The sequence below is a fragment of the Actinophytocola sp. genome (assembly GCF_036002505.1).
Lineage (GTDB): Bacteria > Actinomycetota > Actinomycetes > Mycobacteriales > Pseudonocardiaceae > DASYTH01.
Genome location: NZ_DASYTH010000049.1, coordinates 1 through 56163, shown reverse-complemented (window position 1 = coordinate 56163; position 56163 = coordinate 1). Strand labels below are relative to the sequence as shown.

Annotated in this window: 48 protein-coding genes; 27 read left to right on the top strand and 21 right to left on the bottom strand. The window is 69.7% G+C overall.

What is annotated here, in order from left to right:
• From VGR06_RS03555 to VGR06_RS03545, 3 genes are all read right to left on the bottom strand, one after another.
• A partial coding sequence (locus VGR06_RS03555; protein WP_327557477.1) for a hypothetical protein occupies positions 1-244 on the bottom strand: 244 nt, incomplete at its 3' end.
• 108 nt (positions 245-352) lie between these two features.
• A complete protein-coding gene (locus tag VGR06_RS03550) occupies positions 353-1924 on the bottom strand; it encodes an aldehyde dehydrogenase family protein (RefSeq protein WP_327557476.1) in 1572 nt (523 codons plus the stop codon).
• A gap of 90 nt (positions 1925-2014) precedes the next feature.
• Entirely contained in the window at positions 2015-2419 is a 405-nt protein-coding gene (locus VGR06_RS03545; RefSeq protein ID WP_327557475.1) for a DUF3040 domain-containing protein, read from the bottom strand.
• A gap of 317 nt (positions 2420-2736) precedes the next feature.
• Here VGR06_RS03545 and VGR06_RS03540 point away from each other — a divergent pair, with 317 nt between their 5' ends.
• Positions 2737-3750: a PHP domain-containing protein gene (locus VGR06_RS03540; protein WP_327557474.1), complete on the top strand. Its 1014-nt coding sequence runs from the start codon at positions 2737-2739 to the stop codon at positions 3748-3750.
• On the opposite strand, the gene VGR06_RS03535 is transcribed toward VGR06_RS03540, so the two are convergent.
• From VGR06_RS03535 to VGR06_RS03520, 4 genes are all read right to left on the bottom strand, one after another.
• Positions 3747-4745 carry a neutral zinc metallopeptidase gene (locus VGR06_RS03535; protein ID WP_327557473.1) on the bottom strand — a complete coding sequence of 333 codons (999 nt, stop codon included), beginning with the start codon at positions 4743-4745 and terminating at the stop codon, positions 3747-3749. The genes VGR06_RS03540 and VGR06_RS03535 overlap by 4 nt on opposite strands.
• A 242-nt stretch (positions 4746-4987) precedes the next feature.
• Positions 4988-8989, bottom strand: coding sequence for a vitamin B12-dependent ribonucleotide reductase (locus tag VGR06_RS03530; protein ID WP_327557472.1), 4002 nt, complete (start codon positions 8987-8989; stop codon positions 4988-4990).
• Positions 8990-9075: 86 nt separating this feature from the next.
• Entirely contained in the window at positions 9076-9552 is a 477-nt protein-coding gene (gene nrdR / locus VGR06_RS03525; RefSeq protein WP_327557471.1) for a transcriptional regulator NrdR, read from the bottom strand.
• A gap of 443 nt (positions 9553-9995) precedes the next feature.
• Entirely contained in the window at positions 9996-10460 is a 465-nt protein-coding gene (locus tag VGR06_RS03520) for a LysM peptidoglycan-binding domain-containing protein (RefSeq protein ID WP_327557470.1), read from the bottom strand.
• A gap of 258 nt (positions 10461-10718) precedes the next feature.
• Between VGR06_RS03520 and lexA the strand changes: the two genes are divergently transcribed.
• The gene (lexA, locus tag VGR06_RS03515) at positions 10719-11411 is read left to right on the top strand and encodes a transcriptional repressor LexA (RefSeq protein ID WP_327557480.1); all 693 of its coding nucleotides are present in this window, start codon (positions 10719-10721) and stop codon (positions 11409-11411) included.
• Positions 11412-11517: 106 nt separating this feature from the next.
• On the opposite strand, the gene VGR06_RS03510 is transcribed toward lexA, so the two are convergent.
• On the bottom strand, positions 11518-12540 hold the full coding sequence (locus VGR06_RS03510) for a hypothetical protein (protein WP_414637142.1): 1023 nt from the start codon (positions 12538-12540) through the stop codon (positions 11518-11520).
• 37 nt (positions 12541-12577) lie between these two features.
• Positions 12578-14011, bottom strand: a complete 1434-nt coding sequence (hflX, locus tag VGR06_RS03505) for a GTPase HflX (RefSeq protein ID WP_327557468.1) — start codon at positions 14009-14011, stop codon at positions 12578-12580.
• Positions 14012-14157: 146 nt separating this feature from the next.
• Between hflX and VGR06_RS03500 the strand changes: the two genes are divergently transcribed.
• The 14 genes from VGR06_RS03500 to VGR06_RS03435 all read left to right on the top strand — a co-directional run bounded on the left by VGR06_RS03500 (position 14158) and on the right by VGR06_RS03435 (position 33042).
• Positions 14158-17043: a DEAD/DEAH box helicase gene (locus tag VGR06_RS03500; protein WP_327557467.1), complete on the top strand. Its 2886-nt coding sequence runs from the start codon at positions 14158-14160 to the stop codon at positions 17041-17043.
• A gap of 2 nt (positions 17044-17045) precedes the next feature.
• Complete coding sequence (locus tag VGR06_RS03495; RefSeq protein WP_327557466.1) at positions 17046-17900, top strand: SWIM zinc finger family protein; 855 nt, start codon at positions 17046-17048, stop codon at positions 17898-17900.
• Positions 17901-18029: 129 nt separating this feature from the next.
• Positions 18030-18431 (top strand): PE domain-containing protein, encoded by a 402-nt coding sequence (locus tag VGR06_RS03490; RefSeq protein ID WP_327557465.1) that lies wholly within the window; start codon positions 18030-18032, stop codon positions 18429-18431.
• 40 nt (positions 18432-18471) lie between these two features.
• On the top strand, positions 18472-19071 hold the full coding sequence (locus VGR06_RS03485) for a DUF3558 domain-containing protein (protein WP_327557464.1): 600 nt from the start codon (positions 18472-18474) through the stop codon (positions 19069-19071).
• 1084 nt (positions 19072-20155) lie between these two features.
• On the top strand, positions 20156-20302 hold the full coding sequence (locus tag VGR06_RS03480) for a hypothetical protein (protein ID WP_327557463.1): 147 nt from the start codon (positions 20156-20158) through the stop codon (positions 20300-20302).
• A gap of 2 nt (positions 20303-20304) precedes the next feature.
• Positions 20305-21072 (top strand): ESX secretion-associated protein EspG, encoded by a 768-nt coding sequence (locus VGR06_RS03475; RefSeq protein ID WP_327557462.1) that lies wholly within the window; start codon positions 20305-20307, stop codon positions 21070-21072.
• A 133-nt stretch (positions 21073-21205) separates the two neighbouring features.
• Positions 21206-21532 (top strand): type VII secretion target, encoded by a 327-nt coding sequence (locus VGR06_RS03470; RefSeq protein WP_327557461.1) that lies wholly within the window; start codon positions 21206-21208, stop codon positions 21530-21532.
• The gene (locus tag VGR06_RS03465) at positions 21532-25992 is read left to right on the top strand and encodes a putative adhesin (RefSeq protein WP_327557460.1); all 4461 of its coding nucleotides are present in this window, start codon (positions 21532-21534) and stop codon (positions 25990-25992) included. Before VGR06_RS03470 ends, VGR06_RS03465 begins: the two co-directional genes overlap by 1 nt.
• Positions 25989-26393, top strand: a complete 405-nt coding sequence (locus tag VGR06_RS03460; RefSeq protein WP_327557459.1) for a hypothetical protein — start codon at positions 25989-25991, stop codon at positions 26391-26393. The genes VGR06_RS03465 and VGR06_RS03460 overlap by 4 nt, the downstream gene beginning before the upstream one ends.
• Positions 26390-26851: a hypothetical protein gene (locus VGR06_RS03455; protein WP_327557458.1), complete on the top strand. Its 462-nt coding sequence runs from the start codon at positions 26390-26392 to the stop codon at positions 26849-26851. Before VGR06_RS03460 ends, VGR06_RS03455 begins: the two co-directional genes overlap by 4 nt.
• 24 nt (positions 26852-26875) lie before the next feature.
• Entirely contained in the window at positions 26876-27199 is a 324-nt protein-coding gene (locus tag VGR06_RS03450) for a type VII secretion target (RefSeq protein WP_327557457.1), read from the top strand.
• Positions 27199-31668, top strand: a complete 4470-nt coding sequence (locus VGR06_RS03445; protein WP_327557456.1) for a DUF6531 domain-containing protein — start codon at positions 27199-27201, stop codon at positions 31666-31668. Before VGR06_RS03450 ends, VGR06_RS03445 begins: the two co-directional genes overlap by 1 nt.
• Positions 31665-31919 carry a hypothetical protein gene (locus VGR06_RS03440; RefSeq protein ID WP_327557455.1) on the top strand — a complete coding sequence of 85 codons (255 nt, stop codon included), beginning with the start codon at positions 31665-31667 and terminating at the stop codon, positions 31917-31919. The genes VGR06_RS03445 and VGR06_RS03440 overlap by 4 nt, the downstream gene beginning before the upstream one ends.
• A gap of 31 nt (positions 31920-31950) precedes the next feature.
• On the top strand, positions 31951-33042 hold the full coding sequence (locus tag VGR06_RS03435; RefSeq protein WP_327557454.1) for a DNA glycosylase AlkZ-like family protein: 1092 nt from the start codon (positions 31951-31953) through the stop codon (positions 33040-33042).
• On the opposite strand, the gene dapF is transcribed toward VGR06_RS03435, so the two are convergent.
• From dapF to VGR06_RS03420, 3 genes are all read right to left on the bottom strand, one after another.
• Positions 33039-33827 carry a diaminopimelate epimerase gene (gene dapF / locus VGR06_RS03430; RefSeq protein ID WP_327557453.1) on the bottom strand — a complete coding sequence of 263 codons (789 nt, stop codon included), beginning with the start codon at positions 33825-33827 and terminating at the stop codon, positions 33039-33041. The two genes, VGR06_RS03435 and dapF, sit on opposite strands and share 4 nt — an antisense overlap.
• Before the next feature lie 76 nt (positions 33828-33903).
• Positions 33904-34809 (bottom strand): tRNA (adenosine(37)-N6)-dimethylallyltransferase MiaA, encoded by a 906-nt coding sequence (miaA, locus tag VGR06_RS03425; RefSeq protein ID WP_327557452.1) that lies wholly within the window; start codon positions 34807-34809, stop codon positions 33904-33906.
• Between the two features lie 89 nt (positions 34810-34898).
• Positions 34899-35621, bottom strand: a complete 723-nt coding sequence (locus VGR06_RS03420; protein WP_327557451.1) for a hypothetical protein — start codon at positions 35619-35621, stop codon at positions 34899-34901.
• Positions 35622-35877: 256 nt separating this feature from the next.
• Between VGR06_RS03420 and VGR06_RS03415 the strand changes: the two genes are divergently transcribed.
• On the top strand, positions 35878-37374 hold the full coding sequence (locus VGR06_RS03415; RefSeq protein WP_327557450.1) for a DUF349 domain-containing protein: 1497 nt from the start codon (positions 35878-35880) through the stop codon (positions 37372-37374).
• A gap of 66 nt (positions 37375-37440) precedes the next feature.
• Here the strand turns inward: VGR06_RS03415 and VGR06_RS03410 are convergent, their stop codons facing one another.
• Both VGR06_RS03410 and miaB read right to left on the bottom strand, forming a co-directional pair.
• Positions 37441-37920 carry a hypothetical protein gene (locus VGR06_RS03410; RefSeq protein ID WP_327557449.1) on the bottom strand — a complete coding sequence of 160 codons (480 nt, stop codon included), beginning with the start codon at positions 37918-37920 and terminating at the stop codon, positions 37441-37443.
• Entirely contained in the window at positions 37917-39356 is a 1440-nt protein-coding gene (miaB, locus tag VGR06_RS03405) for a tRNA (N6-isopentenyl adenosine(37)-C2)-methylthiotransferase MiaB (RefSeq protein WP_327557448.1), read from the bottom strand. Before miaB ends, VGR06_RS03410 begins: the two co-directional genes overlap by 4 nt.
• Before the next feature lie 205 nt (positions 39357-39561).
• Between miaB and VGR06_RS03400 the strand changes: the two genes are divergently transcribed.
• The 8 genes from VGR06_RS03400 (at position 39562) to VGR06_RS03365 (ending at position 45859) form a co-directional block, all read left to right on the top strand.
• Complete coding sequence (locus tag VGR06_RS03400) at positions 39562-40290, top strand: amino acid ABC transporter ATP-binding protein (RefSeq protein ID WP_327557479.1); 729 nt, start codon at positions 39562-39564, stop codon at positions 40288-40290.
• A 68-nt stretch (positions 40291-40358) separates the two neighbouring features.
• Positions 40359-41249 (top strand): glutamate ABC transporter substrate-binding protein, encoded by an 891-nt coding sequence (locus VGR06_RS03395; protein WP_327557447.1) that lies wholly within the window; start codon positions 40359-40361, stop codon positions 41247-41249.
• Between the two features lie 316 nt (positions 41250-41565).
• Positions 41566-42213 (top strand): amino acid ABC transporter permease, encoded by a 648-nt coding sequence (locus tag VGR06_RS03390; protein ID WP_327557446.1) that lies wholly within the window; start codon positions 41566-41568, stop codon positions 42211-42213.
• Positions 42214-42337: 124 nt separating this feature from the next.
• Positions 42338-43231 carry an amino acid ABC transporter permease gene (locus VGR06_RS03385; protein WP_327557445.1) on the top strand — a complete coding sequence of 298 codons (894 nt, stop codon included), beginning with the start codon at positions 42338-42340 and terminating at the stop codon, positions 43229-43231.
• Positions 43232-43421: 190 nt separating this feature from the next.
• A complete protein-coding gene (locus VGR06_RS03380; protein WP_327557444.1) occupies positions 43422-43808 on the top strand; it encodes a hypothetical protein in 387 nt (128 codons plus the stop codon).
• 63 nt (positions 43809-43871) lie between these two features.
• Positions 43872-44939 (top strand): winged helix DNA-binding domain-containing protein, encoded by a 1068-nt coding sequence (locus tag VGR06_RS03375; protein ID WP_327557478.1) that lies wholly within the window; start codon positions 43872-43874, stop codon positions 44937-44939.
• A 33-nt stretch (positions 44940-44972) separates the two neighbouring features.
• Entirely contained in the window at positions 44973-45446 is a 474-nt protein-coding gene (locus tag VGR06_RS03370; protein ID WP_327557443.1) for a hypothetical protein, read from the top strand.
• A gap of 14 nt (positions 45447-45460) precedes the next feature.
• The gene (locus VGR06_RS03365; RefSeq protein WP_327557442.1) at positions 45461-45859 is read left to right on the top strand and encodes a hypothetical protein; all 399 of its coding nucleotides are present in this window, start codon (positions 45461-45463) and stop codon (positions 45857-45859) included.
• Between the two features lie 3 nt (positions 45860-45862).
• Here VGR06_RS03365 and VGR06_RS03360 read toward each other — a convergent pair whose 3' ends face one another.
• The 3 genes from VGR06_RS03360 to VGR06_RS03350 are packed head-to-tail and all read right to left on the bottom strand — an operon-like array spanning position 45863 to position 49342.
• Positions 45863-46612: a succinate dehydrogenase/fumarate reductase iron-sulfur subunit gene (locus VGR06_RS03360; protein ID WP_327557441.1), complete on the bottom strand. Its 750-nt coding sequence runs from the start codon at positions 46610-46612 to the stop codon at positions 45863-45865.
• A gap of 1 nt (position 46613) precedes the next feature.
• On the bottom strand, positions 46614-48533 hold the full coding sequence (locus VGR06_RS03355; RefSeq protein ID WP_327557440.1) for a fumarate reductase/succinate dehydrogenase flavoprotein subunit: 1920 nt from the start codon (positions 48531-48533) through the stop codon (positions 46614-46616).
• An 11-nt stretch (positions 48534-48544) separates the two neighbouring features.
• Entirely contained in the window at positions 48545-49342 is a 798-nt protein-coding gene (locus tag VGR06_RS03350) for a hypothetical protein (RefSeq protein ID WP_327557439.1), read from the bottom strand.
• A gap of 206 nt (positions 49343-49548) precedes the next feature.
• Between VGR06_RS03350 and ggh the strand changes: the two genes are divergently transcribed.
• A complete protein-coding gene (ggh, locus tag VGR06_RS03345) occupies positions 49549-50931 on the top strand; it encodes a glucosylglycerate hydrolase (protein WP_327557438.1) in 1383 nt (460 codons plus the stop codon).
• Positions 50932-50934: 3 nt separating this feature from the next.
• On the opposite strand, the gene VGR06_RS03340 is transcribed toward ggh, so the two are convergent.
• The 3 genes from VGR06_RS03340 to recA form a co-directional block, all read right to left on the bottom strand.
• On the bottom strand, positions 50935-51720 hold the full coding sequence (locus tag VGR06_RS03340; RefSeq protein ID WP_327557437.1) for a polysaccharide deacetylase family protein: 786 nt from the start codon (positions 51718-51720) through the stop codon (positions 50935-50937).
• Positions 51721-51817: 97 nt separating this feature from the next.
• Positions 51818-52345 (bottom strand): regulatory protein RecX, encoded by a 528-nt coding sequence (locus tag VGR06_RS03335; protein ID WP_414637141.1) that lies wholly within the window; start codon positions 52343-52345, stop codon positions 51818-51820.
• Positions 52346-52580: 235 nt separating this feature from the next.
• Positions 52581-53621, bottom strand: a complete 1041-nt coding sequence (recA, locus tag VGR06_RS03330; RefSeq protein WP_327557435.1) for a recombinase RecA — start codon at positions 53619-53621, stop codon at positions 52581-52583.
• Between the two features lie 315 nt (positions 53622-53936).
• Here recA and VGR06_RS03325 point away from each other — a divergent pair, with 315 nt between their 5' ends.
• A complete protein-coding gene (locus VGR06_RS03325; RefSeq protein ID WP_327557434.1) occupies positions 53937-54131 on the top strand; it encodes a DUF3046 domain-containing protein in 195 nt (64 codons plus the stop codon).
• A gap of 1 nt (position 54132) precedes the next feature.
• Here VGR06_RS03325 and VGR06_RS03320 read toward each other — a convergent pair whose 3' ends face one another.
• Entirely contained in the window at positions 54133-56058 is a 1926-nt protein-coding gene (locus VGR06_RS03320) for an Hsp70 family protein (protein WP_327557433.1), read from the bottom strand.
• Positions 56059-56163 lie beyond the last annotated feature (105 nt).

The window sequence follows — 56163 nt, the reverse complement described above, 5'->3', positions numbered from 1 at the left end:
AGAGCTGCCGAAGCTGCCATTCCGCCTCGTTGAGGAAGGAGCTGGTCGCCCAGTGCACCTCGTTGTTTCCCGCTCCCCCGAACCATCCAGGAGTCTCGCTGTCGCGCGCGGTGGACACCTCGGCATGTGCTTGGGTGTAGCCAGCACTGATCGTTTTAATGTTATCGACGACCGGCGTGAGCCACCACTTAATCCCCTGTTCCATGGCGTCCGGACTAATGGCGTAGACCCTTGGCTGGTCCATGTCTGATTCCACCCCAAAGCCCCCTCGTTCGAGCGCGTCACCGTACGCGCACAGACCGCAATCTTGGCAGATGATACGAGAGGCTCGGGGTGGAATCAGCCAAACGGCCTAGACGTTGGGGTAGCGGCTGTAGTTGGGGAAGTTGCCGTAGAGGAGCTCGTCTTCGGGGCCCTGGGTGACGGCGTGGACGAGGTGGATGCCGCCGACGAACGCGCCTTTCCAGGAGCCGCCGCGGCCGCCGAAGGGTTCTTCGCGGTCGCCGCGGGAACGGGGTTTGTTGACGCCCACCTTGAAGGCCTGGACGTGCTCGGCGAGGCGGGCGGCCAGGTCGACGTCGTCGCAGGCGATGCTGGCGACGAGGGCGCCGTTGGAGGCGTTGAGCTGGGCGAGGAGCTCGGCCTGGGTGTCCACCACGACGATGGTGTCGACCGGGCCGAACGGCTCCTCGTGCATGAGCCGGCTGGCGCCGGGCGGGGCGAGCAGGGTGGTGGGGGCGACGTAGGCCGAGGTGTCCTGGCCGGGGAGGAACCGGCCCTGGTCAAGGGAGCCACGGTAGAGCGGGATGGCGCCGTGGTGCAGCGCCTCGTCGATCTTCGCGCGCAGCTCGGCCGCCTTGGCGGCTGAGATCAGCGGGCCGAAGTCGAGCTGGGGCAGGTCATCGGAGCCGGCGTCGGCGGCCAGCGGGTGACCGAACCTGATCGACCGGAGCACCGGGAAGTAGGTGGCCAGGAACGTGTCGACCAGCTCGCGCTGGACGACGAACCGCGGATAGGCGGTGCAGCGCTGCTTGGCGTACTCGTAGCCCTTCTTCAGGTGCGCGGCGAGGCCCTCCCAGTCGGAGAACTCCCATATGCCCCAACAGTTCAGGCCCTCCTGCTCGAGCATGTGCCGCTTGCCGGTGTCGACCAGCTGGGCGGCCACCTTGCCACCGTTGTCCCGGCCGCCGACGAACGCCAGCGCGCCGATCTCGGCGGAGCGGACCAGGGCCGAGGACAGCGTGGAGCCGTCCCCGGAGAGCAGCGTCACCGGCAGGCCCGCGTCGTGCATGAGCGCGTGCGCCACGGTCAGGCAGACCGCGCCGCCCTGGGTCGGGGTCTTGGCGACGACCGCGTTCCCGGCGAGCAGCTGCACCAGCTCGGCGTGCACCAGCACGCTCATCGGGTAGTTCCAGCTCGCGATGTTGCTGACCGGGCCGGGCAGCGGGCGGCGCTCGAACGGGCGCCCCTCCGCGTCGGTGGCCAGCATCTCGTCGACGTGCTCCAGGTACCAGCGCACCCCGTCGAGCGCCCGGTCCACGTCCGCGCAGGCGAGCTTCCATGGCTTGCCGATCTCCCAGGCGAGCACCAGCGCCAGGTCGTCGCGGGCCGCGGTCATCGCCTCCACCGCGGCCAGCACCCGCGCCTTCCGGTCGGCCAGCGACACGCCGGCCCACTCCCGGTGCTGCTCATGGGCATACGCCACGGCGGCGAGCGCGGTCGCCTCGTCCACCTTGGACAGCTGGCCGAGCGTGGTCTGGTCGACCGGAGTGATCAGCGGAGCCGGGGTGCCGCTGTCCTGCCAGCTTCCGCCGTACAGATTGCGTAGCCGGTCATCGGCGAACCCGGCGGAGGCCACCTTCGAAACCCGCTCGAGCAGTTGGGGCCACTGGGCGTTCTGAGGTACGTGCAAGGGGTTCGTCACGGCTGCCGCCTTCCGCTGCGGACGGTGAACAGTCGCGACCGACGCTACAGCGGCCTAATCCATTACTGGTCGAGCTGTGACCTACTCGACCTACTGGTCGTCGTCGAGGCGCTTGCGGAAGCGCTCCTCCATGCGCTGCGAGAAGGAGCTGCGGCGGATCTTGGTCACGCTGCCGGGACCAGCCGACTCGTCGGCCCCCTCGTCCCCCTGGTCGCCGTGGCGGATGGCGGTCAGCGTGAGCAGTGCACCGAAGAACATGACGAGGAAGCCGAGCAGGCTCACCACCGGGATACCACCCGGCTTGAGCGGGAGCACCACACCGAGCACCAGGAGCGCAACGCCGAGCACGAACAGGGCGATGCCCTGCAGGCGGCGACGGCGGGACGGTCGCCGTAGCCGGGCGCCACGGACCGTCGAGGCGAACTTGGGGTCCTCGGCATAGAGCGCGCGCTCGATCTGATCGAGCAAACGCTGCTCGTGCTCGGAGAGTGGCATCGTTCCTCCTCCGGCACATACGGTCGCGGGCGCCGGGCGATCACGGTTGCCGCCGGACCCGGCGGGCACCCCCGGGTGCGAGGGGATGTCATCACCAGAATACGAGCCCGGGGACCTCGCGACTACCCGATCCTGCAGGACGGTCGTAAGCAACAGCAAAACCGACGGGACTGAGGGCCGGCTGGACCGGTGATTGAGCACGCAAAACGGGCATCGGTCACGGACAGTCACCGGTAGGGGCGCCCGATCGGCACAATCCACCGGATGGCCCAACCCCGGGTACCAGGACGCGCCGCCCGGTGCGGTAGGCAGTGCACGTGGACCCGGTGCACGCACTCAAGCAGATCGCCCTGTACCTCGAGCGGGCCGGCGAGCCCACGCACAAGGTGCAGGCGTTCCGGCGGGCCGCGGCCGTGGTGTCCGGCCTGCCGCCCGGCGAGCTGGAGCAGCGGCTGCGGGTCGGCACGCTGACCGCGCTCCCCGGGATCGGCAAGACCACCGGCAACGTGATCATCGAGGCCGCCGGGGGGGCGGAACCCGGCTACCTCACCGAGTTGCGCGGCCGGGCCGCGAAGCCGCTCGCCGACGCGCGGGGCGGGGAGGCCCTGCTGGCGGCGCTGCGCGGCGACTGCCACACGCACTCCGACTGGTCGGACGGCGGCAGCCCGATCGACGAGATGGCCGAGGCGGCGGTCGTGCTCGGGCACGAGTGGATGGTGCTCACCGACCACTCGCCGCGGCTGACCGTGGCCAACGGGCTGTCCGCGGAGCGGCTGCGGCGCCAGATCGAGGTGGTCGCCGAGCTGAACGTGGAGCTCGCGCCGTTCCGCATCCTCACCGGCATCGAGGTGGACATCCTCTCCGACGGCGCACTGGACCAGGAGCCCGAGCTGCTGTCCGCGCTGGACGTCGTGGTGGCCAGCGTGCACTCCGAGCTGCGCATGCCGGGACCGGAGATGACCGAGCGCATGCTCACCGCGATCCGCAACCCGCACACCGACGTGCTCGGCCACTGCACCGGCCGCAAGGTCGCCGGGCGCCCCCGGCCGGAGTCCGCCTTCGACGCCGAGGCGGTGTTCACCGCCTGCCGGGACAACGGCGTGGCCGTGGAGATCAACTCCCGGCCGGACCGGCTCGACCCGCCCCGGCCGCTGCTCCGGATGGCCGTCGAGCTCGGCTGCATCTTCGCCATCGACAGCGACGCGCACGCCCCCGGCCAGCTCTACTGGCAGGCCTACGGCTGCGCCCGCGCCGAGGAGTGCGGGGTGACCGCCGGCCGGGTGATCAACACCGGGTCGCTGGACGACATCCTGGCCTGGGTGCGTGCCTAGCTGACCTCGGTCGCCGGCACCCGCCAGGTGTTGCAGGCGGCGGTCTGGTTCTTGTCGAAGCCGGCCCTGCCCCAGGTGACCTGGTGTTTGACCGTGCCGTGCGTGTTGTCGGCGACGGTGTCCCGGAAGCTGTCCGCCGCGGCCCGGGCCAGCTTCGTGGTGACCGAGCCGTGGCCGGCGACGCTGGCGATGAACATGCCGGAGAAGCAGTTCGCCTGCAGCTCCGCGCGCCGGGTCAGCTCAAGTTTCTCCGGGGAGTCCTTGCCGAACTTCTCGCCCTTGTCGTAGGCGGCGTTCAGAATGCCGCTGAGCGCCTGCACATGGTGCCCGTACTCGTGGGCCAGCACGGCCAGGTGCGCCGCTTGGCTGAGCCCGGCCTGATCGAGCAGCCGGTCGGTCGGCATGAAGATCACCTTGCCGCCGCTGCAGTAGTAAGCGGTGGCCTCGTCGGCCGACGGCGCCTCGCCGCACAGGCTCTTACCGGCCTTGATCTCCAGCCGGGGCGAGCTGAACGGTTCGTTCACCCGCTCCAGCACGGGCTGCCACGCCTGGTCGAGGCAGCCGATCGCGGCCTGGTAATACGCCCGCAACTTCTCCGGGTCCCGCGAGATCGCCGGCAGCTGGCAGGTGACCGGCGCCAGCCCGATCCCGTCCGCCAGCAACGGGTTGGTCTCCAGTTCAGCCACCGACTTCGGCTTGGGCGCACCGTTCGACGTCGGATCGGCCCCCTGCGGCGCCCCCGGCTGCGGCACCCCGGTCGCCGCCACCGGATATCCGTCGATCGCCCTCAGCCCGTCGAACAGGTTGTCCCGCCCCAGCAGCGCGAGCACCAACACCAGCCCAAGCACCAACGCGAGCACACCGGCAATGGTCAGCGGCGAGTTCCCGTCATGCGGATCGCCCGTGATGATGGTCCGCGGCTGCGGATAGACGCGAGTGGGCTGCGGCGGCGCCCAACCAGGCGGCCCGGGTACGCCGCCCCCCTCGTCATCCATCGCTCACCTCTGGCTCCCGACCCCGCACCCACCCGCCGCCAGCATACGGCCCGTAGCGGGTGGATCAGGAGCCGACAGGGATCACCAAGCGTGCCAGACCGCCGCATGCCGGTGCCGGCTCGGAGTGATATCAACCTCGTCAAAAGCGTCGAGTCATGGAGGGTAACGGTCGCGCCTTCGCGCCGCACCGCAGTTGCGAACGGGCTGTCGCATTGGATGCGACAGCCCGTTCGCGCGCTTCTCTAGCTGCAGCCGGAGGTGGAGCCGCAGCCTTCGCAGACGTAGCAGGAGCCGGCGGGGCGCATTTTGGTGCCGCAGGTCATGCAGAGGGGGGCGTCGGCGGCTTTTCCTAGGTGGAGTTCGAGGAGTTCGGTGGAGCTGTGGGCCTCCGGTTTGGGTTGGGGGGACGCGTCGATGGTGGCGGGTTTGGGGGTGGCTTCGACGGAGGTGCGGAGGCCTTCGATGTCCACGTCGGATGGTCCGGTGTAGTCGCCGTTGACTTGGGCGGTGCGTTCTTCGGCGGTGAAGATGCCGAGTTGGGCACGTTTGTCGTAGGAGAGGTAGTCGAGGGCGAGGCGGCGGAACAGGTAGTCGAGGACGCTGGTGGCGATGCGGACGTCGGAGTCGTCGGTCATGCCGGCGGGCTCGAATCGGAGGTTCTGGAACTTGGAGACGTAGAACTCGAGCGGGATTCCGTACTGGAGGCCGACGGAGATGGACATGGAGAACGCGTCCATGACGCCGGCCAGGGTGGAGCCCTGCTTGCCGAGCTTGACGAAGATCTCGCCGAGGCCGTCGTCCGGGTAGGAGCCGGCGGTGAGGTAGCCTTCGGCGCCGCCGACGGTGAAGGAAACCGTTTGGCTGGGGCGCTTCTTGGGGAGGCGCTTGCGGACCGGGCGGTATTCGACGACTTTCTCGGGCTCGACGGACTTCTTGGCGCCCTTGCCGGCGGAGAGTGGCTGGCCGACCTTGCAGTTGTCGCGGTAGATGGCGAGCGCCTTGAGACCGAGCTTCCAGCCTTCGAAGTAGATCTGCTCGATGTCCTCGATGGTGGCGGACTCGGGCATGTTCACCGTTTTGCTGATCGCGCCGGAGATGAAGGGCTGGACGGCGGCCATCATGCGGACGTGGCCCATGGGGGCGATCGAGCGGACGCCCATGGCGCAGTCGAACACCTCGTAGTGCTCGCGGCGCAGGCCGGGCGCGTCCACGACGTGACCGTGCTCGGCCACGTACTCGACGATGGCTTCGACCTGCTCGTCCTGGTAGCCCAGGGACTTCAGGGCGCGGGGCACGGTCTGGTTGACGATCTGCATGGAGCCGCCGCCGACCAGCTTCTTGAACTTGACCAGCGCCAGGTCCGGCTCGACACCGGTGGTGTCGCAGTCCATCATCAGGCCGATGGTGCCGGTCGGTGCGAGCACGCTGGCCTGGGCGTTGCGCCAGCCGTTGCGCGCACCGATCTCCAGGCCGCGCTGCCATTCCCGGGTGGCGAGGCGGTGCACCGCGGCGTCGTCGGCGGCGTAGGTGCGGATCAGGTCGTTGGCCGCGGCGTGCTTGCGCATCACCCGCTGGTGCGCCTCGGCGTTGCGGGCGTAGCCGTGGTACGGCCCGACCACGCCGGCAAGCTCGGCCGAGCGGCGGTAGGCAGTGCCGGTCATCAGCGAGGTGACCGACGCGGCGAGCGCCCGGCCGCCCTCGGAGTCGTAGGCGTGTCCGGTGGCCATCAGCAGCGCGCCGAGGTTGGCGTAGCCGATGCCGAGCTGGCGGAACTTCCTCGTGGTGTCGGCGATCGGCTCGGTCGGGAAGTCCGCGAAGCAGATCGATATGTCCATGGCGGTGATCACCAGCTCGACCGCCTTGACGAACCGTTCGGACTCGAACGTCCCATCCGGACGGACGAACTTCATCAAGTTCAGCGACGCCAGGTTGCAGCTCGAGTTGTCCAGATGGAGGTACTCGCTGCAGTTCGCCACGACGACCCCGGAAACCACGTACGAGTGGTTGCGCGGCTCAGTCAGGTTGAACGTCGTCTCGAAACCGCGAGACACCCGCGAGACCAGCCGGACGGTCTCGTCTACCTGGTAGTGGCCATGCTCCGCGATCACCGCGTCGAGTTTCGCCGACTTCTCGGCGTGATCGAAACCGATCAGCTCAGCAAAACGCCTCAGGTGGCGTCCGGTGACGCGCAGGTCGAAGCTCGGCCCGTCGCTCCCGTACTGCCGGGACTCGCCGCTCTTGGTGGTGTAGCTGAACGAGGCCTCCTTGGTGCCCGTCTGGTAGATCCGGGCCCGAATACCGAGGCTCGACAGCAGTTCCTGGACACCGATGACCAGTTCTTCGGACCGGCTACCCAGGCCGACGTAGTGGGTGCCGTTCTGGGCCTGGCTCACCACGCAACCGTCCGCGTCGTACAAACCCCTCAGAAACGCCGTGAGGGCGTCCTCCGGCGCCTGGAACATGGACTCGGGTACGACCTTGTCCTTGGCGCGCCCTGCCGAAACCCCGAGGCCGGCCATCATCATCCCGAACCTGCGTCGCAGCGCCCGCAACTGAACGGTGCCATTCGCCTGGAGGCTCGGCTTGTTCTCGAAGCCGATGATTCGGGACAGCAGGCGGCTGTGTCGGGGCAGGATCACCGAACGCTCCCACTCGGTGCCATAGATCGTGACCGCACCCTGGTCGGTCAGGCAACCGTCGCCCACGAGCCAGCCGAGGTAGTGGGCCAGCTCGACATCCCACTTCTCAGGGATCTCCCGCAGTGCACGACCGGGCGCCCTTCGCGCCGCCTGAACGGCCAGCGCTGGTAGCGCGGCGGAGGCATGCGGACGGGGGGCGTACTCGGTCGACCGAACCACCCGATCCTCTTCGGACAGTTGATCCGCGTGAACCCATCCGCGATTCGCCGTCCAGACCCGGTGGTTCGGGGTGCACCGCAACCGGGAACCATCGCTGAAGCGCAGCTCGACGATCTCGTTCGTACCGGTGATCATGTACCGGGTGGGGCTGGTGGCCAGGACCCTCTGCCGAGGGTCGTCGGCATTGGTCACATCATTCGTGTAAACGGCGAACGACTCGCCCACCGACACCCGCCGAACCAGATCACCGATGCGCACGAGTCCGCTGTCGGTCACCACGCGCTGGTCGCCGGGGAAACATGGGTTGGACGCGGTGATTCGGCCGGACTCCGGGCAGGTGTGCCAGTCGTTGATCGTGTCGTCGTATTGGATGCCGGGATCGGCGCACCCCCATGCCGCCCGCGCCATCTCGGCGAACAGGTCCTTGGCGTTGATGGATTCCAGCACTTCGCCGGTGGTGCGGGCACGCAATCCGAACTCACTGTTCGCCTCGACGGCGTGCATGAACTCGTCGGACACCCGCACCGAGTTGTTGGCGTTCTGGTACTGCACCGAGGTGATGTCGTGCCCGCCGAGGTCCATGTCGAAGCCGGCGTCCCGCAGCGCGCGGATCTTGTCCTCCTCACGCGCCTTGGTCTCGATGAACTCCCGGATGTCCGGGTGGTCCACGTCCAGCACGACCATCTTGGCCGCGCGCCGGGTGGCGCCGCCGGACTTGATCGTCCCGGCGCTCGCGTCGGCGCCGCGCATGAACGACACCGGCCCGGACGCCGTGCCACCCGAGGACAGCAGCTCCTTCGACGAGCGGATCCGGGACAGGTTGAGGCCCGCGCCGGAGCCACCCTTGAAGATCAGGCCCTCTTCCCGGTACCAGTTCAGGATCGAGTCCATGGTGTCGTCCACGGCCAGGATGAAACACGCCGAGACTTGCTGGGGGGAGCTGGTGCCGACGTTGAACCAGACCGGTGAGTTGAAGCTGAACACCTGGTGCAGCAGCATCCAGGTGAGCTCGTGCTCGAAGATCTCGGCGTCCTGCGGCGTGGCGAAGTAGTCGTGCTCGACGCCGGCGCGGACGTAGGTGCTGACCACGCGGTCGATCAGCCGGCGCAGCGAGTGCTCGCGCACCGGCGTGCCGACCGCGCCGCGGAAGTACTTGCTGGTGACGATGTTCGTGGCGTTGACCGACCAGAAGTCCGGGAACTCGACGCCCCGCTGCTCGAAGTTCACCGTGCCGTCACGCCAGTTGGTCATCACCACGTCGCGGTGCTCCCAGGCGACCTCGTCGTACGGGTGCACCCCCTCGGTGGTGTACACGCGCCGCACGGTCAACCCCGCCGCGCGCGTGCCGTTCTCCCCGGCGCGGTGACCCGCCGCCGTCTCCGTCATGAGTCGTCCCTCTCCCTCGTTGCCTTCTCCCCGAACGGTTACGTCTGCTGGCGCAACGCCGCGCCGCCTCGCCGGCCGCCTCGTGCTCACCCCGCACCGGCCTCTCCGGCCTCCCTGGCCGCCATGTCCCGCAGGTCCGAGATCTCCTTCTCGAAGTCCTCAATGGACGAGAAGGAGCGATAGACGCTGGCGAACCTGAGGTAGGCGACCTCGTCAAGGTCACGCAGCGGCCCGAGAATCGCCAACCCGACCTCATGGCTGGGCACCTCGGCGGACCCGGTCGAGCGGATCGACTCCTCGACCCGCTGAGCCAGCTGCTGCAGTGCGTCCTCGTCCACCGGCCGGCCCTGGCACGCCCGGCGCACCCCGGTGACCACCTTCTCCCGGCTGAACGGCTCGGTCACCCCGGAACGCTTGACGACCGCCAGCACCGCCTCCTCGACCGTGGTGAAGCGCCGGCTGCACTTCGAACACGACCGCCTCCGGCGGATAACCTGCCCCTCGTCAACCTCCCGCGAGTCGACCACCCGCGAGTCCGGATGGCGGCAGAACGGACACCTCATCCGTCTCCCCCTCTGGTGATCATCATGTGGATGAGCGGTGGATGGAGCGTGGATAACCATCCACAACCTGTGGACTAACTACAGCGGTGTAACTACTACATCTAGGGGTTCACGCTATGCCGAGACGCGAGATGATGCAAGCCGACACGGCGCTCGTCACCCGGTTCGGTGGGTAGGATGCGGCTTGGCAGGGACTGCGACGCCAGGCTCTCCTGCCACTCAAGTGGCGTTGGCGAGCGCCGGCCCTGGGGTGGCCGGAGCTCAGCAAGGCTGGGAGGCGGCGGGGAGCCCGGGTTGATCTTCCATGAGGGAAGCAACGTCACGTTCATGCCCTAGAAGGCAAGCAGCGTCACGTTCACTCCCTCCAAGGAACCGGGCCGCTCTCCCCCGCCCGAAGGTGCCGTCGCACCCAGGTCAGTGCGACGACACCGTCGGTCGCCCGGTTACCCCTCAGACGGCACAGTGAGGGGCTGGCCGGGGCGCAGGGAGGAATTCGGCAGGGTGTTGAGCTCGCGGATGCGGTCGACGACGGCGGACGGGTCGCTGTGGGGGGCGACGCGGCGGGCTAAGTCCAGGAGGGACTCGCCGGGTTCGACGCGGACGACGGCGGTGCGGTGCGGGACGGTGGGGGCGCCGGAGACGGAGTTGGAGAGGATGGCCAGGCCGACCACGGCCAGGCAGACCGCGATGCCGAAGGCGACGACCAGGGAGAGCGGGACCGGGGCGCGGCGGTGGCCGCAGGCGACCGGGGCAAGGACGCGGGGGGCGGTGACCGCCGCGCGGCGGCCGCGGGGGCGTTCGGTGTCCTGGGCCGTGCGCCGCGACGGGGACGCGACCGAACGGTTCGTGGGGGCCTCCAGAACAGCCACGACATCCTCCTCGACCTGCTCCGCCTTGCCGTCGAACACCTGCCCGAGCGTCGAACAGGGGTTCGATCGAACCTTCGTGCGAATGTGTACCACGCCCCACCGACAAAATCGAGACTCGCCCGGCGTGTCGTCGAACAGGTGTTTGATCTAGTGCGCGGCGCGGGCTAGCGTCCAAAACAGCAGACCAGCACCGGGACGTGCGCCCACGTTCCCGGCCGTACGGGAGGAACCGCAGTGCCACGCAAACCAGGTGGAGTACCGAAGGGCATACCCAAGCGGAAGCCGTTGCGCGGCAACCTGCGGAGCTTCCCGGACATCGACAACGCCGCAGAGGGCGGAGACCTTCCCGAGCGTCAGCGTGAGGTCCTCGAGGTGATCCGCACCTGGGTCGAGCGGTTCGGTTACCCGCCGAGCGTCCGGGAGATCGGTGAGGCGGTCGGGCTGACCTCCACCTCGTCGGTGTCCTACCAACTGCGGGCGCTGGAGCAGAAGGGCTACCTGCGGCGAGACCCGAACCGGCCGCGGGCCATCGGGGTGCTGCCGCCCGACGCCGACCCGGCCACGCTGGCCGCGCCGCCGCCCCTCACCGAGGAGCCCGACCCGGCCCAGGCGCCGCGACCCACCTACGTTCCGGTGCTCGGCCGGATCGCGGCCGGTGGCCCGATCCTCGCCGAGGAGGCCATCGAGGACGTCTTCCCGCTGCCCCGGGAGATCGTCGGCGACGGCGCGCTGTTCCTGTTGCGCGTCACCGGCGAGTCGATGATCAACGCGGCGATCACCGACGGCGACTGGGTGGTGGTGCGCCAGCAGCCCACCGCCGACAACGGCGACATCGTGGCCGCCATGATCGAGGGCGAGGCCACGGTCAAGACGTTCAAACGCAAGGACGGCCACGTCTGGCTGCTGCCGCACAACGACGCGTTCGAACCCATTCCCGGCGACGAGGCCACGATCCTCGGCAAAGTGGTCGCGGTCCTGCGCCGTCTTTGAACCGGCGCCGGGCGGGCGCCTCGCTGCGTTCTCCCTCGCTCGCGTACACAAAGACGTACGCCACGCTCGGTGCGGCCTTGCGATGCATCCCGCCCGATCACCGGTTCTAGGTCCGCTTGCGGCGGCGGGCGAAGAGCAGGAAGACAAGGAGGATGGCGACGGTGAGGCCGATCGCCGGCAGGGTCGGCAGCCCGGCCTTCCGAGCCGGCGCCTCGGCCGGGGCGCCGTCAGTCTCGCCCTTGCCGGCGGCGGGCGCCGGCTTGGGCGCGACCAGATCCGCGGCACCGGCGAGAACCCGGATCGGCTGGCCCACCCCTTCGGACGCCGACAGCAGCGCGCCGTTCGGCTCGAACGCGACCGCCTCGCCCTGCTTCTCGTTCGGCAGCCCCACCCGCAGCGGCTGCTTTCCCAGCGCGGCAAGCAGATCGCCGTCCGGCACCGGGTAGAGGTAGGCGTCGGTGTAGGTACGCACGGCCACCACCGAACCGTCCGCGGTGGACGCCGCGCCGGTCACCGTCACGGAGCCGACCAGCGGAGGAATGGGTCCGCCCGGGGTCTGCGTGCTGGTCAGGTGGATCGCGCCGACGTGCTCCAGTGCGGTCGGGCCGGGGCTCGCCAGCGCGCCGGCCGGGCGGTAGATGTCGGCCACCCCGAGCGGGTTCTTCGCGATCAGGTACGGCACGTTGTTCTTGTCGAGCAGCAGCGCCTCGGTGTCGTGCGGGCCGTCCGGGTAGGTCAGCCGGTACAGCGTGGTCTTCCCGGCCGGCGTCAACGCGATCAGCGCGACCGTGGTGCGCTTCTTGTCGTTGTCGCCGGTGTCGGAGAGCCAGAACGTGCCGTCCGCGGACCGGGCCAGGTCCTCCACGTCGTACGGGTCGGTCGGGCCGCTGATCACCTTCTCGACCGTGCACTCCTTGGACAGCACGTAGACCGTCGACTTCGTGCCGCCGTCATTGATCGCGTACCAGTGGTCGGCGTCGGCGACCAGCCCGGACAGCTCGTTCAGCCGCTTGTCGTTCATCACGCACGCGTCGACCGGCAGGTTCGGGTCGGCCGATGCCGAAGGTGTCGCCGAAGCCGGCACCCAGCCGGCGCCGGCGAGCAGCCCCACAAATAGGAGCACCAGCACGCGCACCCCGCCACGGTATCCCGGGCGACGCGGTGACCTAGGCAGGCGTGCCGTTGACGGAGAACTCGGACAGCACGCCGGCGAGGTCGGGCTTGACCCGAGCGCGCAGCGCCGTGCCCTCCTCGGTGTGCCGCTCGGTGAGCACCTCGCCCTCCCGGTGCACCCGGGCGACCAGCTCGCCGCGGGTGTACGGGACCAGCACCTCGACCTCGCGGTCCGGCCGCGGCAGCAGCTCGGCGATCCGCTCGCGCAGCGTCTCGATGCCAGCGCCGGTCTGGGCGGAGACGAACACCGCGCCCGGCAGCAGGTGGCGCATCCGGGCGAGCGACACCTGGTTGGCCGCGTCCACCTTGTTGACCACCACCAGCTCCGGCGGCAGCCGCACGTCGCGGCGGTCCTCGATCTCGCCGAGCACCTCGCGCACGGCGGACACCTGCCACTCCGGGTTCGCGTCGGCGCCGTCCACCACGTGCACGATCAGGTCGGCGTCGGCCACCTCGTCCAGCGTGGACCGGAACGCCTCGACGATCTGGTGCGGCAGGTGCCGGACGAACCCGACCGTGTCGGTGAGCGTGTACGTGCGGCCGTCCGCGGTGGTGGACCGCCGGGTGGTGGCGTCGAGGGTGGCGAACAGCGCGTCCTCCACCAGCACGCCGGCCCCGGTCAACGCGTTGAGCAGGCTGGACTTTCCGGCGTTGGTGTAGCCGGCGAGCGCCACGCTGGGTACCTCGTTGGCCGTGCGGCGGCCGCGCTTGGTCTCCCGGACCACCTCCATCGCGGTGATCTCCCGGCGGAGCTTGGAGATCCGCGCGCGGATCCGGCGCCGGTCGGTCTCCAGCTTGGTCTCACCGGGACCACGCAGACCCACGCCGCCGCTCGCGCCCCCGGCCCGGCCGCCGGCCTGCCGGGACAGCGCCTCGCCCCAGCCCCGCAGCCGGGGCAGGAAGTACTGCAGCTGAGCCAGCTCGACCTGCGCCTTGCCCTCCCGGGACCGGGCGTGCTGGGCGAAGATGTCCAGGATCAGCGCGGTCCGATCGATCACCTTGACCTTGAGCCGCGACTCGAGCTGGCGGAGCTGGCTCGGCGACAGCTCACCGTCACAGATCACGGTGTCGGCGCCGGTCGCGGCCACCACGCCGGCCAGCTCCTCGACCTTGCCGCTGCCGATGTAAGTGGCCGGGTCCGGCCGGGGACGCCGCTGGATCAGGCCCTCAAGCACCTCGGAGCCGGCGGTCTCGGCGAGCCGGGCCAGCTCCGCGAGGGACGCCTCGGAGCGCTGCGCGCTGCCCTCGGTCCAGACCCCGACCAGCACGACCTGTTCCAGGCGCAGCTGGCGGTACTCGACCTCGGTGATGTCGGCGAGCTCGGTGGACAGCCCGGCCACCCGGCGCAACGCCGCCCGGTCGGAGAGCTCGAGTTCGCCGAGGGAGAGGTCGGGGGCGTCGTCAGGCTTGACACTGCCGGCCCGCATGTCGAAATCCTCTGTCACCTGGTGAACCCGTTCCTCTCTCGTGGGGTGTGCCTATTCCATGGTCGCATGAATTCAGCGAGCACATCGACTTAGTTATTCCGCGTGCCGGCCGTGGGCGTGTCGGTGCGGCGGGTTACCGTTGCCGCGTGTTCGTCGTGCACGCGGTCTGGTCGGCCGGCAATCGGCTGGCGCTGTGGGGTGAGGACCGCCCGCCCGCGTCGGCAATCGTGGACCTGCTGGCCAACTCCGCGGTGAACGGGCTGGCGCACAAGGCGACCACCGGCGAGCTCACCCTGCTGCTGCCGGGCCGGACACGGTTGGCGCGGAAAGTGGTGCCGGCGGTGCTGTTCGACATCGACACGGCGCTCGGGGTGCTGGATCTGTTGCGGGGCAAGCTGTTCCTGGAGTACGACGAGGGCGGTTCGGTCGGGTGCGCGCCGCTGGGCGACTCGGTGCGGTTCCTCGCCGAACTGGCCGCGACCGCGCGGGATTTCGTGGCGCGGCGGCGGGTGGCGCCGACGCTCACCGGGGATGGGTCGGCCCGGTGGGTACCGGTCCCGGCAGTGCCCGATCGCGAGCGGCTACGTGCGTTGGCGGCGGCCGTTCCCCCGGTGCTGCGGGCGGAGGGGGACCGGCCGGAGGCGTTGTGGGACGCGTTGTTCGCGCTGACCGACGGCGTGGTGCGTCAGGTCTTGGAGCCCTGGTTGTCGGGGCGGCCTGCCACGGTGACCGAGGCCTGGCTGGCTGCGCTCACCGGCCCGGATGCCCTTGTCTCCGCGCCGGCCGCCGAGTTGGCCTCGCTGCGCGAGACGCTCGCGGGCTGGGAGCATTCGGCCGCTGAGGCGTCGGAGGAGGTGCGGGTCTGCTTCCGGCTGGTGCCGCCGGAGGACGACGAGGACGAGTGGCCGCTGGAGTTCCTCATGCAGGACGTGGCGGAGCCGAGCCTGGTCGTCGGCGCCGCGGAGGTCTGGCGGTCGGAGACGTCGGTGTTCGGCCGGCACGTCGAGCGCCCCCAGGAGGCGCTGCTGACCGAGCTGGGGCGGGCGAGCCGGCTCTGGCCCGAGCTTGACGAAGCGTTGCGCTCGGCCGCGCCCACGGGTCTGGTCATGGACACCACGGGTGCGTACCTGTTTCTGCGGGGTGCGGCGCCGGTGCTGGCGCAGGCCGGGTTCGGGGTGCTGCTGCCGGCGACGTGGCAGGCGGGTGGGGTCGGGCTGAAGCTGACCGGTTCCAGCCCCGGCACGCCGGGCGTGGTGGCGGGTGGGAGCCGGGTCAACATGGCTTCGCTGGTGGATTACCGGTGGCAGGTGGCCCTCGGGGACCAGGTGCTGACCCGCGAGGAGCTGGCGGAGTTGGCTCGGGCGAAGGCGCCGCTGGTGCGGATGCGTGGTCAGTGGGTGGAGGTGGACCACATCCGGCTGCGCAAGGCGCTGGCGTTCGTGGACCGGCAGGATGGTGGCCAGATGTCGGTGGCCGACCTGCTGCGCACGGGTTCCGGGTTGGCGCCGGCCGATGCCGATCTTCCGGTGGTGGGCGTCGAGGCGACGGGCTGGGTCGGTGACCTGCTGTCCGGGCAGCTTGACAGGAGACTCGAGCCGGTCCCGGCGCCGGCGGGGCTGGCCGCGACGTTGCGGCCGTATCAGCAGCGGGGTGTGTCGTGGCTGGCGTTCCTGGACGACCTGAGGCTCGGCGCGGTGCTCGCCGACGACATGGGGCTCGGGAAGACCCTGCAGACGCTGACGTTGGTGCTGCGCGACCCGGGCGGGCCGACGCTGCTGATCTGCCCGATGTCGGTGGTCGGGAACTGGCAGCGGGAGGCCGCACGCTTCACCCCGGACCTGACCGTGCACGTGCATCATGGCTCGGATCGGTTGCGGGACAAGGACATCATGGCGGCGGCCGACCTGGTGATCACCACGTATGCCGTGGCCACACGGGATGCGGAGTTGCTCAGTCAGGTCTCCTGGCGCCGGGTGGTGCTCGACGAGGCGCAGAACATCAAGAACAGCGCCACGAAGCAGAGCGCGGCCGTGCGCGCGCTGCCCGCCGAGCAGCGGATCGCGCTGACCGGAACGCCGGTGGAGAACCGGCTCGCCGAGCTGTGGTCCATCGTGGACTTCGTGAACCCCGGGCTGCTCGGCACGCTGTCCGCGTTCCGGGAGAAGTTCGCGGTGCCGATCGAGCGGCACCAGGACGAGGACGCGGCCGCCCGGCTGAAGAAGATCACCGGGCCGCTGCTGCTGCGCCGGGTGAAGACCGACCCCACGATCATCGGCGACCTGCCCGAGAAGATCGAGATGAACGTACTGTGCAACCTGACCGCGGAGCAGGCCTCGCTGTACCAGGCCGTGGTGGACGACATGCTCGTCAAGATCGAGAACAGTGAGGGCATCGAGCGCCGCGGCCTGGTGCTGGCCACGATGACGAAGCTCAAGCAGGTCTGCAACCATCCGGCGCACCTGCTCAAGGACGGCACCCGGCTGGCCGGACGGTCCGGGAAGCTGGCCCGGCTGGAGGAGATCCTCGAGGAGGTCCTCGCCTCCGGTGAGAAGGCGTTGTGCTTCACGCAGTTCACCGAGTTCGGTTCCCTGTTGTCCGGGCATCTGGCGAACCGGTTCGGCCAGGAGGTCCTGTACCTGCACGGTGGAACGGCCAAGCGGAAGCGTGACGCGATGGTCTCCGCGTTCCAGTCGGACGATGGTCCGCCGATCTTCTTGTTGTCGTTGAAGGCCGGCGGTACGGGTCTCAATTTGACGGCGGCCAACCATGTGATTCACGTTGACCGGTGGTGGAACCCGGCGGTCGAGGATCAGGCCACTGACCGTGCGTTCCGCATCGGGCAGCGGAGGAACGTGCAGGTGCGCAAGTTCGTCTGCGTGGGAACGCTGGAGGAGCGGATCGACGAGCTGATCGAGCAGAAGAAGTCGCTGTCCCGCATGACGATCGGCACCGGGGAGAACTGGCTCACCGAGCTGTCCACCGCGGACCTCCGCGAGGTGTTCGCCTTGTCCGCCGACGCGGTCTCGGAGTAGCCATGCCATTCTGGGACGAACCCGACTTTGTGAAGTCCGGCCCGATCCGGGTGGACAACGGCATCCGTGCGCGCAGCCGGCGCGGCGCGATCGGCAGCAGTTGGTGGTCGCGGCGGTTCATCGAGGTGCTGGAATCGCTCGAGCTGGGCGGCCGGCTGGCTCGCGGCCGCTCCTACGCCCGGGCCGGTCAGGTGTTGAACCTGGAGGTCACGGCCGGTTCCGTGGTTTCCTCCGTGCAGGGCTCGCGGCCGAAGCCGTACCAGGTGCGCATTGACATTCGGCAGATCTGGGCGACCCACTGGGAACGCGTCGAAAACGCCATTGCCGAGGCCGCGATCTTCAGCGCCAAGCTCCTGGCCGGTGAGATGCCCGAGGACCTCGAGGACGTGTTCGACGATCTGGGCCTGTCATTGTTCCCGCGCGATGCCGGCGAGCTGACCATGGAGTGCAGCTGCCCCGACTGGTCGGTCCCCTGCAAGCATGTCGCCGCCACCCTCTACCTGCTCGCCGAGGCGTTTGACGGCGACCCCTTCCTGGTCCTCACCTGGCGCGGCCGCGACAAGGCGACTCTGCTCGCCAATCTGCGCACCCTGCGTGGTTCCTCGGAATCGACGGCGGAAGCGCCGCGCCGGTCGATCTGGGATGAACTGCGGTCCCTCCCCCAAGATGACCTTGCCGACCGTGTTGACGGGTACTTCTCGTGCCGATCACGGCTCACGCCGGTCGACGCTGGCCAGCAGGACATCGTCATTCCCGACGCCGTTCTTCGCGAGCGGGACCCGCTGCTTCTCGAAGCGCACGGCAAAGCGGTCACCGACCTGCTCCGGCCCGCCTACCTCGCCATGGGCGATAGCTGAGTCCTCCGGTCGGGTGGAACCTCGTCACGAAGCGGAGCGTCTTCTGTATCGTCAGTGACGGCAAATTGCCACCTGCGACCGGCAGGCCGCGGATGGTCGCCCTCATGCGGTTGACGAGGAGGGATGAGGGTGGACGAGAACGAGGCTCTCGGCCGCGTCGGCAGTGTCTTCGGCGACCTGCTCGGCCAGGACCCCTTTGGCGGCGGAGGCGCGGGCACCTACGTCTTCGCCGACCTCGCCGAGCTGGATCTTGTGGCCTCCCAGTGGCGAGCAGAGCGCGAGAAGATCCAAAAACGCGACGAGAAGATCGTCCGGGCTATCGAGCTTATCGCGCCGCCAGCCGAGGACCTGATGAGCGAAGGGCAGGCTGGGGCGTTCAGGACGTCACTAGAGAAGCTCAAGGAGCACAACCAGGCTCTGCTCGACTACGCCGACGATTACCTCGCCAAGCTGAGTGCCGCACGAGCCAGCTATGCCGCCGTCGAGGATACGAACACGGCCCGCATGAAGACCCAGGGCTCGGGAGTCTGAGTAAATGCGCCGACGGACAACACTGGTTGCTGGCGGGGTCGTGATCGCGCTGATCATCGGCGGGTGCTCGACCACTGCGAACGGTGTCGCAATTCCAGCTACGACCACGCCGACGGCGGAACGCTCGTCGGATCCGTCGAACACAAATACCCCGACTAAACATGGCGCGCCGAAGGTGACCGTGCCGCTAGACGTGTCGACATTCCTGGCTCAACCGTGCGCAACGCTCAGCCCGACGCAGCTACGGGAGCTGAACTTGCCAGCACAGGGAGAACCGGACACGGACAGCGCCATAGCCAAGAACGTCGGGCCAGGCTGTATGTGGACTAACAGCGTCGCGGGCAACACGGTTGGCGTCAGCTTCATTTCCGGGAATCCACACGGTCTCGACGATTTGTACCGGGGACACGAGCAAGGCCAGTTTGACGGCTATTGGATCGAAACAACGGTAGAAGGCTACCCCGCCGTCTTTCATGACGCGACAGATGGCAGGCGATCAGGACAGTGCAATATCGCCATAGGTGCCTCCGATACACTAGCATTCAGAATCGGCGAGCATGGCGAGTTGAAAGAAAAATCCTGTGATCGGGCGAAGCTGATTGCTTCGGCGGTGGTGCAGACCTTGAAGGGGGGACGTTGAGATGTCTTCAGGGATGTTTGGGATGTCGGCGGAGGAGATTTACGAGAACTTCCGGAGTGCGCCGGGTGGGGAGAGGTTGGCTGGGGCGGCGGATGCTGTGCGGGAGTTGGTTGATGATTTTGATGATAGTGCGGCGTCGATCAAGCGGTTGATGGGGACGATGGAGTCGGTGTGGCGGGGTGCGGCGGCGGGGGCGGCGCGGCGAGGGGCGGGGCCGATGGTGGTGGCGCATTCTGCGGCGGTGCCGGAGGTGAGCGTGGCGCAGGATTTGTCGCATCGGCAGGTGGGGTCGTTTGATGTGGCGAAGAATTCGGTGGTGCCGGTGCCGCCGATGCCGGAGAGGCTGAATCCGTGGCCGATGTTGTCGCCTGGCGAGATGGTGAGTTATGGGCGGCAGAAGGCTCTGCATGACGAGGCGAGTCAGCGCAATGTGGATGCGATGGTCGCCTATGAGGATGCGAGTGCGTACAACACGGATGGGATGCCGGGGGCGTACGGGTCGATTGAGGTGGACGATGCGGGGATCTCGGTGGCGGAGTGGGGTGGGGTGCCGGGACCGGGGCCGGTAGGGCGGCCGCCGGTTGGGCCGCCGCCGCGGCGCGGGGTTGACGATCCGGGGCCGGTTGAGCATGGCGGGGCCGGGCCGATTGGGACGGCGGGTCCGCCGCAGTCGACGGCGCCGGAGGGTTTCATGCCGCCGGCGGGCGGTCCGGTGCAGGCGGGGCCGGACGCGGGTGGACCGGCGGGTGGGCCTCGGCCGGGTACGGGTGGATTTGCCGGTGTGACGCCGGTGCCGCCGGGCAGCTGGCGGCCGGGTGCCGGGTTCGGCGGGGGCGGGTCTAGCGGCGGAGGACGGGCGCCAGCCGAGGAGGGGCGCTTGCCTGGTCGTGGGCGGGAGCCGGGGGCCGATGGGCGTGGGCGCGGTGCTGGGCGAGAACCGGAAGCCGGTGGGCGTGGGGCCGGTGGGCATGAGCCTGACAGTGGGCGTGGCTCGGGGCCTCGGGATGCGGGGCGGATGGCGTCAGGTGAGCGAACCGGCGGGCGGGGTGGTGTGGGTGGCGCCGCCGGGGCGGGTGGTGTGCCGGTGGGGCCGACGGGGAGCCCGGCGGACGGTGAGGACTACGAGCATGTGCGGCCGGAGTGGTTGTTGGGTGGGGATCCGGACGAGTTGTTCGGGCCGGACGAGTTGACGCCGCCGGCGGTCATCGGGGCCGAGGAAATCGTGGAGTAGCGGTGGTGCTGGCTCATCCGGTGACGGTTACGGGCGATCTGCTGGCGTGGCTGGTGCGGGCCGAGGGGTTGGGCGAGTTGCATCCGGTGCTGAGGCCGGCTGTGCGGTGGGTGCCGCGGGCTGGGCACGAGGAGGTGGAGGGGCGGTACCTGGAGGAGTTGGGGCGGTTCGGGGCGGTGGACCGCCGGGGGCGGCTGGATGTGGAGGTGCTGGCGTCGTTGGCGGTGTTGTGCCGGGCGGCGACGGAGTTCTGGGCGTTCATCGAGGTGGGCGGCGCGGTCAGGGGGGTGCTGGTGGCGGCTGTCGGGGCGGAGCGGGTGCTGGCTATTCGGGATGCGAACTCGGTGTGGTTGAGCCAGGTTCGGCAGCGGAAGTTGGTCGAGGCGCTGGTTGCGCAGGCCCCGGAGGTGGCGGCGGGGCGGTGCCGGGTGGTGACGGTGCGGCGGAGCGATCTGCTCACGACGAGAGCGGGGCGGCAGCGGACGGCCACCGGGGTGATCCTGCGGCCGGCGGATGCGGCGGTGTTGGAGGTGCAGCGGGTGGCGGCGTTGCGGCACACCGGCGGTGGGGAGATGTTCATGGGGGTGCGGGATGGGGCTGGCGGGTACCGGATGGTGGATCAGCCGCTGCGGTACGTGGACACGAAGAACGGGCGGTTTCTCAACCGAGTCATGACGGAGGCGGGCGAGGCTCGGGTCCGGGTCGGGCCGGGTGGGCGGGCGGATCTGGTCCGGCAGCTGATGGAGATGCACCGGTCACTCGTGCGCTGACCAACCTGGCCCACGTCGGCGGGTTGGCCGATCTGATTTGCGATAGCCCATGATTTGACCCGATCGGGAACGGTGTGGTCGGGCCTCTGCTCTGAGGCTCCGGAGAGAACTCCCGAGCCTGGAGGGCGGGTCGATGGCGGGTCAGTTCCATGTCGAGCCACAGGAGTTACGCGGCTACAGCGGGATGCTCGAGCGGGCCGCCGGCCACTTCCACAGCATCGAGCAGCATGCGCGGGACAAGGGCGGCGACACCAGCGGGTTCACCGGGTTGCTCGCTCTACTCGTACCGATCGTGCACGGCGTGGTCGGGTTGTATGCCGAGACCCTGCAGTTCGCCAACCGGAAGATGACCGAGGTCAAGGACGGCCTGGACAAGACCGCCGCCAGCTACGAGCAGCAGGATCAGGCCGGCGCCACGCAGATCTCCGCCGCCGGTGCCGGGCTCGGGGGTGGCGAGTAATGCCGTACTCGGACGTCGTTGACCCGGTGGCGATGCTCAACCGGGCTCCGGAAGGGCACACCGGGCCGCAGGTGGCCGATGCGATCGCCAACGCCGGCTTCGAAGTACAAGCCGTCAACTGGGTCTGGCAGAAGATCGTCGGCGAAAGCCTGGTCGACTCGATCATCAAGCCGATCACCGGCGACTTCGACAAGATCGCCGAACAGGCCGGCCAGTGGAAGAACGTCTCCGCGGCGCTGCAGGCGGTGCGCAACAATTTGAACGCCGGCCTCGGCGAGCTGCAAGGCGGGTGGACCGGCGACGCCGCGGACCGCTTCCGGAATCTGATCGGGCAGACTTGGACGTTGGGCATCGAGGCTGATGCGCAGGCGGCCAACCTGATCGGGTTCGCACTGAACAAGGTCGCGCAGGGGTCCCGCCGCGCGTGCGACCAGATCCTGCACCTGATCAAGATGCTGGTGGACAAGCTCATCGAGGCCGCCGCCATGCTGCCGATTCCGGTGGTGGGATGGGGCCGCGCGGTCAAGCTCGTCTACGACGGCATCCAGATCTACAACGCGATCATGCAACTGATCGAAGGCATCCGGGCGATCATCCAGGGTGCTCAGCAGGTCATCGACGGCATCCAGCAAGTCGGCACCGCCCTGTCCAAGATCAAAGACATTCACAACCTCAACGACGCGCTCAACGTCGCCAACGAAGCCGGACAGGGCATCGTGACGACCGCCCAAGGCGCGCGCCAAGTCCAGTACGGTGCAACCCAAGCCGCCGGTGCGGCAGGTGACCTCGCCCACTCCGCCGCCAGCGCCCACGACAACGCCACCGGCCTGCGCGACGAACGCACCGCCGCAGCGCAAACCACCACTCCGAGCAGCACAACGGCCGGACCCGGCTCCGGCACCACAACCCGTGGTGCACCAAGCGAACCCGGCACGAACCGGCCGGCTGACCCCAATGCCACGCGCACACCGGAGGGCGCCCGCACCACCTCCGGCGATCCGGTCGACGTCACCACCGGTGAGGTCATCCTCGGTCAGACCGATGTGGACCTTCCCGGTGTGCTGCCGCTCGTGCTGCGCCGCACGCACATCTCGTCCTACCGCGCGGGGCGTGGCTTCGGGCGGTCCTGGGCGTCCACAGTGGACCAAAGGCTGGAGCTCGACGCGGACGGCGTCGTGTTCGTCACGGACGACGGGATGCTGCTGGTCTACCCCGATCCGGGCAGCGGCGAGGTGCTGCCTCAGGTCGGGCCGCGCTGGCCGTTGCGCCGCACGGAGAACGGCTACACCATCGGCAAACCGGAGTCTCGCCAGGAGCTGCACTTCGCGGGTGCGCCGGGTGCGGTGAGTCCACTGGTTTCGATCTCGGACCAGAACGCCAACCTGATCAGCTTCCTGCGGGACACGTCCGGGGTGATCACCGAGGTCGTGCACTCCGGCGGCTACCACCTCGACGTGGCCACCGACGGCGGTCGCGTCACGGAGTTGCGGCTGCGCACCGCGGACGGCCCGGCCGTCCCGCTCGTCCGGTACGCCTACACCGCGGCCGGCGACCTGGCCGAGGTGATCAACTCGTCGAACCTGCCGCTGCGGTTCGGGTACGACGGCGACGGCCGGCTCACCCAGTGGACGGACCGGAATGGGCGCTGGTACCGGTACTTCTACGACGAGCGCGGCCGCTGCATCGCCAACCAGGGCGCCGACGGGCTGCTCAACGGCACCTTCAGCTACGACGACGACCGCACCACCCGGTACACCGACGCGCTCGGCCACACCACGGCCTACCGCTACGACGAGCGCGGCAACGTCGTCGCCGAGACCGATCCGCTCGGCCACACCACGACCTCCGAGTACGACGCCCGGGACCGGCTGACCGCGCGCACCGACCCGCTCGGCCGGACCGCCCGGTTCGAATACGACGACGCCGGCCGGCTTATCGCGCTCACCCGGGCCGACGGCGCGCGGACCGCGCTCGAGTACGGCGACGCCGGCCTGGTCACGTCGGTGGTCGAGCCCGGTGACCTGCGCTCGGAACGGGAGTACGACGAGCGCGGCAACGTCGTCACGGTGACCGACGCGGCCGGTGCGGTCACGCGCTTCGGCTACGACGACCGCGGCGCCCTCGCCGAGGTGGTCGACGCGGCGGGCGGGGTACGCCGCGTCGAGACGGACGCCGCCGGGCTCGTCGTGTCCACCACCGACGGGCTCGGCGCCACAACCCGGTACCAGCGCGACGTGTTCGGCCGGATCAGCGCGGTCATCGATCCGGTCGGCGGGGTCACCCGTTACGGCTGGAGCATCGAGGGCAAGCTGCTGTCCCGGACCTTGCCGGACGGCGCCACCGAGCGGTGGACCTACGACGGCGAGGGCAACCTGATCGAGTACCGGGACGCGCTGGGCCGGACGTCCCGGACCGAGTTCGGCGGGCTCGACCTGGCGACGGCCCGCACCGGCCCGGACGGCACCCGGCTGGAGTTCGGCTACGACGCCAACCTCCGGCTCACCTCGGTGACCAACCCGCAGGGCCTGACCTGGCGGTACACCTACGACGCCGCCGGGAACCTGGTGTCGGAGACCGACTTCAACGGCCGCACCCTGTCCTACCAGCACGACGCCGCCGGCCAGTTGGTGGCGCGGACCAACGGGGCCGGCGAGACCACCTCCTTCGTCCGGGACGCGCTGGGCAACGTGGTGGAGAAGCGGTCCGGCGACACGGTCACCACGACGTTCGGCTTCGACGCGACGGGCCGTCTCATCCGCGCGGCGACGCCCGAGGTCGCGGTCGAGTACGAGCGGGATCCGGTGGGCCGGGTGCTCGCCGAGACGGTGAACGGTCGCACCCTAAGGTCCGCGTTCGACGCGCTCGGCCGGCGCACGCACCGGCGCACCCCCAGCGGTGCGGAGTCGACGTGGGCGTTTGACGTCAACAGCAACCCGACCCGGCTGACCACGGCCGGGCACACCGTCCACTTTGGATACGACACGGCCGGCCGGGAGGTGCGGCGGCAGCTCGACGCGGGTGCGGTGCTGGCCCAGGCCTGGGACGTCAACCACCGGCTGGTGGGCCAGCAGGTGACCGGCCGGGACGCGCGGCTGGTGCAGGCACGGCGGTACCACTACCGGCCGGACGGCCAGATGGCCGGCGTCGACGACCGGTTGGCCGGGTCGCGCCGGTTCGACCTGGACGTGGCCGGCCGGGTGACCGCGGTGCACGGGCAGGGCTGGACCGAGCGGTACGCCTACGACGCCGCCGGGAACATCACCCAGGCCGGCTGGCCGGCGGCGCCGGAGGACGCGGAGTCGGCCGAGGCGCAGGGGCCGCGGGAGTACGCCGGCACGCTGATCCGCCGGGCCGGCCGGACCCGGTACGAGCACGACCGGCAGGGCCGGCTGGTGCTGCGGCGCCACCACACGCTGTCCGGGCAGCAGCGGACCTGGGCCTACCGCTGGGACACCGAGGACCGGCTGGTCGGCGTCGCCACGCCGGACGGTGCCGAATGGCGGTACGTCTACGACGCGTTCGGCCGGCGGGTCGCCAAGCAGCGGCTGGGCGGCGACGGGCAGGTGGCCGAGGAGACGATCTTCACCTGGGACGGCCTCGCTCTGGCCGAGCAGACCACCGGCGGGGCCACGACGACCTGGGAGGTGGCGCCCGGTTCGATCCGCCCGGTCGCCCAGATCGAGCGGACGGCCCCGCAGGAGGTGGTGGACCAGCGGTTCTACGCCATCGTCACCGACCTCGTCGGGACCCCGGTGGAGATGCTGGACCCGGGTGGCGACGTCGCCTGGCGGCTGCAGACCACGCTGTGGGGCCGGGCATACTCGCGTGGCGGCGCAGGCCCGGAGTGCCCGCTGCGCTTCCCCGGCCAGTACCACGACGCGGAGACCGGCGACGCCTACAACTACCAGCGCTATTACGACCCGTCGGCGGGCCGGTACGAGTCCAATGATCCGCTCGGCCTGATCGGCAGCGCGAACCCGCACACCTATGTGCCCAACCCGAACACCTGGGCCGACCCGCTCGGCCTCACGCCGTGCACCCCGAACCCGACCCGCAGCGGCGCGTCGAGCTTCGCCGTGGACCCGAACGGCAACGTCACGGACCTCCGGCCCGGGCACCGGCCCGACCACGAGCTGGTGTTCAGCGGCCACGGCACGATCCCGACCGGCGACACGTCGACGGTGACGGTGCCGCCGGGAACCCACCTCAACTTCTACAGCCCGCACGGCACGACGATCAGCGACTCGCTGGGCAACCGGATCGAGCGCCATGGCACCGCCACGCCGCACGAGACGTTCGGGCCGGGGGCCCAGGTGCCGAACTACGTCCTGAGCCCGCCGACCGGCCTGAATATCATGGGCACGCCGGTGACGGTGACGCAGCCGACCCGGCTGTCGGAGCTGTTGCGGCCGAACCAGGGCAACGTGCACTGGGCCGCGTGTCGTGAGGTCTATCCATGACGTATTTCGAGGACGGCACCCCGTACCGATACCTGGCGGAGTTCGAGGATGGGTCGGTCAACGTCGGCTGGCTGGACGCGGCGCATCCGTATGCCACCGGCGAGGTCCCGGCCGCGTTCGCCGAGCGGTTGGTTGAACTGGCCCGGGACCCGGTGAACCGGACGCGGGGCTGGCACTACTGCAACCTGTGCCCGCGGCCGGCCGAGCCGATGCCGCCGCCGATCACGGTCAAGTCGGACGCCGGGGAGTTTCCGGTGGGGTTCGCGGAGATCCGGGTCGAGGGCAAGAATGGCGCGCGGTACGCGGCGCCGGACATGATCGCGCACTACGTCCTCGAGCACCGGTACCGCCCGCCCGAGGAGTTCATCGAAGCCGTTGTGCAGCAGGGAGAATCGTCATGACCGGGGCCGAGGCCTGGCAGACTCCGCAGATCACCGAGGCGCTGGCCCGGCTGGAGGAGGCCGAGGTGGCGCTCGACCAGGCCATCGTCGAGGCGAAGCAGGTGGAACGGGAGACGCCGAAGACCCAACTGTCCGAAGAGGACATCCGGCTGATCGAGGAGCACGCCCGGAGCGGGGACGCGCCGCGGGAGCTGCGCGAGCTGCAGGAGCGGATCGATGCCGGCGAGCTGTCCTGGCAGGACATCGCCGCCGGCCGGCACCTCGACGACCCGGAGATCCAGGCCGCGCTCACGCCGGGCGTGGAGGGCATGCAGCAGGCGTACACGATGATCCAGGAGGGCCAGGACCTCGACGACATCATCGAGATGGGCGGACCGCCGGCACCCCCGCAGGACACGGACGAACCCGACGAGGGCAGGGGTTACCAGTTCCAGCGGTCCGAGGACGACGAGGAATAGCGCGCTATCTGAGGGGTGGGTTCGATGGCGGGTCAGTTCCATGTTGAGCCGCAGGAGTTGCGGGGCTACAGCGGGATGCTGGAGCGGGCCGCCGGCCACTTCCAAAGCATCGAGCAGCATGCGCGGGACAAGGGTGGGGATACCAGTGGGTTCACCGGGTTGCTGGCTCTGTTGGTGCCGATCGTGCACGGCGTCGTGGGGTTGTATGCGGAGACCCTGCAGTTCGCCAATCGGAAGATGACCGAGGTCAAGGACGGGCTGGACAAGACCGCCGCCGGCTACGAGCAGCAGGATCAGGCCGGGGCTACCCAGATCTCCGCGGCCGGTGCCGGGTTGGGTGGCGAGTGATGGCCTACTCCGACGTCGTCGACCCCGTGGCGATGCTCAACCGGGCGCCGGAAGGGCACACCGGGCCGCAGGTGGCCGACGCGATCGCCAACGCCGGCTTCGAAGTGCAGGCAGTGAACTGGGTGTGGCAGAAGATCGTCGGCGAAAGCCTGGTCGACTCCATCATCAAACCGATCACCGGCGACTTCGACAAGATCGCCGAACAAGCCGGACAGTGGAAAAACGTCTCCGCCGCCCTGCAAGCCGTCCGCAACAATGTGAACGCCGGACTCGGCGAACTCCAGGGAGCCTGGACCGGCGACGCCGCCGACAAGTTCCGCAATCTCATCGGCCAGACCTGGACGCTGGGCATCGAGGCTGATGCACAGGCAGCGAACCTGATCGGGTTCGCGTTGAACAAGGTTGCCCAGGGATCCCGCCGGGCCTGCGATCAGATTCTGCATCTGATCAAGATGTTGGTGGACAAGCTCATCGAAGCCGCCGCCATGCTCCCCATCCCCGTCGTCGGATGGGGCCGCGCGGTCAAGCTGGTCTACGACGGCATCCAGATCTACAACGCGATCATGCAGTTGATCGAGGGCATCCGGGCCATCATCTCCGGTGCCCAACAGGTCATCGACGGCATCCAGCAGGTCGGCACCGCCCTATCCAAGATCAAAGACATCCACAACCTCAACGACGCATTGAACGTCGCCAACGAAGCCGGCCAAGGCATCGTCACCACCGCCCAAGGCGCCCGGCAAGTCCAGTACGGCGCAACCCAAGCCGCCAGCGCCGCTGGCGACCTCGCCCACTCCGCCGCCAGCGCCCACGACAACGCCACCGGGCTGCGCGACGAACGCGCCGCCGCGGCGCAGACCACGACTCCGAGCGGCACTACCACCGGACCCGGCTCCGGCACCACAACCCGCGGCACACCAACCGAAACCGGCACCACCACGAACCGGCCCGACAATCCCCGGGACACCGCGTCCCCGGTGAACGGGCGGCGGTGCCAGAACGACCCGATCGACGTGGCGTCCGGCGAGATGGTGCTGCACCAGGTCGACGTGGAGTTGGACGGCGTGCTGCCGCTCGTGCTGACCCGAACCCACATCTCGTCCTATCGCTCGGGCCGCGCGTTCGGGCGGTCCTGGGCGTCCACAGTGGACCAGCGGCTCGAGATCGACGCGGACGGCGTCGTGTTCGTCGCCGAGGACGGCATGATCCTGGTCTACCCGAGGCCCGATGGGGCGGCACCGGTGCTGCCACAGGAGGGTCCCCGGTGGCCGCTGCGCCGCACGGAAAGCGGCTACGCGATCACGCGGTCGGAATCCAGGCAGACCCTGCATTTCGCTTCGACGCCGGGTGCTGTGAGTCGACTGGCATCGATGACCGACCACAACGGCAACCGCATCGACGTGCTCCGCGACCAGGACGGTCAGCCGACCGAGGTGCGGCATTCCGGCGGCTACCGGATCGGTGTGCACACCGAGGCCGGCCAGATCACGACGCTGCGTCTGCTCGGCCAGGACGGCACCGGTGACGTGGTCCTCGTGCGGTACCGCTACGACGAGGCCGGCCGGCTCACCGAGGTCGTCAACTCCTCCGGGCTGCCGCTGCGGTTCGGCTACGACAGCGCCGGCCGGATCGTTCGCTGGGAGGACCGCAACGGCCAGTGGTACTCCTACGCCTACGACGACGATGGCCGCTGCGTGCGCAACGCGGGCTCGGGTGGTTTCCTGGCCGGCGGCTTCGACTACCAGGACCGCCTCACGATCTTCACCGACTCACTGGGGCACGAGACCCGCTTCCACCTCAACGACGCCGGTCAGGTGACCCGCGAGATCGACCCGCTCGGCAACACCACCGTCTTCGAGTGGGACCGGTACGACCGGCCGCTGTCCCGCACCGACCCGCTGGGTCGCACCACCCGCTACACCTACGACGAAGACGGCAACGTCGTCACCCTGGTCCGCCCCGACGGCCGAGCGGTGACGGCGACGTACAACGCGCTCGGATTGCCGGTCACGGTCACCGACCCGGACGGCACGGTGTGGCGGCGGGAGTACGACGAGCGCGGCAACCTGGTCGCGATCACCGATCCGGCCGGTGCGACCACCCGCTGCGTCTACACTGCGTCGGGTCATCTCGCGGCGGTCACCGATCCGGTCGGCGGCACCCGGCGGTTCGACACCGACCCGGCCGGCCTGCCGGTGGCCGTCACCGACCCGCTCGGCGCGACCACCCGGTACGTCCGCGACGTGTTCGGCCGGATCGCGCACATCGTGGACCCGGTCGGCGGCGCGGACCGGCTGACCTGGACGGTGGAGGGAAAGCTCCTGTCCCGGACCCGGCCGGACGGGGCCACCGAGCGCTGGCGCTATGACGGTGAAGGCAACCAGCTCGAGCACGTCGACGCGGTGGGTCGGGTCAACCGCACCGAGTACACCGGGTTCGACCTGCCGGCCGCGCGGACCGATCCCGGCGGCGCCCGGTACGAGTTCGGCTACGACAGCCAGCTGCGCCTGGTCTCCGTCACCAACCCGCAGCGCAAGGTGTGGCGCTACACGTATGACCCCGCCGGCCGGCTGGTCTCGGAGACCGACTTCAACGACCGCACCCTTCGCTACGTCCACGACGCCGCCGGGCAGCTGACCGAGCGCACCAACGGCGCCGGCGAGACCGTCCGCTATGCGTACGACGCGTTGGGCGGGGTCACCGAGAAGACCGCGGCGGACGGGGTGACCCGGTTCGGCTACGACGCGGCCGGCCACCTGATCCAGGCCAGCGGTCCGGACGCGGAGGTGAGCATCCGGCGTGACCCCCTCGGCCGGATCCTCGCCGAGTCGGTCAACGGGCGCGTGGTGTCGTCGGTGTACGACCCGGCCGGGCGGCGGATCCGCCGCACCACCCCGTCGGGTGCGGAGTCGGTGTGGGATTACGACGCGAACAGCCAGCCGACCGCACTGCACACCGCCGGCCACACGCTGCGGTTCGCCTACGATCCGGCCCGCCGGGAGATCCGGCGCGAGCTGGGTGCGGGCGCGGTGCTGACCCAGGCGTGGGACGCGAGCCACCGGCTGACCTCCCAGACGGTCACCGGACCCGATCCGTACGCACCGCCCGACGCCCGGCAGATGCGGCTGGTGCAGCAGCGCGCCTACCAGTACCGGCCGGACGGCCACCTGATCGGCGTCACCGATCAGCTCAGCGGGTCGCGCCGGTTCGAACTGGACCCGGCCGGACGGGTCACGGCCGTGCACGGGGCGGGCTGGACCGAGCGGTACGCCTACGACCAGGCCGGCAACATCACCGCCGCGGCGTGGCCGATTCCCGCCGGCGTGCCCGATCTGGAGGCCCAGGGTGAGCGGGAACACACCGGCACCGTGATCCGCCGCGCCGGCAACGTGCACTACCGGCACGACCCGCAGGGCCGGGTGGTGTCCCGGCAGCACCGGACGCTGTCCGGCAAGACCCTGATCTGGCGGTACACCTGGGATTCCGAGGACCGGCTGACCGGCGTCGTCACACCGGACGGCGCCCGGTGGCGGTACCGCTACGACCCGCTCGGCCGCCGGGTCGCGAAGCTTCGCCTCACCGACGACGGAAGCGGCGTGGCCGAACAGGTCGACTTCACCTGGGACAAACTCGTGCTCGCCGAGCAGACCCGTTCCGGCGGGCCGACGACCACCTGGAACTGGGATACCGACACGTTTCGGCCGGTCACCCAAACGGAGCGCGCACCGCTCCGTGACGCACCGCAGGAATGGGTTGACCAGCAGTTCTACGCCCTGGTCACGGACCTCGTCGGGACACCGACGGAAATGGTCGACCCCGACGGCGACATCGCCTGGCACTCGCGGACCACGCTGTGGGGTGCCGCGGTCGCCGGATTGGGCGACGGTCCGCAGTGCCCGCTTCGGTTCCCCGGCCAGTACTACGACGCCGAAACCGGGCTGCATTACAACTACCACCGGTACTACGAACCGCTGAGTGGGCGCTTCGCGAACAATGACCCACTCGGCCTGAGCCCCGCGCCCAATCCTCAGGCCTACGTGTCCAATCCGACCGGCGAAACCGATCCGCTGGGCCTGACCCCGTGCGTTCCGCTCTACCGCGGCATGAAGAACGACGGCGGGGTGCCCGAGATCGGTCCGTCCGCCCGAACCTTAGGCGCACGGCCGGGCACGGACATTCCGGTCGACTCCAATGGAATGGTCCATCCGGGATCCGGTGGGGTCTCGGTGAGTCCGCACTCGCCGACCAACCTGCCACAGCACCGCCGCCCGCCGGAGTTCGGTGGCACCGGACGGGATCCGGTCTGGCGGATCGGCAGCGCCAACCTCCCGGAGGGACTGACCTACCGGCCGGACCCGCACAACCCTGGCGGTCACGGTTTCATCGAACCGAGCCGCCCCATGTCCATATCGGAATACCAGAACCTGCTTGCCTCTTCTCAAGGAACGTGGAGCCTGGTGACACCATGACCGAGAATCAGGCCGATCCCGACTGGCTCGGTGCGTTCGAGCGGGGTCTGCGGGCACCCGAGCCCCTACGAGGGTTGCGCGACGTCGTGGCCGAACTGCTCGCCGCGGGAGCCGACCGCACGCGGGTACAGGAACAGCTCGAGGCATTCCGGTTGCGGCTACAGGAACAGAACCGCGAGAACGACGAGGACACGGTCCTCGACGTACTGGATTTCGTCACGGGCTGGTGCAGCCCGGACCAGAAGCTGTGACACCCGGAAGGCCCACCTGTTGACTGTCCACATGCTTTCGCGCATCGACGCGCGCCGCATCGCCGTCCGGGCGCAGCTCCTGGACGCCTCGCGGCCGGCTGAGCTACTGGACGTGGTGCGCCAGCTGAGTTTGCTGCAGATCGATCCGACCGCCGCGGTCGCGCCGAACGCGGACCTGGTGGCGTGGAGCCGGCTCGGGTCGTCGTACAAACCGGCCCAGCTGGACGCCGCGCTGGCGGACGGGACGCTGCTGGAGCTGCGGGCGATGATCCGGCCCAGCGAGGATCTCGCGCTGTACCGGGCGGAGATGGCCGAGTGGCCCGGGCGCGGGGAGCTGTCCCCCTGGCGGGAGCACCGCCGCGACTGGGTGCGCGCCAACGACGCGTGCCGGCTGGACATCCTCGAGCGGCTTGAGTCGTCGGGGCCGCTGCCGTCGCGCGATCTTCCCGACACGTGCTGGGTGCCGTGGAAGTCGAGCGGGTGGACAAACAACCGCAACGTCACGCAGTTGCTGGAGCTCATGGTGCAGCGTGGCGAGGTCGCCGTGGCCGGACGCCGGGGCGCCGAGCGGCTGTGGGACCTGGCGACGCGGGTCTACCCCGATGACCCGGTGGTCCCGGCCGAGGAGGCGTTGCGCGTCCGCAACGAGAAGCGGCTGCGCTCGCTGGGTATCGCCCGCGCCCAGGGGCCGGAATGCCCGGTCGAACCTGAGGATGTGGGCGAGGTCAGCGAGCCGGCCGTGATCGAGGGGGTCCGGGGTACCTGGCGGGTGGATCCCGCCCAGCTGGGCCAGCCGTTCGCCGGGCGCGCGGCGTTGCTGTCGCCGTTCGACCGGCTCATCCATGACCGCAAGCGCATGGTCGAGCTGTTCGAGTTCGACTACCAGCTGGAGATGTACAAGCCCGCCGCCAAGCGCCGGTGGGGGTACTTCGCGCTGCCGGTCCTGTACGGCGACCGGCTGGTGGGCAAGGTGGACGCCACCGCCGACCGGGCCGCCGGGGTGCTTCGGGTCGACGCGATCCATCAGGACGTCCCGTTCACGAAGACCATGAATGCGGCGATCGGCCGGGAGATCAAGGATCTGGCGCGCTGGCTCGAACTGGAGCTGAGGCTGCCCGGTTAGACGCTGTTCCACCAGGCCGGGTCGAGCTCGCCGCGGGCCACGAACACCGCGGGGCCGGTGAGCGTGCTGCCGTGCTCGTCGATGGTGACCTGCACGGTGCCGCCGGGAACGTCGACGGTGAGCTTGCCGGTGCCGCCGAGGACCGCGGCGGCGACGGCGACCGTGCCGGTGCCGCACGAGCGGGTCTCCCCCACGCCGCGCTCGTGCACGCGCATGCGCACCCGGTCCGGGCCATCGGGTACGGCGAACTCCACGTTGACACCGTTGGGAAAGAGCGTCACGTCGTGTCCGGGTGGGACGGTCAGGTCCAGCTCCTCGAGACCGCCGTCCAGCACGCACACCAGATGCGGGTTGCCGACGCCGACGGCGACGCCCAGATAGTCCACTGTGGACACAGTCGCGGCTGAGGAACCGAGGAGGCTGACTGGTCCCATGTGGACGGTCACGTCGCCATCCGGGTGCACCTCGACCGGGCGCGGGCCGGCCCGGGTGCCGAGCACGAACCCGGACGCGGACTCCAGGCCGGCGTCGACGAGGTAGCGGGCGAACACCCGCGCCCCGTTGCCGCACATCTCGGCGACCGAGCCGTCGGCGTTGCGGTAGTCCATGAACCAGCCGCCGGGCCGGACCACGCGCAGCACCCCGTCGGCGCCGAGGCCGCGCTGCCGGTCGCACAGCGCGCGGACCCGGTCCGGGGTCAGATCGAGGGCCGCGTCGAGGTCGGGCAGCAGCACGAAGTCGTTCTCCGTGCCGTGCCCCTTGAGGAACGGGATGCCGGCCGACACCCCACCAGGTTAGTCGGCGAGGGGTTGACACAGCCTCGTGCCCGCCAACCGCATCGTTCGCTGGAACGCAACCGCATTAAAAATTTCCGGAGAGGCGGACTAGCGCGGCGTCGGCCAGGTCGGGGCGGGTGGCGTCGAGCCAGGTGATCCGGGCGTCGCGGCGGAACCAGGAGCGCTGGCGGCGGACGAACCGGCGGGTGGCGCGGGCGGTCTCGGTGGCCGCCGCGTCGAGGTCGCAATCGCCGTCGAAGGCGGCCAGGACCTGCTGGTAACCGAGGGCCCGGGATGCGGTGCGGCCCTCGCGCAGGCCCTGGTTCTCCAGCTCGCGCACCTCGGCGGCGAGGCCGGCGGCGAACATCCGGGCCACCCGGGCGTCCACCCGGGTGTCCAACTCCGCGGTGTCCACGTCCAGCCCGATCAGCACCGTGCCGTAGCGGGCCGGTCCGGGGCGCGGCAGCGTGGCGGAGAACGGCCGGCCGGTCAGCTCCATGACCTCCAGCGCCCGGACGATGCGGCGGCCGTTGCTCGGCAGGATCGACCGCGCCGCGTCCGGGTCGAGGCCGGCCAGCCGGGCGTGCAGGGCCGGCGCGCCGGCCGCGGCCAGCTCGCCCTCCAGCCGGACCCGCAGGCCCGGGTCGGTGCCGGGGAAGTCCAGCTCGTCCAGCACCGCCTGCACGTAGAGGCCGGAGCCGCCGACCAGGACCGGCACCCGGCCGGCGTCGAGCAGCGCACTGAACACCGCGCGGGCCTGGCGCTGGTAGGCGGCCACCGAGGCGGTCTCCCGCACCTCCAGCACGTCCAGCAGGTGGTGCGGCACGCCGCGGCGCTCGGCCGGGGTGACCTTGGCGGTGCCGATGTCCATTCCGCGGTAGAGCTGCATGGCGTCGGCGTTGATGACTTCACCGCCGAGCCGCTCGGCCAGCGCGATGCCCAGCGCGGACTTGCCGGTCGCGGTGGGCCCGACGATCGCCACCGGTCTCAAGCCACCGCCTCGCAAGCTCGGCGCTGGCAACCCTGCCGCCTCGTCCCTCGGCGGCGGGGCAGTGCTTGATGGTTCGCTCGCAAGCTCGCTCACAGCGGATCCCAGACCGCGAGGTGGTAGGCCACGCCGAACGGGATGAGCAGCGCGTTGTGCGTGCACTCCCAGGCACGGCCGTCCTTGCCGACCACACCGGCGAGGACCTGCCAGGCGGCCCGGCCGACCGCGCCGAGCGAGGCGGCCAGGTCCGGGTCGAGGGCCAGCAGCGCGGCCGGGTCAGCGGCGGCCAGCGCGCGGCGGACCTCCTCGTCGAACACTCCGGCGCGCCCGTCCGGCCGGCCCACCGCCTGCTCGCCGTGCCGGTGCGAACCGTCGCCGACGACCAGCAGGCCCACGGACTCGTCGGGCGCGGACTCGGCGACCAGGCGGGAGCCGAACTCCTGGCAGTCCGCCGTGGCCAGGTCCGTGGGGACCAGCCAGGTTTTGACCTCCACGGCCCCGGATTGTTCCCGCAGCCAGCCGGCGACCAGGGCGGGGAGGGGCATGGCCGGGTCGACCTGCTCGGCGTTGTCGCTGAGCCGGACCCGGACGTCGACGCCGTAGCCGCGGAACGTGCCGGCCGCGTCCGGGCCCAGCGCCGTCGGCTCGGGCACGTCGGCCGCCGCGATCGCGATCCAGTGCCGGGCGGCGCCGGCGAGCCGGGCGGCCACGGCGAGGCATTCGGCACGCACGGCCGCCACGTCCGGATCGGGTCCGGCGACCAGTTCCGGCACCAGCAGCGGCGGCTGGGGCACCACGGCGACACGGGCGATCATGAGCATCGAATCTACCGAGTCACGTGGTGTGCATCGTCAACTACGTGAACGCTACGGGCTCGTCAGGTGACTCGAAGCGACCATCGGGGCAGATTACTGCCCTTGGAGTACCGAGGCGGGCCGCGACCTGTTTGAATGCGCGCGGGGTACCAGATTTTGGACACGGCCAGCACGGCGGTGGGGAGCCGCCGGATTGGGGCCTCGCGCAAGCGGGGCGCTCGCGGGGAGACGCGGGCACAGCGGGAGGAGCGGGGTCATGACGGACAGCGAGACGGGTCAGCAGATCGCCCCGGACGCACCGGTCACGGCGGACGGCGCGGCCGAAGCAGAGCCGATCGAGTCGACCGAAGCAGAGCCGATCCAGGCGGACGAAGCAGAGTCGACTCCGGCGGCCGAAGCAGAGCCGAGCCAGAACGGGGCGGTCGCGGCGGTGCCCGAGGCGGAGGAGACACCGCCGGTACCCACACCGGCCGCGGTGGCGTCCACCGAGCATGCGCCCACCGAGCCCCTGTCTCCCCCACCCGTCGTGGCCGAGGCATCCGCACATCCGGAACGCTGGGGCCGGGTGGACGCGGACGGCACGGTCTACGTGACCACCGCCGACGGCGAGCGCGCGGTCGGCTCCTGGCAGGCCGGCGAACCCGCGGAGGGGCTGGCGCACTATGCCCGCCGGTTCGACGACATCCGCACCGAGGTGGAGCTGCTCGAGGCCCGGCTGGCGTCCGGGTCCGGCGACCCCAAGCACACCCTGAGCAGCGCGAAGCACGTCAAGGAGGGCCTGGCCGACGCGGCCGTGGTCGGTGACCTGGTGTCGCTGGCCGCCCGGGTGGACCACGTGCTGGCGTTGGCCGGCCAGGCGCTCGAGTCGGCCAAGCACGCCCGCGAGGAGGCCCGCGCCAAGTCCGTGGCGCGCAAGCAGGAGCTGGTCGACGAGGCCGAGAAGATCGCCGAGGAGTCGACCCAGTGGAAGTCCGCGGGCGACCGGCTGCGCGCCATCCTCGACGAGTGGAAAACGATCAAGGGCGTCGACCGGAAGACCGACGACACGCTCTGGAAGCGCTTCTCCAAGGCCCGCGACACGTTCAACCGCCGGCGCGGCTCGCACTTCGCCGACCTCGACCGGCAGCGCGCCTCCGCCAAGGAGCGCAAGCAGGCCCTCGTCGAGGAGGCCGAGCAGCTCGCCGAGTCCGACGACTGGGGCCCGACCGCGAGCCGCTACAAGGAGCTCATGACCGAGTGGAAGGCCGCCGGCCGCGCCCCCAAGGACGCCGACGACACGCTCTGGCAGCAGTTCCGCGCCGCCCAGGACAAGTTCTTCAGCCGCCGCTCCGCCGTCTTCAACGAGCGCGACGCGGAGCTCACGGACAACGCCCGCCGCAAGGAGGAGCTCCTCGCCGAGGCCGAGAAGATCAACACCTCTGACCTCGACAACGCCCGCGCTCACCTGCACCGCATCCAGGAACGCTGGGAGCAGATCGGCAAGGTCCCGCGCGAACGCATCCGCGAGCTGGAAAGCAAGCTCCGCGCCGTCGAGGAGAAGGTGCGCACCGCCGCCGACGCCGCGTGGCGCAAGACCGACCCGGAGGCACTCGCCCGGGCCGCCCAGTTCCGCGAGCGCGTCGAGCAGTTCGAAGCCCAGGCCGCCAAAGCCCGGGCCGCCGGCGACAAACGCCGCGCCGAGCAGGCCGAAGCCCAAGCCGCCCAATGGCGCGAATGGCTCGCCGCCGCCGAGAACGCCGTCGCCAGCAGGTAGCCCCCCGCGAGTTCGACGCTCCAGCAACTGAGTTCGACGCTCCAGCAAGCGAGTCGTACGTTCGGGTCAGGTCCTTGACCAGGCGGTGCGGAACCACTGGGCGGCGATGACGACCATGGCGATCTCGGCGATGACCAGGCCCAGGCCGGGACCGGTGTGGCCGGGGGCGGACTGGCGCGACCAGATGGCGAGGATGCCGTCGACGGAGGCGAACCAGCCGCCGAGGGCGCTGGCCCAGGCGAGCCACCAGCGGCGGGTGATCAAGGTGAGCGCCGAGGCGAGGATGCCGAAGCCGGCCGAAGTCGCGGCGAAGAGGCGGGGGACCGTGCTGGCCTTGCCGACCGCATCGTGTTCGCCGAGGAGGACCTCGAGGCCGTTGGCGCCGTTCATCCACGGGAGCACATGGCCGACGATGAGGACGAAGACGGCGATCGCGATGATCATCGCGCGGGGGCCGAGTTCCACGGTGCGGACGGTGTGGCGTTCGACCTCGTCGATCTCGTGCCGGAGCGCCGAGAGGTCCTGGGGGTCGGGCTCGGCGGTCATCGCGCTGAGGCCCCGAATGCGGGCATGCCGAGGCTGACGCCGGAGGTCTTGGGGCGGATGCCGGCTTCGAAATGGTCGCCGGCGCGGGTGCTGCGGTGGGACACGAGTGGGCCGTCGGCGACCAGGTGGTGGGGCGCCCCGTAGGTGATCTTGGCGTGCACCACGTCGCCGGGGCGGACCGCGGCCGGGCCGGGCGTGAAGTGGATGAGGCGGCCGTCGCGGGCGCGGCCGGACATCCGGTGGGTGTCGGCGTCCTTGCGGCCTTCGCCGGTGGAGGCCAGCACCTCGACGACGGAGCCGACCAGGGCGCGGTTCAGGGACCAGGCCATCTCGTCCTGCAGGTCGACCAGCCGGTCGAAGCGCTCCTGCACGACCTCCTTGGGCACCTGGTCACCGAGTGTCGCCGCGGGGGTGCCGGGCCGTTTGGAGTACTGGAACGTGAAAGCGCCGGCGAACCGGGCCGCGCGCACGACGTCGAGGGTCGCCGCGAAGTCGGACTCGGTCTCGCCGGGGAAGCCGACGATGATGTCCGTGGTGATCGCGGCGTCCGGCATCGCGGCGCGGACGTTGTCCAGGATTCCCAGGTACCGGCCGGAACGGTAGGAGCGCCGCATGGCCGCGAGCACCCGGTCCGACCCGGACTGCAGCGGCATGTGCAGCTGGTGGCACACGTTCGGGGTGGACGCCATCGCGTCGATCACGTCGTCGGTGAAGTCGCGCGGGTGCGGCGAGGTGAACCGGACCCGCTCCAGGCCCTCGATGCCGCCGCACGCCCGGAGCAGCTTGCCGAACGCGTACCGGTCGCCGAACTCCACGCCGTAGGAGTTGACGTTCTGCCCGAGCAACGTCACCTCGAGCACGCCCTCCGTCACCAGAGCCGAGACCTCGGCCAGGATCTCCCCCGGCCGGCGGTCCTTCTCCTTGCCCCGCAACGAAGGCACGATGCAGAACGTGCAGGTGTTGTTGCACCCCACGGAGATCGACACCCATCCGGAGTGCGCGGAGTCGCGGCGCGCGGGCAGCGTCGACGGGAACACCTCGAGCGACTCGAGGATCTCCACCTCGGCCCGCCGGTTGTGCCGGGCGCGGTCCAGCAGCACCGGCAGCGAGCCCAGGTTGTGCGTGCCGAACACGACGTCCACCCACGGCGCCCGGCGGACGATCTCGCCGCGGTCCTTCTGCGCCAGGCACCCCCCGACCGCGATCTGCATGCCGGGGTGCGCCGTCTTGGTGGGCCGCAGGTGCCCGAGGTTGCCGTACAGCCGGTTGTCCGCGTTCTCCCGGACCGCGCACGTGTTGAGCACGACGACGTCGGGCACCGAGCCGTCGGCGGCCGGCACGTAGCCGGCGTCCTCGAGCAGCCCGGCGAGCCGTTCGGAGTCGTGGACGTTCATCTGGCACCCGTAGGTGCGGACCTGGTATGTACGCGCGCTCATCTCAACCGTCGAGGGTACGCGGCTTCACCCAGCGTCAGCGCACCGCGTTCCGTGACGGAGTTGAGACCTTTCGGTCTGGGCAATTGACATGAACCGGACAAGCGGGAGGGGTAGTTTTCGGCAAATACGTCACCGCTACGCTCGGCAAACCGGTGACGAACGTCCTCGTGGAGGCCCGATGACCGCAGCGAACCCCACGCCGCTCATGATCAGGATGGCGGAGGTCGAGAAGTACTTCGGGCCGCTGCATGTGCTCAAGAACATCAACCTCGAGGTCGAGCGCGGCCAGGTGGTCGTGGTGATCGGTCCGTCCGGCTCCGGCAAGTCCACGCTGTGCCGGGCGATCAACCGGCTGGAGCCGATCAACTCCGGAGTGATCGAAGTGGACGGCAAGCCGCTTCCGGCCGAGGGCAAGGAGTTGGCCCGGCTGCGGGCCGACGTGGGCATGGTGTTCCAGTCGTTCAACCTGTTCGCGCACAAGACCGTTGTGGACAACGTGCTGCTCGCGCCGGTGAAGGTGCGCAAGGAGTCCCAGGCGGAGGCCCGCAAGACGGCGATGGAGCTGCTGGAGCGGGTGGGCATCGCGAACCAGGCGCAGAAGTACCCGGCGCAGCTCTCCGGCGGGCAGCAGCAGCGCGCGGCCATCGCCCGGGCGCTGGCCATGCGGCCCAAGGTGATGCTCTTCGACGAGCCCACCTCGGCGCTCGACCCGGAGATGATCAAAGAGGTGCTCGACGTCATGGTCAGCCTGGCCAAGGACGGGATGACCATGCTGGTGGTCACCCACGAGATGGGTTTCGCGCGCAACGCCGCGCACCGGGTGATTTTCATGGCCGACGGCGAGATCGTCGAGGACTCGACCCCGAACGAGTTCTTCACCGCGCCGAAGTCGAATCGGGCGAAGGACTTCCTAGGCAAGATTCTCACGCATTGACGTGAGGTGGTATCCCGCGGCGTCGCGCGTGCGCGCCGCCTGAGACGGAGAGCAGGAGACTGGAGACGATGAGGGTTCGTACCCTGACGGTGGGGCTGCTGGTCGGTGGCCTGGCATTGAGTGCGTGCGGCAAGGAGGGCACCCCCGGAGGCGGCGGCGGACCGTCCACCACCGCGGCGGTGGAGGCCAACGTGGACGTCGCCGGCTCGCCCACGTTCGCCAAGATGAAGAGCCGCGGCGGCGTGATCGTCGGGGCCAAGGAGGACCAGCCCGGTCTCGGCCTGAAGAGCGCAACCACGGGCAAGTACGAGGGCTTTGACATCGAGATCGCCAAGCTGGTCGCGGCCAAGCTCGGGTTCGCCGCCGACAAGATCACGTTCAAGACGATCCCGTCGGCCGGCCGGGAGCAGGCCCTGGTCAACGGCGACGTCGACTATTACGTCGGCACGTACACCATCAACGACAACCGCAAGAAGCAGGTCTCCTTCGCCGGGCCGTACTTCCAGGCGGGCCAGGACCTGTTGGTGCGCAAGGACGACTCGTCCATCACCGGCAAGGACACTCTGAAGGGCAAGAAGGTCTGCTCGGTGACCGGTTCCACGCCGATCCAGCGGGTGCGCGACCAGAAGCTGACCGAGGCGAGCAACATCGTCGAGTTCCAGAACTACTCGCAGTGCGTGGACAAGCTGCTGAACAAGGAGGTCGACGCGGTCACCACCGACGACGCCATCCTCAAGGGCTACGCCGCGCAGGACCCGGACAAGCTGAAGGTCATCGGCCAGACGTTCTCCAAGGAGCCGTACGGCATCGGCCTGCCGAAGGACGACAAGGCGTTGCGGGACAAGGTGAACGACATCCTGCAGAAGGCCGAGGACGACGGCACCTGGAAGTCCGTCTACGACGGCACGCTCGGCAAGTCCGGCTCGGCGGCCACCCCGCCGCCGATCGACCGCTACTGACCGCGATCTCCGGCCGGTGGTCGCCTCGGCGGCCACCGGCCGTCCTCATCGGACAGTGTTCAACCAAAGAGGGTTCTGCACAACGAAGGTCGGTGATCACGATGGTGCGGTGGTGGCTGATCGGGCCGGTTGCTCGCGATGGGCCAGCGTGCCGAACGGTGTTCGAGTCGGTAGCCGGGCTGGCAGAGCTGGTTGCTAGTCCGACCGCTCTGGCAGGCCTCGGGCCCACCCTCGCCAGTCGGAACGAACACCGCCCGGCGGCCCACCACTCCCAACCGACATTGCGCAGAACCCCTCACGCACTCGGGACGGTGACATGGACATAATCGTCAACTACTCCAGGCTGTTCCGGGACGGGTTCATCACCACGATCGAGCTGTTCCTGCTTGCCGGGGTGGCTTCGCTGATCCTCGGCACGGTGCTGGCCATGATGCGGGTCAGCCCGGTGCCGGTGTTCCGCGCGGCCGGCACGCTGTACGTGACGCTGGTCCGGAACACGCCGCTGACGCTGGTGTTCCTGTTCTGGGTGTTCGCCTATCCGTACCTGGAAGTGCTGTCGCTGTCGTACTTCACCGCCGCGGTCGTGGCGCTGACCGTGTACACCTCGGCATTCATCTGCGAGGTGGTCCGCTCCGGCATCAACACGGTGCCGCTGGGCCAGGCCGAGGCGGCCCGGGCGCTGGGGCTCGGGTTCGGCCAGTCGCTGAGCCAGGTGATCCTGCCGCAGGCGGTGCGGGCGGTGGTGCCGCCGCTGGTGAGCACGCTGATCGCGCTGCTGAAGAACACCACGATCGCGGCCGGGTTCTCGGTGGCCGAGGCCGGCCGGATCCGCAGCATCCTGTCCGACAACGGGGAGAACCAGCTGGCCGGGCTGATCTGGGTAGCGCTCGGGTTCCTGATCCTGGTGATGGTGCTGACCATGGTGCAACGCACCCTCGAGCGGCGGTGGAGCGTGGCGCGATGACCACAGGGAGCGGAAGTGAGGCCGCGGTGTCGGCTGGACGGAGGAGCAGCGCAGGCGCGAGGAACGAGCGCCGAGCAGCGCACGAAGGAAGCCGACACCCTCAGCGGCCGAGCTGGAGCGACCAATGACATCGGTCCTGTTCGACGCACCCGGCCCGAAGGCGCGGCTGCGGCACCGGATCCTCGCCGGGGTCGGGGTGCTGGCCCTGCTCGCGGTCATCGGGTTCGTGGTCTGGCGGTTCTACGACAGCGGCCAGTTCTCCGCGCGCAAGTGGGAGTGGTTGCAGTACAAGCAGGTCCAGGAGGATCTGGTCAGCGCGCTGCTGGCGACGCTGAAGGCGTTCGCCTCGGGCGCCGTGCTGGCGCTGCTGTTCGGCGCGATCTTCGCCGCCGGGCGGCTGTCCGAGCACCGGTGGGTGCGGACCGTCTCGACGGTGATCGTCGAGCTGTTCCGAGCGGTCCCGCTGCTGATCCTGATGTTCATCTTCTACTACGGCCTGCCGGTCGTGGGCGTCAAGCTCGGCGTGTACCTGTCGGTGGTGCTCGGCCTGATGCTCTACAACGGTTCGGTGCTGGCCGAGGTGTTCCGGGCGGGCATCCTGGCGCTCCCCCGGGGTCAGTCCGAGGCGGCGTACGCGCTGGGCCTGCGCAAGACCCAGGTGATGACGTTCATCCTGATCCCCCAGGCGCTGCGGTCCATGGCCCCGACCATCGTCAGCCAGCTCGTGGTGCTGCTCAAGGACACCGCGCTGGGCTTCCTGATCACCTACGAGGAGCTGCTGCACTACGCCCAGTTCATCGGCGCCAAGGGCGAGTTCAGCCGGCCGTTCATCCCGACCACGATCGTGGTCGCCGCCCTGTACATCACCATGTGCCTGCTGCTCACCTGGCTGTCGAACTACCTGCAGAAGCGGGAACGGCGCAGCAAGAAGCACATCGAGCTGGAGGGCCGCCGGCCCGAAGAGGTGAGCCTGCTGGCCGACGCCACCGGCGGGGGCGGCGTGACCGGCGCTTCCTGACCGCCGTTCAACGACAACTCAACGACAACTCGGCGCCTCCTGAAATTTGGGGGGCGCCGAGTCGTCCTCGAGCCGTTACAGTAATCGGCTTACGGACGAGTTAGTGGAGGACTCGTCCGATGGGGTGAGCACGAAGGGCGCCCGCATGACTGATAGTGACCATGCTCCCGCTATCGGTAGCCCGGTGATCATGGGCCGGACTTACCAAGACAATCTGTCCTGGCAGCGCACCGACTTCGGCAACGGTGGCCGGTACGCCGGCCGGGACTACTACGACGGGCGGACGAACGGGGCGGCCCTCGGGCTGCCGAGATCATCCGTCGCACCAGGAGCGACCGGCCGGGCCCTCAAGGTGGTGGGTCTCGTCGTCGCCCTGGCCGGAGTCGCCGGCTGGCTGTGGCTGATCCTGGCCTTCGTCAGCTCGGTCGGCGCGGGCACCCTTCCCGATGACCCCTTCGGAGCACGCCTGGCCGGCGTCCCGCTCGGCTCCGGCGGCCTGGTCGCCATCCTGGTCGGCAGTTGCCTCGCGACCATCGGCTCCTGGCTGGCCAGATCCGCGCGGCGCCGGGTCCGCTAGGAACCCGGAGAGGCCGTCAATCCTGAACACCGAACCGCGCTGCCTGGTTAGGGTTGGCGCGTGATGATCTCTGTGCCGCTGGGCCAGGTGCTGGCCTGGCGGATGCGCCGGCAGCACCTCGCCGAGCCCGGCTCGGCGGGTGCCGCCGAGCTCGCCCGGGTGCTGTGCGGGGTGCAGGCCCAGGTGCCGTCCTCGGCCGAGCAGGCGATCGCGGTGCGGCAGGCCGCGCCGGTGCCGGGCGAGGTGGACCGGGCGCTGCGCGACGAACGCACCCTGGTGCGATGCTGGTCCGTGCGCGGCACCCTGCACCTGCACACCCCGGAGGACGCGGCCGCGTGCGGTGCCGCGGTGGCCGCGGTGCGCTCCTGGGAGCGGCCGAGCGTGCTGCGCGGCCACGGCGTCACGCTGGCCGAGATCACCGCGATCACCGCGGCCATCGGCGAGGTCCTGCCCGGCCGGGTGCTGACCCGGGAGCAGCTGACCGAGGCGGTGCTCGAGCACACCGGCTCGGCGCACCTGGCCGAGGTGCTGCGCTCCGGCTGGGGTTTCGCGCTCAAGCCGGCGAGCTGGCTCGGGCTGCTCTGCCACGGCCCGGCCGACGGCAGCCGGGTCACGTTCACCAGCCCGGCCACCTGGCTTCCCGGCTGGAAACCGGTCACAGCCGACGAAGCCGGCCCTCGCCTGCTGCTGTCCTACCTCGCCAGCTACGGCCCGGCCACCCTCGAGGACTTCGGCCAGTGGCTGTTCCGCTCCGCCAAGCCGTCCCTACTGAAGGGCTGGATCGCCGCCGCCCGGGACGATCTGTCCGAAGTGGACGTCGATGGCGTGCCGTCACTGGTGCGCACCGAGGACCTCGACGAGCTCCGTGCCACCGAGCCGAACCGGCTGGTCCGCCTGCTGCCCGGCTTCGACCAGTACGTGATCGCGGTCAACCGCGGCCTGATCCCCCGCGCGCACCTCGCCAAGGTCAGCCGCACCTCCGGCTGGATCTCCCCGGTCGTGCTGTACGGCGGCCGGGTCGCCGGCGTGTGGTCCGTCGAGAACGGAGTCGTGTCGGTGGACCCGTTCGAGGAGATCCCGAAGAAGTTGCTCGACGCCGAGATCGACCGGCTGAAAACCACACGAACGTAGGTATCACGGCGCCCGGGCCGCCATCCGCACACTGTGGACGACTACCGATTCCGTGACGTCCGGTCCGGCCAGGGACCGGTGAACATCGGCCGGGGCAACCGCGCCGCCGGCAGGGACTACCAGGACAACCGGTCCTGGAGCTATGAAGATCGCCGGAACTACCGGCAGGGCGACAACTACGACGTCCAGGTCGGGCCCGGTGATCCGCTCGACGCGATCTCCAGCGGTCGGGGCATAGGCCGCCTCCTGACGGTGATCGGCCTGCTGGTCGCGCTCGGCGGGTTCGCCGGCGTCGGCTGGCTCATCGTGTCGAACATGATGAGTCTGGGTCCGGACACCGGACCGGAGAACCCGTTCGCCAAGGAGCTGCAGGGCATCCCGGTGCTGCCGGTGGCGCTGGTTGCGTTCCTGGGCGGCACGATCCTTTCGGCGGTCGGGGCGGCGATGGCCAAGGCGGCCCGGCGCCGGCACGACCGGCGGATGCGCCAGCGGCGCGGCTACTACTGACGGGGAGACGGACAGTGGGCAACAATTACCGGTTCCGGGATGTCCGCGGCGGCGCCGGCGGAGTCAACATTGGGGACGGCAACATCTCGGCCGGCCGCGACTACCAGGACAACCGGTCCTGGCACATCACGGTGCAGTCGCTGGGCCGGGACCTCGAGCTGCTGACGACGGCGATCGAGGAGTTGCGGCTGACCTCGGGCGAGCGGCAGCAGGCCGCACACGCGTTGCACGGGGCCAGAGGCGCCGCCGCAGCGGGTGATCAAGCCGGCGTCGGCGGGCACGTGCGACGGTTCACCGAGGTGCTCAAGGACGCCGGCGCGTTGGCCGGCGCCGGTTCCTCGCTGATCGACGCGCTGACCCGGATCGGGCGCTGGCTCGGGCCGGTCGGCGCGGCGGTGCTGGCGCTGCTGTGAGCGTTAGCGGCGGCGGAAGAGCTTCATGCCGAGGAAGGTGACCGGGTCGTAGCGGCGGTCGGCGACCCGTTCCTTCATCGGGATGAGGGCGTTGTCGGTGATCTTGATGTGTTCGGGGCAGACCTCGGTGCAGCACTTGGTGATGTTGCAGTAGCCGAGGCCGTGCTCCTCCTGGGCGGCGGGGACGCGGTCGGCCACGTCGAGCGGGTGCATCTCCAGCTCGGCGATCCGCATGAGGTAGCGCGGGCCGGCGAAGCTCTCCTTGTTCTCCTCGTGGTCGCGGATCACGTGGCAGGTGTTCTGGCACAGGAAGCACTCGATGCACTTGCGGAACTCCTGCGAGCGCTCCACGTCGACCTGCTGCATCCGGTACTCGCCGGGCTTGAGGTCCTTCGGCGGGGTGAACGAGGGGATCTCGCGTGCCTTGGTGTAGTTGAAGGACACGTCGGTCACCAGGTCGCGGATCACCGGGAAGGTGCGGATCGGGGTGACCGTGATGACCTCGTCCTCGTCGAAGATCGACATCCGGGTCATGCACATCAGCCGCGGCATGCCGTTGATCTCCGCGGAGCACGAGCCGCACTTGCCCGCCTTGCAGTTCCAGCGCACCGCGAGGTCGGGCGCCTGGGTGGCCTGCAGCCGGTGGATGATGTCGAGCACGACCTCGCCCTCGTTGACCTCGACGGTGAAGTCGTGCAGCTCCCCGGAGTCCGCGTCCCCGCGCCACACCTTGAACTCGGCCTTGTAGCCCATGTCAGCTCTTCTTTCCGGGGTAGGTGGCCAGCTCGCCCTCGGTGTAGTACTTCTCCAGCTCGGCGAGCTCGAACAGCTCCAGCAGGTCCGGCCGCATCGGCACCTGCTCCTGCTCGGTGACGGTCACACCCGGCACCACCGGGTCGTCGTCCTCGGCGGCGCGGCAGACCAGCAACTTGTTGCGCCACCGGGGATCCAGCTCCGGGTAGTCGTCCCGGGTGTGCCCGCCGCGGCTCTCCTTGCGAGCCAGCGCCGCCCTGGCCACGGCCTCGCTCACCATCAGCATGTTGCGCAGGTCGACAGCCAGATGCCAGCCCGGGTTGTACTGCCGGTGCCCCTCGACCATCACGTTGCTGATGCGCTGCTTGAGCTCGGCGAGCTTCTCCAGCGCCTGCTCGATCTCGTGCGCCTTGCGGATGATGCCGACCAGGTCGTTCATCGACTGCTGCAGCTCGCTGTGCAGGGTGTACGGGTTCTCCGCCTGGACCCCGTCGGCTGGCGGGTCGAACGGGGCCACCGCCATGTGCGCCGCGGCGTCCACATCGGAATCCGACACCTTCGGCCGGTCGGTCAGCGACTCCACATAGGACACCGCGCCCATGCCGGCCCGGCGGCCGAACACGATCAGGTCGGACAGCGAGTTCCCGCCCAACCGGTTGGAACCGTGCATCCCGCCGGAGCACTCACCCGCGGCGAACAGGCCGGGCACGACCGAGGACGTGGTGTCCGGATCGACCTCGATGCCGCCCATCACGTAGTGGCAGGTCGGCCCGACCTCCATCGGTTCCTTGGTGATGTCCACATCGGCCAGCTCCTTGAACTGGTGGTACATCGACGGCAGCAGGCGCTTGATGTCCTCGGCCGACCGCCGGCTCGCGATGTCCAGGAACACGCCGCCGTGCGGCGATCCGCGGCCCGCCTTCACCTCGGAGTTGATCGCGCGGGCCACCTCGTCGCGGGGCAGCAGGTCCGGGGTTCGCCGGTTGCTCTCCTGGTCGTTGTACCAGTTGTCGGCCTCCTGCTCGGTCTCCGCATACTGCCCCTTGAAGACCTCGGGCACGTAGCCGAACATGAACCTCTTGTCGTCCGAGTTCAGCAGCATGCCCCCGTCGCCGCGGACGCCCTCGGTGACCAGGATTCCCTTCACACTCGGCGGCCAGACCATGCCGGTCGGGTGGAACTGCACGAACTCCATGTTGATCAGCGTCGCGCCGGCCCGCATGGCCAGGGCGTGACCGTCCCCGGTGTACTCCCAGGAGTTCGAGGTGACCTTCCAGGACTTGCCGATACCACCGGTAGCCAACACCACAGCCGGCGTCTCGAACAGAACGAACCGGCCGGACTCGCGCCAGTAACCGAACGCGCCGGAGATCCGGCCGTCGTCCTTGAGCAGCTCGGTGATCGTGCACTCGGCGAACACCTTGAGCTTCGCCTCGTAGTCGCCGTGCTCCTTGAAGTCCTCCTGCTGCAAGGAGACGATCTTCTGCTGCATGGTGCGGATCATCTCGAGGCCGGTCCGGTCGCCGACATGGGCGAGCCGCGGGTAGGTGTGACCGCCGAAGTTGCGCTGGCTGATCTTGCCATCCTTGGTGCGGTCGAACAGGGCGCCGTAGGTCTCCAGCTCCCAGACCCGGTCCGGCGCCTCCTTGGCGTGCAACTCGGCCATCCGCCAGTTGTTCAGGAACTTCCCGCCGCGCATGGTGTCGCGGAAGTGCACCTGCCAGTTGTCCTTGTCGTTGACGTTGCCCATCGACGCCGCGCAACCGCCCTCGGCCATCACCGTGTGGGCCTTGCCGAACAGCGACTTGGACACGATGGCGACGCTCAAGCCCAACTGGCGAGCCTCGATGGCGGCCCTCAGGCCGGACCCGCCGGCACCGATCACCACGACGTCGTAGGCGTGCCGCTCAACCTGAATCATTTACGTTGCCTCTATCCGATGAACCGAAGGTCGGAGATCCAGCCCGCGGAGACCGACATGATGTACGCGTCCGTGATGATCACGGTGAACAGCGAGATCATGGCGTACCGGCCGTGGTTGGCGTTCAGCTTCGACACGAACGTCCAGTACCGGTACCGGAGCGGGTGCTTGGAGAAATGCTTGAGCCGCCCGCCGACGATGTGCCGGCAGGCGTGGCAGGACAGCGTGTAGGCCCACAGCATCACCAGGTTCACCCAGATGATCACGGTGCCGAGGCCGATGCCGAACCCGTCCTTGCCGTGGAAGGCGAGCACCGCGTCGTAGACGTTGATCAGACCGAAAAGCACCGCGCCGTAGAAGAAGTAGCGGTGCAGGTTCAGCAGCACCAGCGGGAACCGGCTCTCCCCGGTGTACTTCTTGTGCGGCTCGGGCACCGCGCAGGCCGCCGGGGCCATGAAGAACGAGCGGTAGCCGGCCTTGCGGTAGTAGTAGCAGGTGCCGCGGAAGCCGGCCAGGATCGCGAACGTGATCAGCGCGATCGGGATGAACACCGGCATCTTCGGCAGGATCGTGAAGAAGTGCACCGCACCGGGTTCGCAGGACTCGCTGATGCACGGCGAGTAGACCGGGGTGAGGTAATGGTGCTCGCCGTCCCAGTACCACCGGTTCATGAAGATCCGGGCGGTGGCGTAGACGATGAAGAAGGCGAGGACCGCGCCGGTGATCAGCGGCGGCCGCCACCAGCGGTCGGTGCGAAGGGTACGCGCGGAGATCCGTGCCCGGGCCGGGGCGCCGACGCCTGCGGTCATGGTGTCCTCGTTCTTCAGTTCGGGCGGCCGATCCGACAATTCAACACAGTCACGGTTCGTAACCGTCGCTGACTGTGCCTCTTCGAAGGCGACAGGACAAGTACCACACGCCGGGAATCGCCCGGTAGGCGCCCTGTTCGTGGTGTGGTCTGCGCCTCACAAGACCTGGCGCTACGCCATCGAGCCAGGTAGGGAAAATCTGTCGCGTGAATGATCTGCGTACCCGGCGGGCCGACCGGGCCCGACGTGGCCGGCTGGGTCCCGCCGCCCTCGCCGACGGCGCCGCCACCGTGCTGACCGGCAACGACAACGGCTCGATGGTGACCGCGGCGCCGCGGCTGTACCCGCACATGTGGAGCTGGGACGCGGCGTTCATCTCGATCGGACTGGCGCACCTGAGTGTGGACCGGGCCGCGCGGGAGATCGAGACGCTGCTCGGCGCGCAGTGGCGCAGCGGCATGGTGCCACACATCGTGTTCGGCTCGGATGACGCCGAGTACTTCCCCGGGCCGGACCGGTGGGGCACCGCGGAGCTGTGCGGCGACGCCCCCCGGGCACCGCGGACGTCGGGGATCTGCCAGCCGCCGGTGCACGCGATCGCGTTGCGCCGGGTGGTCGACATCGGGCGGCGCGGGTCGCCGGCCGACGTGGCGCGGGTCGAAGAGTTGCTGCGGTTCTGCTGGCCGCGGCTGTACCGGTGGCACGCGTGGCTCGCGCGGCACCGGGATCCGCTGGGCAGCGGGCTGCTGTGCCTGGTGCACGGCTGGGAGTCCGGTATGGACAACTCACCGCGGTGGGACCGTCCGTACGCGGCGGTCCAGGTCGGCGCGGACCTGCCGCCGTACGTCCGGCTGGACAACCGGGTGGTGGCCGACGTGCGGGAGCGGCCCTCGGACACCGAGTACGACCGCTACCTCTGGCTGGTGGAGGAGATGCGGCGGGTGCACTACGACCCGGATGCGGTGGTGCGCACCTCGAGCTTCCTGGTCGGGGACGTGTTCGTGACCGCTCTGTTCGCGTTGGCGTGCTCGGTCCTCGCCGAGCTCGGTGAGGACTTCGGGACGGCCACCGACGACGAGGTGGCCCGGCTGCGGTCGTGGGCGGCGCGGTCCCGGTCCGCGGTGGTGTCGAGTTGTGACCCGGCGACCGGGCTGGCGCGCGACTATGACCTGCGTGCCTCGGGGTGGCTGGCGACGAGCACGATCGCCGGGTTCGCTCCGCTGCTCTGCGGTGGCCTGGCGGTGCATCGGGAGGCCGCCCTGCTGGCCACGTTCCAGGGCCCGGACTGGGCCGGCTACCCCGGACTGCTGGCCGCGGTGCCGCCCTCGGTGTCGCCTGCCGATCCCGGCTTCCGGCCCCGGACCTACTGGCGCGGCCCGGTCTGGCCGGTGGTGACCTGGCTCTTCGGCTGGGCCCTGCAGCGCCGCGGCCTGCTCGAGCCGGCGCTCCGATTACGCACCGAGGGCCTGCGCCTGGTCGTCGACGGCACCTTCGCCGAGTACTACCACCCGTTCAGCGGCGAACCCCTCGGCAGCCACGGCCAGTCCTGGACGGCGGCGGTGGTGCTCGACTGGCTCCCCGCGCGCTGAGCTTCAGCCGAGGAAGTCCGGCAACGGCACCGCGGTCAGCCCGTCCCTGCGGGCCCGCTCCACGAACGCAGTGTAATCCTGCACGAACGTCGTCCGGAAATGCATCAGGACGATATCGCCAGCTTTGAGGTGGTCTCCCTCCTGGAACTGCACGACGCCATTGTTCACCGCCGCCGTCCACAGCACGACGGCCCGCATCCCACAGTCCGCGGCGGCCTTCTGGGTGTTGGTGTCCCAGTTCCCGTACGGTGGCCGGAAGAGGACGGGCCGCCGCCCGAACTCAGCCGCCTCGGCATCCGCGTCGTCGCAGATCTCCTTACGCTGAAAGGCATACGGCTTTCCCCGCAGGTTCGGATGGTTGACCGTGTGGTCCTCGATGTCCGCCCCGGTCTGATCCCGGATGTCCCGGAAGTACGCCGCCTCCCCCGCGACAAATTTCTGCGCCAGAAACATCGTCGGCCGAAAACCCGACTGCGTGATCAGGCTCAGCGCGTTCGGGTCTTTGATCTCCCCGTCGTCGATCGTGATGAAGACATACGGCTTGTCCGTCGGAATCCGCCGAATCACCGGCGCCCTGCCGTCCACAATCGGCGGCGCCTTCGCCTGCACGTCACCAAACTGATAAGGCGCTTCGCTGTGCGTAATTGGCACCGGCGCCGACGGCTGAGGAGCAGCCGTCGTGGACTCCGTCGGCTTCACCGGCTCCTGCTGTCCGTCCGACCCGCCGCACCCGGCAAGCATCACCCCCAGCACGACCATCCCCAGGCCCACACCCAGCTTTGCTCCCACGTTACCCCTCTTTCCCTTGCTACACCGGCAATCTCCTCTGTCTGATAAGGACGCACCCGTCCCTCGGCAGATTGTTCCGAACGTCGAACTCGAGCGGTCAGTCCAGGGGTGCGCCCTCGAGGAGGGTGGTGTCCGATCCCGCCTCCCGCAGCTCATCGCGGACCACCCGGAACGCCATGCCCTCGGGGTAACCCTTCCGCGCCAGCATCCCGACGAGCCGCCGCACCTTCACCTCGTCGTCCGCCCCCGCCAAGGTCCGCAACCTCTTCCGAACGAGCTGCCGCGCCCGCTCCTCCTCCGCCCCGTAGTCAACCGCCCCCACGGCCTCCGCGGTCACCGCCTCGTCCACCCCCTTGCGCCGCAGCTCCGCCGCCAGCGCCCGCCGCCCCAACCCCTCATACGTGTGCCGCGACCTCACCCAAACCTCGGCGAACGCCTTGTCGTCAACCAACCCCACCGCATCCAGCCGCCCCAGCACCTCTTCGACAACCCCCTCGTCAAACCCCCTACGCCCCAACGCCCCCGCCAACTCCGCCCGCGTCCGCGCCCGATACTCCAACAACTTCAAACAAACATCCTTAGCCCGCTGCACCGGATCATCCGCAGCGCCCTCCCGCCCACTCACCACACCCTCCCAACCACACACCGGAACGTCGAACTCGCCGAACACGGGGTGGGTGCTCGGCGAGTCGTACGCTCGGGCAACTGAGTTGTACGTTCCAGCAGCGTGTGCTCGGCTGCACCCAGCGCGGGGGTCCGGGGGGCGGAGCCCCGCCGGCCGGGGGTCTGGGAGCTTGGCCCCAGAAGGCACGTTCTAACGACCCCGGCGAGCGCCTTCCGCGAGCACACTTCGCCCGTCGTTAGAAGTCGACTGGGGCAGAGTCGGTGGTGTCGGCGTCTAGTTTGGCGCCGATGCCTAGTTTGTCTTTGATGCGCTTTTCGACCTCGTTGGCGACGTCGGGGTTGTCGCGGAGGAACTTGCGGGCGTTTTCCTTGCCCTGGCCGAGTTGGTCGCCTTCGTAGGTGTACCAGGCGCCGGACTTGCGGAGGATTCCCTGTTCCACGCCCATGTCGATGAGGGAGCCTTCGCGGGAGACGCCGTGGCCGTAGAGGATGTCGAACTCGGCCTGTTTGAACGGGGGCGCGACCTTGTTCTTGACCACCTTGACGCGGGTGCGGTTGCCGACGGCTTCGCCACCGTCCTTGAGGGTCTCGATGCGGCGGACGTCGAGGCGGACCGAGGCGTAGAACTTCAGCGCCTTGCCACCGGTCGTCGTCTCGGGGCTGCCGAACATCACGCCGATCTTCTCGCGGAGCTGGTTGATGAAGATGGCGGTGGTGCCGGAGTTGTTGAGGGCGCCGGCGATCTTGCGCAGGGCCTGGGACATCAGGCGGGCCTGGAGGCCGACGTGGTTGTCGCCCATCTCGCCTTCGATCTCGGCGCGGGGAACCAACGCGGCCACGGAGTCGATGACCAGGATGTCGAGGGCGCCGGAGCGGATGAGCATGTCGGCGATCTCCAACGCCTGCTCGCCGGTGTCGGGTTGGGACACCAGGAGCGCGTCGGTGTCGACGCCAAGGGCCTTGGCGTACTCGGGGTCGAGCGCGTGCTCGGCGTCGATGAACGCCGCGATGCCGCCGGCCTTCTGGGCGTTGGCCACGGCGTGCAGGGCGAGGGACGTCTTACCGGAGGACTCCGGGCCGTAGATCTCCACGACCCGGCCGCGCGGCAGGCCGCCGATGCCCAGCGCCACATCCAGGGCGATGGCGCCGGTGGGGATGACCTCGATCGGCGCACGGCTCTCGTCGCCGAGGCGCATCACCGACCCCTTGCCGAAGTTCTTGTCGATCTGGGCGAGGGCGAGCTCGAGCGCCTTCTCCCGGTCGGGGGCTGCTGCCATTTTCGATCCACCTCGGTTGCTTCGAGACTGTGTGCTCACGCTGCCGACGCTACGGCCGGGGGCCGACGTTTTGGGTCTGCCGCGCCGATCTGTGGACAGCTGACCCGCATGTGGACAACACCCTAGCCGAACTGGTGTTCGAGCCAAACCCGACACGCCGAGGCGCTACGATGCCCGGCCCTCAGCGCCGGCGGCGCAGCGCCACCAGCCCCACCACGATGCACGCGATCAGGCTGCCGATCACGCCGATGGTCAGCAACGTGGACTCGAGGCCCGACGGTCCCTGCATAACCCACGATCGTAGGGTGGGTGTCGATGCGCAACACGGTCTTCCGCAGGTTGATGAGCCAGGAGTTCGGCGAGATCCGAGCCGAGATGCTGGCGCGCGACCACGTCTTCAGCTCGCTCGGCAACCGCACGGTGGACCAGGCCCTCGAAGCCGGCCTGCCCGCCAAGGAGATCTGGCGGGCGGTGTGCGAGGTGTTCGAGGTCCCGCCCGAGCGCCGGTAGCTCAGCCGTTGGACCCCGGCTTGATGTGGTCGTTGAAGTACTCCGACAGGCTCTGCCCGGACGAGCCGGTGGTGAGCTTCATCAGCGTGCCCATGACCGGGCTGTCGTTCACGGTGAACAGCATCGCGCCGATGCCCATGGCGATGTCGACCGCGTAGTACTTCCCGGTCATCCCGGCGCCCTGCCAGTCCCCGCTGTCCGCCTCGTCCTTCTTCTTGCCGAACCCGGCCAGGAACGCGTCCACGTTCTGCTGCGCGATGTCCGGCGAGGCGAAGTGGTAGTAGAAGATCGTGTAGCCGCTGTCCAGCGTGCAGGTGGCCACGGTCGCGCCGGGAGCCGGGATCGCGTCGCCGGTACCGGTCGGCAGCACCAGCCCGGCCTTGCAGTCGTTGTTGTCCACCACCGAGCCGGCCAGCGTGCGCATGCATTTGCTGAAACCCTTGCCGTCCGGCGTCTTGTCGCCGCACTGGTCCGCGGCCACGCTGCCACCCCCGCCACCGGAGCCACCGCCGGCCGTGGCGATGACGACCACCAGCACCGCGACCACCGCCACCGCGACGATCGCCCCGAGGATCATGAACGGCTTCTTGTTGGACCGGGCCGGCGGGCCGGCGAACTGCGCCGTAGGTGTGGGCGCCGGCACCAGCGGGCGCGGCGGCTGGCCCAGCACCGGCTGCGGGCCGGACACCGGATACGCGAGCGGCGGCTGCGGGGTGAACCCACCGGTCCGCGGCCCCATCACCTGCGTGCGCTGCACCTCGTCGATCGTCCCGCTGATGTCGCTGGTGCGCATCGTGATGCCCTCCTGCGGCACGTGGTGCGCGCCCAGGGCGACCGCGGTCTCCGGCTGGTCCAGGCTGGTCGGCACCACCCGGAGTTGCTCGGCGATCAGCGTGGCGATCAGCGGAATCCGCGACGACCCGCCGACCAGGTAGATCCCCGCCAGCCGGTCCGGCGCCATCCCGGTGGACCGGATCGTGGCGACCAGCAACTCCACCGAGCGCAGCATGCCGGGCCGGATCAGCGCCTCGAGTTCGACCCGGGTGACCAGCACGTCCTCGAACGGCTCGGGCAGCGGCAGATCCGTCTGCGGGTGCCGGGACAGCGACTCCTTGGCCGCGCGCACGTCCTCCCGCAAGGCGCGCTGGGCCCGCCGGTCGCCGGTGGACATCGGCCGCAGCAGGTTCTGCCACCGCGCCGGATCCTTGTGCGACACCTGCCGTCCGACGTGCTCGAGCAGCGCCTGGTCGACGTCCAGCCCGCCCAGGTCCGCGAGCCCGGCCTCGGCCAGCACCACGAACCCGTTCTGCGTGGCACCCACGATGGCCACGTCGAACGTGCCCGCCCCCAGGTCGTACACCGCCAGTGCCTGACCCGGCGCCAGATGCTGCCCAGGAAAGGGGGTTGTGGGGGCTGAGCCCCTTCGGGGGTCTGGGGGCGTGCCACCAGAAAGAACTGAGGCGAAGTGCGCGGCCGCCGCCACCGGCTCCGGGACGAGCACCAGGTTCGATCCCATGCCCGCCTGCCGCGCCGCGGAGAGCAGGACGTTGCGCCGCACCGGACCCCACTGCGCGGGGTGGGTCAGCCGCACCTCGTCCGGCCGCTTGCCGCCGAGCTGGCGGGAGGTCTCGTCGGCGACCCGCCGCAGCACCCCGGCCAGGGCGTCGGTCACCGGCACCACGGTGTCCCCGAGCAGCAGCGTGCCCTCGTCGATGCGGCGCTTGGGGTTGGGCTCGAACCGGGACGGGTCCAGCCGGGCCCGCCGCTCGGCGTCCCGCCCGACGACCAGCGAGCCCCCCTCGGCGGCGAACACCGCGGACGGCATCATCGACGCCCCGTCCACGTCGACCACCCGCGGCGGACGCCCGTACGCGGCGAGCACGGCAACGGTGTTCGACGTGCCGAGATCCACCGACAGGACGTTCACGCGGGCTCCCCTCTGATCTCTGCTGCCGCAGATGCTGCCATGCCTGCGCCGCACCATGGGCTCGGTCTCCCAATCTGGAGTGCGATGAAGGGGGCCTTCCTCACC

Coding starts and splice junctions, on each gene's coding strand:
- VGR06_RS03545 (WP_327557475.1), bottom strand. CDS start 2,419: ATGCCACTCTCCGAGCACGAGCAGCGTTTGCTCGATCAGATCGAGCGC.
- VGR06_RS03535 (WP_327557473.1), bottom strand. CDS start 4,745: ATGGATGACGAGGGGGGCGGCGTACCCGGGCCGCCTGGTTGGGCGCCG.
- VGR06_RS03530 (WP_327557472.1), bottom strand. CDS start 8,989: ATGACGGAGACGGCGGCGGGTCACCGCGCCGGGGAGAACGGCACGCGC.
- nrdR (WP_327557471.1), bottom strand. CDS start 9,552: ATGAGGTGTCCGTTCTGCCGCCATCCGGACTCGCGGGTGGTCGACTCG.
- hflX (WP_327557468.1), bottom strand. CDS start 14,011: ATGCGGGCCGGCAGTGTCAAGCCTGACGACGCCCCCGACCTCTCCCTC.
- VGR06_RS03495 (WP_327557466.1), top strand. CDS start 17,046: ATGCCATTCTGGGACGAACCCGACTTTGTGAAGTCCGGCCCGATCCGG.
- VGR06_RS03470 (WP_327557461.1), top strand. CDS start 21,206: ATGGCGGGTCAGTTCCATGTCGAGCCACAGGAGTTACGCGGCTACAGC.
- VGR06_RS03465 (WP_327557460.1), top strand. CDS start 21,532: ATGCCGTACTCGGACGTCGTTGACCCGGTGGCGATGCTCAACCGGGCT.
- VGR06_RS03460 (WP_327557459.1), top strand. CDS start 25,989: ATGACGTATTTCGAGGACGGCACCCCGTACCGATACCTGGCGGAGTTC.
- VGR06_RS03455 (WP_327557458.1), top strand. CDS start 26,390: ATGACCGGGGCCGAGGCCTGGCAGACTCCGCAGATCACCGAGGCGCTG.
- VGR06_RS03450 (WP_327557457.1), top strand. CDS start 26,876: ATGGCGGGTCAGTTCCATGTTGAGCCGCAGGAGTTGCGGGGCTACAGC.
- VGR06_RS03445 (WP_327557456.1), top strand. CDS start 27,199: ATGGCCTACTCCGACGTCGTCGACCCCGTGGCGATGCTCAACCGGGCG.
- VGR06_RS03440 (WP_327557455.1), top strand. CDS start 31,665: ATGACCGAGAATCAGGCCGATCCCGACTGGCTCGGTGCGTTCGAGCGG.
- VGR06_RS03435 (WP_327557454.1), top strand. CDS start 31,951: ATGCTTTCGCGCATCGACGCGCGCCGCATCGCCGTCCGGGCGCAGCTC.
- VGR06_RS03420 (WP_327557451.1), bottom strand. CDS start 35,621: ATGATCGCCCGTGTCGCCGTGGTGCCCCAGCCGCCGCTGCTGGTGCCG.
- VGR06_RS03415 (WP_327557450.1), top strand. CDS start 35,878: ATGACGGACAGCGAGACGGGTCAGCAGATCGCCCCGGACGCACCGGTC.
- VGR06_RS03410 (WP_327557449.1), bottom strand. CDS start 37,920: ATGACCGCCGAGCCCGACCCCCAGGACCTCTCGGCGCTCCGGCACGAG.
- miaB (WP_327557448.1), bottom strand. CDS start 39,356: ATGAGCGCGCGTACATACCAGGTCCGCACCTACGGGTGCCAGATGAAC.
- VGR06_RS03400 (WP_327557479.1), top strand. CDS start 39,562: ATGATCAGGATGGCGGAGGTCGAGAAGTACTTCGGGCCGCTGCATGTG.
- VGR06_RS03395 (WP_327557447.1), top strand. CDS start 40,359: ATGAGGGTTCGTACCCTGACGGTGGGGCTGCTGGTCGGTGGCCTGGCA.
- VGR06_RS03390 (WP_327557446.1), top strand. CDS start 41,566: ATGGACATAATCGTCAACTACTCCAGGCTGTTCCGGGACGGGTTCATC.
- VGR06_RS03385 (WP_327557445.1), top strand. CDS start 42,338: ATGACATCGGTCCTGTTCGACGCACCCGGCCCGAAGGCGCGGCTGCGG.
- VGR06_RS03380 (WP_327557444.1), top strand. CDS start 43,422: ATGGGCCGGACTTACCAAGACAATCTGTCCTGGCAGCGCACCGACTTC.
- VGR06_RS03375 (WP_327557478.1), top strand. CDS start 43,872: ATGATCTCTGTGCCGCTGGGCCAGGTGCTGGCCTGGCGGATGCGCCGG.
- VGR06_RS03360 (WP_327557441.1), bottom strand. CDS start 46,612: ATGGGCTACAAGGCCGAGTTCAAGGTGTGGCGCGGGGACGCGGACTCC.
- VGR06_RS03355 (WP_327557440.1), bottom strand. CDS start 48,533: ATGATTCAGGTTGAGCGGCACGCCTACGACGTCGTGGTGATCGGTGCC.
- VGR06_RS03350 (WP_327557439.1), bottom strand. CDS start 49,342: ATGACCGCAGGCGTCGGCGCCCCGGCCCGGGCACGGATCTCCGCGCGT.
- recA (WP_327557435.1), bottom strand. CDS start 53,621: ATGGCAGCAGCCCCCGACCGGGAGAAGGCGCTCGAGCTCGCCCTCGCC.
- VGR06_RS03325 (WP_327557434.1), top strand. CDS start 53,937: ATGCGCAACACGGTCTTCCGCAGGTTGATGAGCCAGGAGTTCGGCGAG.